The following is a 56,891-nucleotide window of genomic DNA, read 5'->3' as shown; positions in this document are numbered from 1 at the left end:
TCATCGGCACCAGCGAACTGATGCAGGCCTACGGCCTCTGGTTCCTGCTGCTGATCTTCCTTGGCAGCTTTGTCTGGCGCTGGTGGCTCACCGATGAAAAGCGTCGCCGACGCTGGCATCAGGTGCTGCTCGGCCTGCCGGTGATTGGCCGGGTCAGCCGCGGTCTCAACACCGCCCGCTTCGCCCGTACGTTAAGCATCCTCAACGCCAGTGCGGTACCGCTGCTGGAGGGGATGAAGATCTCCGGCGAAGTGCTCTCCAACGACTTTGCCAGAATGCGCATTCTCGAGGCCGCCGAACGGGTGCGCGAGGGGACCAGTCTGCGCAAGTCGCTGACCGAGACCAAGATTTTCCCGCCCATGATGCTGCACATGATCGCCTCCGGCGAGCAGAGCGGCGAGCTCGACAGCATGCTGGAGCGGGCGGCAGACAACCAGGATCGGGAGTTTGAATCCCAGGTCAATATCGCCCTCGGGGTGTTCGAACCCATGCTGGTGGTCTCCATGGCCGGGGTGGTGCTGTTTATCGTGATGTCGATCCTGCAGCCGATCCTCGAGCTCAACAATATGGTGAATATGTAAGTTTCCGGTGTTCGGTGGCGCCGCTGGCGGCCCGTCGAACCCACCCAGTGATCACTCTCTGATGGGCCATCCCATCTCATTCGTTACGGAGCAACTCATGAACAAACGTCGTCAATCCGGTTTTACCCTGCTGGAAGTCATGGTGGTCATCGTGATCCTCGGCATTCTGGCCAGTCTGGTGGTGCCCAACCTGATGGGCAACAAGGAGAAAGCTGACCAGCAGAAAGCGGTCTCCGATATCGTGGCGCTGGAAAACGCCCTCGACATGTACAAGCTGGACAACAACCGCTACCCGACAACAGAACAGGGCCTGGACGCGCTGGTGACCAAGCCTTCCATCGATCCGGCACCGCGCAGCTACCGCGATGGCGGCTACATCAAGCGCCTGCCGCAAGATCCCTGGGGCAACCCGTACCAACTGCTGAGCCCGGGCCAGTTCGGCAAGATCGACATCTTCTCCATGGGTCTGGATGGTGAAGCCGGTACCGATGATGACATCGGCAACTGGAACCTGAAGGATTTCCAATAAGTGATATGTCGCCAGCGCATTCACTCCGCCTTGCTGGAGCAGCCTGAATGAGGGTTGTTCCATCTGCCCGTCGCCAATCAGGCTTTACTCTGCTGGAAGTGTTGCTGGTCGCCATGCTGATGGGACTAGTGGCCACCGCCGTCACTCTCAGCATGGGAGGCGCCAGAGGGGATAGGGAGCTGGACAAGCAGGCGCGTCGCCTGATGGCGACCCTGCAGCTGGCGCAGGAGTATGCGGTGATGGATGGTCGTCTGGTAGGCATTCGCATCGAGGATAACGGCTGGCAGTTTATGCAGCGTCAGGCCAAGGATCGCAAGTGGCTGGCCCTGACTGACGACAAGCAGCTGGGGCCGGTGCAACTAGCCGAGAACATGACGCTGGCGCTGGAGCTGGAAGGCTTTGGCTGGCAGCCGGACTCCGACGAAAAAACCGAACAGAAGCGCGACGAGAAGGAGCGCACGCCGCAGTTGCTCATCTTCCCGGGCGGCGAGCTGAGCCCGTTCGTGCTCACCTTCACCCAGCAGGATGACGATGCCCGCTACACCCGCATCGTCAAGGGGGACGAGTTCGGCCGCCTCACCCTGCTCACCGGCGATGAAGATGAAGAGGTGAGCGAATGAACGCCCGTGGCATGACCTTACTCGAAGTGATGGTGGCGCTGGCAGTCTTTGCCATAGCGGGTCTCGCGGTAATGAAAACCGCCAGCGAACACCTCTCGGCCCTCAACTATCTGGAACAGAAGACATTCGCCACCTGGGTGGTAGAGAACCAGCTGGTGCAACAGAAGCTCGAGAACAAGTGGCCCGGTGACAGCTGGGTGGAAGGGGATGAGCAGATGGCGGGCAGCACCTGGTACTGGCGCTATCGCGGCGTCGCCACCGCCGACAACAACTTCCGGGCGCTCGATATGGAAGTGCGTACCGAGGCCAAGGCCGAGAACCCGGTCGCCATGATGCGGACCTATATCAGCCGATGACCCAGCTATCCGCCCGCACGCCTCGCCCCGTCCGTCACGCCGGTTTCACCCTGCTCGAAATGCTGGTGGCGATCGCCATCTTCGCCACTCTCAGCATGGGTGCCTATCAGGTGCTGCAGGGGGTGCTCACCAGCGACGAGGTGGCAAAGCGCAAGGAGGCCCGCCTCAACGAACTGCAACTCGCCTTCACCCTGCTGGAGCGAGACATCACCCAGATGGTGCCGCGCAGCGGTCGCATCGAGGGGGAGAACAACAAGGTGCTGCTAGCGGCTTCCCGCTTCGGCCAGCAGAGCGATGACTGGGGCATGGCCTTTATGCGCAGCGGCTGGCTCAACCCGGACGGCATGCTGCCCCGCTCCCATCTGCAGCGGGTCGGCTGGCGTCTCAAGGAGCAGAAGCTGGAGCGCCTGAGCTATCTCTATCCGGATCCGGTGATCGGCACCGCGCCGCGCATCCAGCCGGTGCTGGCGGGGGTCACGGCGTTTCGCCTCTACTTCTTCGACAAGGGCAACTGGAAAGAGGAGTGGAGCCAGCGCAGCGTGCTGCCCCACGGGCTGGCAGTGGAGCTGGATCTGGAAGATTACGGCACCATTCGCCGCCAGTTCCTGATTGGTGCCGGTGGCCAGCGCGCCGAAGAGAACAGCCAGAGCAGCAACCCCGACCAGGGGGGCGGCAACAACAGCAATAACGGGAACAACGGCGGCAACGGCAATACCAATGGCGGTAATGGTGACAGCCAGAACGGAGGGGGCGCCAATGCGGGCTAATCTCGCCGCTCCCGGTCGCCAGCGCGGCATGGCGCTGCTGGTGGTGCTGCTGATCCTCTCGGTGATGGTGATCATCGCCAGCAATATGAGCGGCCGCCTGCAGCTTGAGCTGCGCCGCACCGCCAACATCACCACAGGCAAACAGGCGTGGTGGTATGCCCTCTCGGCGGAGGCGCTGGTGAGCAAGGTGCTGACGCAGGATTTCAAGGACAACCCCGAGGTGGTCAACCTCAGCCAGAACTGGGCCCGCAAGAACACTGTGTTTCCGGTGGACGATGGCCAGCTCAAGGGCGAGGTGACCGACCTGCAATCCTGCTTCAACCTCAACAGCCTGAGCGTGGCCTCCAAGGCGGGGAGCGGCGAGGAGCTGGCTCAGCAGCCCTATCCGGTGCAAGTGTTTCGCGAACTGCTCAAACAGCTGGCGATGGATGATTACGAGGCGGCCCAGCTCACCGATGCCATCCGTGACTGGACCGACAAGGATACGGTGCTGGTCTCCAGCCTTGGTGCAGAGGACGCCTATTACGAGGGTCTCAAGCCACCCTATCTGACCGCCAACCAGTGGATGCTGGGCAAGGACGAGCTGAGGGCGGTGCGCGGGGTGACGGCCAGGGTCTATGCCAAACTGGCCCCCTATGTCTGCACCCTGCCCAACGACAAGTTGAAGATCAATATCAATGCCCTTGCCCCCCAGCGCCCCGAGCTGCTGGTCGCCCTCTATCTGGGTACTATCGGGGTGGATGACGCCAAGCGGGTGCTGAACGAGCGGCCACAGAAGGGGTGGAAAGAGAGCAAGCTGATGACAGACATGCTCGCTCCGGTCGATTCGGTGAAAGGGCTGAAAGATGCGTTGGTGGTGAAAAGCGACTTCTTCGAAGCCCGAGTCGTGGCCGAGGTCGGCGACAACCGGGCCTGGCTAGAAACTCTGTTCCAGCGGGGCAAGGACAATAAACTGGTGATGCTGCGCCGCCTCAGTAGCGGCGCCGAATAAACAGCGCACCTGCAGGCCATCGCCTGCGGGTACGAGAGATGTTGGATGCAGCCTGCGGGCTGCGCACCGGTGCCAGGGCGCACAACGCCCTTTGCAAACCGGTATCGCAGGAGAGAGATGCGTGAGCGAAAGTCTGGTCATCCGACTGGGGACCAATAAACAACAACCCGTGGCCTGGCTGGTCTGGTCCGGTCAGGAGCAGGAGATCATCGCCTCCGGCACCCTGCCCTCGGCCGATGCCCTGGGCGAGCTTCAGGAGCGGGCCGGTGGCCGCCCCGTGGTCACCCTGGTGCCGGGCAGCGATCTGATCTTCCGGCGCGTCACCCTGCCGGGTCGCTACAACCGCCAGTCGGCGGCGGCCCTCCCCTACCTGCTGGAGGAGCAGATCGCCTCCGACGTGGACGAGCTCCATCTGGTGGTGCTGGCCCACGAAGGGCAACAGGTCGACCTGATGGCGGTGGATCGGCAGAAGATGGCCGAGTGGCTCGGCTGGCTCGATGCCGCTGGCCTCAAGAGCCTGCAACTGCTGCCCGATGTGCTGGCGCTGCCACAGGCCGCTGATGGCTGGTCTGCCCTGCAACTCGGCAGCGAGTGGCTGGTACGCCAAGGCCCCTGTCAGGGGATCGTCGCCGACGAACCGCTGCTGGCTATCTTGCTGGCGACTGAAGCGGAGCCGGTCACCATCCACAGCCACACACCGGTGCCCGCCATTGCCGCCGCCAACTGGCAGGCGGCGGAGCCTGAACTCCCTATGCTGCTGCTGGCCAAGGGGGCCCTCACCTGCCGCGCCAACCTGCTGACCGGCCCCTATCGACCCCAGACCGAATATGCCCGCTACTGGTTGCAGTGGCGCAAGGTGGCCATCACCGCAGGCTTGTTGCTGCTGGTGGCCCTCGGCCAGCGCGGGGTACAGCTCTATCAGCTCACCGAGCAGGACAAGGCGCTGAAAGCGGAGATCCGTGCCGTCTATACCCGCATTTTCCCGGGGGAGAGCCGCATCGTGAACGTGCGCAGCCAGATGAACCAGCATCTGCAACAGATGGGACAGGCCCCGCAAAACGGTGTGCTGCTGATGCTCACCGAGCTGGCCCCCACCTTTGCCGAAGTCCCCGGCCTCAAGCCGCAGGTGATGCGCTTTGATGCCAGTCGCCGCGAGCTGCGGCTGCAGGTGACCGCCCCCGGCTTTGCCGAGATCGAGCGGTTCCGCGAGCTGGCGGGCAAGCAATTCGAAGTACAGCAAGGCGAGGTGCGCAGCACCGAGGGCAAGGTTGAAGGGGCGCTGGTGCTCAAGGGTAAGACATCATGATGGAAAAATTGCAGAGCTGGTGGCACGGCATCACAGCACGGGAACAGCGACTGGTGGTTGCTGGCAGCATACTGCTGCTGGTCGGCCTCTTCTACTGGAGTGTCTGGCATCCTCTCAACAACCGCATCGCCGAGCGCGAACGCCAAGTACAAAACCAGCAGCAGACCCTCGCCTGGCTCAAGGAGAAGGGTGAAGAGGTGCTGGCCATGCAGGGTGGAGCGGGTCGCCAGATCGATACCAGCGGCACCCTGGAAGGGGTGGTCAACCGCACCGCCTTCAACCACAAGATCAAGATTGCCCGGCTGCAACCCCAGGCGCAGGAGCTGCAAGTGTGGATCGACACGGTCCAGTTCGATGACTTGCTGCTCTGGCTCTCCACGCTGGTGGAGCAGCACGGCATTCAGGTTCAAATCATCGAGATCGCCCGCGAGGATCTGGCCCCGGGTCTGGTCAAGGTCAGACGTTTGCAGTTGAGTCGTCCACAATGAAAAAACGCATCCTGATTGCCAGCCTGTTTCTGACAGCCTATCTGCTCTTCCTGCTGGCCACCCTGCCCGCGGCGCTGGTGGCTCGCTATCTGCCGCTGCCTGCCAACGTTGCCAACCTGCTGAAACTGGAAGGGGTGAGCGGCACCCTCTGGAATGGCCAGATCGCCCGACTGCAATATGCCAGCGAATCGGTGAACCAGCTGCGCTGGGATCTCAACGGCTGGTCGCTGCTGCGCTTCGCACCCGAAGTGGCCATACGCTTTGGCGATCGCAACGGGCTGAACGGTCAGGGCATTGTCGGCTGGAATGGTGCCGCCTTCAGCCGGGATCTGACCCTCAACGCCCCCGCCCCCTGGTTGCTGAGCCGGGTGCCGATGCGCTTGCCGATCCCGATCACCGTCAGCGGCCAGCTGCAGCTCAAAGTGGAGCAATTTGTCCAGGGCAACCCCTGGTGTGACAACCTCTACGGCAACCTCGACTGGTACAATGCCAGCGCCGATACCCCGGCGGGCAAGCTGGATCTGGCCGACCCCGAGCTGAAACTCACCTGCCTCGACTCCAAACTGGTGGCCGAACTCAAGCAGGGCTCGGATGCGGTACAGACCATGGGTCGCCTCGAGCTGCAACCCAATGGCCAATACCTGTTCCAGGGCACCCTGAAGCCGGGCCCGGAACTGCCACCACAGATGCAGCAAGGGCTCCCCTTCCTCGGCCAGCCCGACAGTCAGGGCCGCTTCCCCCTGCGCTATCAGGGGCGGATCTAAGCCATCATTCAAGGTGAAAATGGCTCAGGGACAACCCGAGCCATTTTTATCGTCCATGTGACGTGTCCGTTGAAATACCAGATACGGCAGATACAAAAAAGCCCAAGCGGGTGACCGCTTGGGCTTTCTCTTTGAATATGGCGGAGGAGGTGGGATTTGAACCCACGGATGGTCGCCCATCGCCGGTTTTCAAGACCGGTGCATTCAGCCGCTCTGCCACCCCTCCGAACGGCGTGCATACTACGCTAAGCCCTTGTTCATATGCAATACATATTTCCTGTGGGATAGTGTGCGGGAGCAAAATGGCAGGTGGCTTGAAATTGTTCCTCGTCATCCCTATTTGTTCTACATACAATGCGTAAACATGCAGTAACAAACAGCGATCACGAGGCGGCTGCTCGCCGTCTCACCCGGACATCAAGAGGACACCCAAGATGGATACCCGTTCTATCTACACTGGCACCCAAAGTGCCGTACGCGATACCAACAAGGTGCTGCGTAACACCTATATGCTGCTCTCCCTCACTCTGGGCTTCTCTGCCGTAGTGGCGGGGGTCGCTACCGTGATGAACATGCCGCCGCTGCACTGGGCCGTGTTCCTGATCGGCGTCTACGGTCTGATGTTCCTGACCGAGAAGAATCGCAACAACGGCATGGGGCTGGTCTTCACCTTCGCCCTGACCGGTCTGCTGGGCTATAGCCTGGGCCCCATCATCAACATGTACATGAACAATGGTGGTGGCGAGATCGTGATGACCGCCCTTGGCGGCACCGCGCTCACCTTCTTCGGTCTGTCGGCCTATGCCCTGACCACCAAGCGTGACCTCTCTTTCATCGGCGGCATGCTGTTCGTCGGTTTCTGGGTACTGCTGGTGGCCATGATTGCCAACATCTTCCTGCAGATGAGCGCCCTGAGCCTGGCTCTGTCCGCCATGTTCATGCTCTTCTCCTCCGGGGCCATCCTGCTGACTACCCAGCAGATCGTGCGCGGCGGCGAGACCAACTACATCTCTGCCACCGTCACCCTGTATGTCTCCATCTACAACATCTTCCTGAGCTTGCTGAGCCTGCTTGGCGGCAACCGCAACTAATCAAAAACCCCGCTTCGGCGGGGTTTTTATTGGCGCCGATTTTTGTCAGGATAAGTTGTAAATCAAGGATATGAAGCGAAGTGGCCCTGATTTGGATCAGGGCCACTTCGCGCTTGGCGGGCTACTATCTCGCTCTCGTTTCGATCAAGGGTTTCACCTGTCTCATGCCGATGGATCTCTCTGGCCTGCTGCGCCGACTGCTGATTGATAGTCACATCGATTTTGCTTCGCTCAAGGGTGGTGCCTAGCATGCCCATGGAATTCTCCGGTTTGTTACGCCGACTGCTGACCGATAGTCACATCTACTTCGCTCTCAAAGTGCTGCTGGCCATTCTCGGTCTGCTCGCCTTCACCCTGGCCACCGGCAATATCCAGCTCACCGTGCTGCTCTCCCTCGGGGTAGTGGCAGGTGCCATCGCCGAAACCGACGACAGCCTGTGGGGACGCCTCAAGAACCTCGCCGTGACGCTGATTTGCTTCATGTTCGCGTCCCTGTGTGTGCAGTATCTCTACCCCACCCCCTGGCTGTTTGCCATTGGGCTGGCCAGCTCCACCTTTATCTTCGTGATGGTGGGTGCGCTCGGCGCCCGCTATGCCACCATCAGCTTCGGCTCGCTGCTGATCGCCATCTACACCATGCTGGGCGCCGCCAAGGCGCCGGATCTCTTCTACCAGCCGCTGGCCCTCGGCGCGGGTGCCCTCTGGTACGGGCTGGTCTCGTTTATCTGGCTCTGGCTGCTGCCCTACAAAACCCTGCACGAGCAACTGGCCCAGAGCTACTTCGCCCTTGGTCGCTACCTGCTGGAAAAGTCCCGCTTCTTCCCGGCGGACGAGCACGGCGCTCAAGCCATTCGCCACAATCTGGCCCAGCTCAATATCAATCTGGTGAGCGCGCTGACCCTCACCAAATCGGCCCTCAACGCCCGCCTGAGTCGCCGCCATCCGGCGAGCCCAGAGCTTGCCAGCCTGCTGCGCCTCTATCTGCTGGCGCTGGAAATTCACGAGCGTGCCACCTCCAGCCACTACCCCTACAGCCGGCTGGAAGCGGAGCTCAAGCAGGGCATAGTACTGGAAGGATTTCAGGAGGTATTCCTGCAGCTCTCAGAGGCGTGCCAGCGGCTCGGTTACGCCATTCTGGTGCACAAGCCCTACGCCCATCACAAGCGCATCCACTGGACGCTGGAGGCCCTTGGCGATCAGCTGGAGTTCACCAATCTCAAGCAGCACTACCCGAAAACCCTGCTGACGCCGATGAAGTTCCTGCGCCGCAATCTGGCCAGCATCAACCAGCTGCTGGGCAGCGCCGAAGTGCTGCAAAACCCCGAGCAGCCGGAGCAGGAGCTGCCCGCGCTGGCGCGCCCGCCCCACCTGCCGCTGCTGGCCCAGCTCAAGCAGCACCTCACCTTGCACTCCATGGTGTTTCGCCACGCGCTGCGTTTGTCGCTCGGGCTGGTGATCGGCTACGGCATACTGCAAGCCTTTGATCTGGAGAAGGGCTACTGGATTTTGCTGACCGTGCTGTTTGTCTGCCAGCCCAGCTACAGCGCCACCCGCCGCCGACTGGTGCAACGGATGCTCGGCACCTTCGCCGGTATTCTGGTGGGCATTCCGGTGCTCTGGCTGTTCCCCGAGCTGCACGTCCAGCTGGTGGTGATGGGGCTCGCCGCCTTCCTGTTTTTCACCCAGGTGCGCAACAACTACAGCGCCGCGGTCTGCTTTATCACCCTCTACGTGCTGATGGCGTTCAACCTGCTCGATGGCATCGGCTTTGCGATCCTCGGGCCACGGCTGCTCGATACACTGCTCGGCTGCCTGATCTCCTACGGGCTGGTGGCCTGGCTTTGGCCTGACTGGCAGTACAAGCGGCTGCCGACCCTGATCGCCAATTCGCTCTCGGCCAACGCCCGCTACCTATCGGCGGTGCTGGCAAGCCTCAAGCAGCAGCGGGACGAGTCCATCGACTATCGGGTGGCGCGCAAGAGCGCCCATCTGGCAGACAGCGAGCTGGCCACCGCCTGGCAGAGCATGCTGGTAGAGCCGCAAAAGCGCCGCCGCTTCCTCGATCTCTGCTTTACCCTCACCTGGCGCAACCACGCCCTGCTCTCCTACATCTCGGCACTGGGGGCCCATCGCGACAAGCTGGAGGCCATCAGCGGGCTGGATGAGGTGCGCCACCACATCTGCCACACCCTGGAGCAGGCCGCCGGACATCTGGCGGGCAACCCCTCCAGCCCCATCGGAGGTCAGTGCCCAGTGATAAGTCCGGACAGCAGCGAGGAGCAGCTGATGCTGACCCAGCAGCTCAACCTGATCAGCGAGCTGGCGGATCAGCTGCTGCATCTGGCCAACGAGAGCCGGTTGCTCACCGGGGATCAAGGCGCTACCATGCCCGCCCAATCCTGATAGCCCCATTAGCGAGGAGCCCTCATGTCTGCGCCCGAAAAACATCAGCTGGAATTCAACGGCCAACTCATCGAGACCGATGCCAAGGGCTACCTGCTCAACAGCAACGACTGGAGCGAGGAGCTGGCACTGGTGCTGGCGGCGCAGGAGGGGATCACGCTTGAGGAGCCGCACTGGGAAGTGGTGCGCTTTGTGCGCGCCTTCTATCTGGAGTTCAACACCTCCCCCGCCATCCGCGCGCTGGTCAAGGCGATGGAGAAGCAGTACGGCCCCGAGAAGGGCAATAGCCGCTATCTCTACAAGCTGTTCCCGGAAGGGCCCGCCAAGCAGGCGACCAAGATTGGCGGCCTGCCCAAACCGGTGAAGTGCATCTGATCCCATGCATCTCATCCCATAACAACGGGGGGCCGCAACTGCGGCCCCCGTTGTTTTTCATGCGTCTTTCTCACGCACCGCGCATTCATGCCACGCGCACTTCCAGCCAGCCTTATCCCCGCTTGTCAGCCAGCACGACCAGCTGCTCCGCCAGCCGGTGACCGTGCAGGTAGGAGGCGATCAGCTCGCTATCCGCCTTGCCGATTTCAACCTGCTGATACCAGTGCGCCAGCATGGCGGCAAAGCCGCGCTGGGCCAGCACCGGCTGCCAGTCGTTGGGGCTAAGCATCTCGGCCTGCTTATCGCGGGCGATGATGCCGCGAGTGCAGTTCTCAAGGTGCAGGGAGAGGTTGTCGCCGTAGGCATCGATGCGCTCCTCGGTGATCCCGGCGCTGCGGTTCATGCTGCCGCTGATGGCACGATCGCCGCTCTGCCAGCTGACGCTTACCCCAGCCAGCAAGCTGTTGTCCTTCGTATCAGGTCGCAATACCGCATGAAAGTCGCCGCCCGGCACGCCGCCATAGAAGCAGAGGCTGTCGAGCACATGGATAAAGTCGTCGAACAGGAAATCCCGCGCCTTGCCCGGCAGAGCGAAGCGGTGTTTTTGCCAGTTAAGCTCGGTGAGCGGCTGGGCACGGGCAGCATCCATGGCGGGCAGATAGCGGCGGTTAAAGCCGGTAAAGAGGGCGCAATCTTGCGCAATGGCGAGGTTGGCCAGTCCCTCGGCCTCGGCCAGATTGTCGCACAGGGGCTTATCGACAAAGGTAGGGATCCCTGCCCGCAGGCACTGCTCGGCCAGCTCGCGGTGAACGGCGGTAGCGGCGTGGATCATCACGGCGTCGGGGCGACTGGCCAGCATGGCCGCCACATCGGTAAAGCACTCGGCGACCCGATACTGGCGGGCCAGCTTCTCCAGCACCGCCGGATTGCGGGTACAGAGCAGCGGGGTGACCCGCTCGTCACTCGCCAGCAGCGGCAGATAGGCTTTTTGGGCGATATCCCCCAGACCAATCATGGCAATGCGCATCTCAACTCCTTTTCACTCGATAACGGGACAAGCGGATAACTGCCCGCACCATCGCAGGATTTGTCCCGCAGATCCAGCCTGCCGTTAGCAAACTGGCTGGCGTACGCAGCCCTGTGCAAACGGCGACGTTATTTGGGCATGGCAAGATCGCAGACCGACTTGATCACCTCGGCCAGCCACTCGATGGCGAGATTGCCCTGGCTTTTGCGATGTCTGCCAACCACCACCTCGAACTGCTGCGGCGTTCCGGTCAGTTCCACGTTGCGAAAATCGCCGAGGGCGGCGATGGCCGACGGAATGCAGGCCGCCACGTCATTGACCGACATAAAGGCTTGCAGCGAGGTGTAACAGGGGAGCGTCGCCGAATCAAATTGGGACACCCACCTTTTTGAGCAAGCCACTATCAGGCTACTTGCAGGCCCAATAAGGGGTGTGTATCCGAGCTGATGCCTGCAAAAGTAGGCTGGTGGGAGAGATTGTCAGGTTTAGAAAGCAACAGCCCCTGCACAGCCATTTATTGGACTATGTGCAATACCCGGAGCTATCAGCAGGGTGGATGCAAAGCTATCACAGCCTTGGTTGATGGCATCGTCGCTGGCCACAGTGGCGGGCAAACTGCTGACATTGATATCTGTCCCCCACCACTCTGATCCCTTGTCGCCTGAACAGCGTCACCTGCTTCAACCAGCGAACAGCATCGAGTCCCAATCGTTCCAGAATGGGTCCAAATTGGGCCGGAATATGACCCCGCTTGTCGGGCCGAATAGCACGACCAGTCCAATCAACCAGCATCAGGTAGTCGCTGAAGGCATAAGGCAGCTCTTCAGGCTTACCCTGGCGGGCAAACGGCAGCAAAAGTGGTGGCAAAACCTCAGTAGTAGCAGGCGCGTCAAGGCGCTGTTTGATACTGGTGTATTCACTCTGCTCTGGCCGATCGGTCAACGCAGCTCGTATCGGATTGAGGTCAACATACGCCATACAGGCCAACAAGGCGGATTCGGTGAGCAAAGCCTGACTCTTGAAGCGCCCCTCCCAGAAATGGCCCTTGCAACCATCTTCCTGATTGGCCTGACGGGCCAGAATTTCATTGAGTAGCCGAATAAACCAACTTATGGAGTGAAGCCGCTCCCGCCATTGGGCCAGCAATTGCTGCACGACAGCCAGTTCAGGCTCGATCAACGTCTCCCCCTGATACCAGCGCCTGACCAAATGCGGCCACTGGAATAGCCCCGCCCAGCGCTCAGCCACCTCCCGCTCACTCCAGTTGGCTGCGGTATCGGGCTCCACCTTGAGCACCAGATGATAATGATTGCTCATCACCGCATAAGCACAAATGCCAATTGCAAACAGCCGCGATAGTTGCCCCAACTTGTCGACCACCCACTGACGCCGATGCTCATAACTCTGGCCAGAATGGGCATCGTCACCACACAGAAAGGCTCGCCGCACACAGCGGCTGACCACATGGTAGTAAGGCGTATCCTGCAAGCTGATTTGACGTGAACGGGCAATGGTCATGGCACATCCCTCAACGGTGACCTCTTAAGTCAAGAACAGCCCTACGCCACTGTCAAAAAGGTGGGTGTCCCGAAAAAAATGTTATAAAAACTATCTGGTGCAGAGTCATAACGAACCCGGCCTCCAGCTCTATAGCGCAGCCATTTCTACCAAGGCGGCAAACCTGCAAGTGACCCATACCCGCATGTTCGATGCCTTATTGGCGTGGTATTGATCAACCCTTAATTGGCAATCTTCAATTGGCCTCCCCCCTTTGGATCAAGATGGCGGGGCAGGAGGTAAGACAATAAGGCCCCATCCCAAACGCGCTCACTGACCACTCAGCCGTGACCGGCGCAGTGGTTGGTTGAGCCTCTATTGCCCTCCCTATAGCTATCCTCTACACCTCCCCTTGCTTACTGCTTTATCAGAAGTCATCAGCCTGTCATCTGGCTGACATCCCGCGGTCATTTTCAAGTCATAGAGTTTTTCACTTATTTTTCATATGGATAGATAAGGAACATCATGACTTTCCCGCGCTCTTCTTATGTGGCTTTGGCCGTCTCGCTGGTCTTGCTTGGCGGCTGCCAGTCAGAAAACGAATCGTCTGCCGACAGCCAGGGCAAAACCGCCTACCAATACAGCACCAAAGCGGTCTACAGCCCGCAGCAGCAGACGGAGAGCTACGAGCCAGCGCCTCAGGGGTTCAGCCCGGTCTTTACCGAGATGGTGGCGCGCCACGGCTCGCGCTCCCTCTCCAGCCCGAAATATGACGTGCTGACCAAGCTGGTATGGGAAGAGGCGCAGCGTCAGGGGGCGCTCACCACTCTCGGGCAGGGGCTGGGAGGCAAGGTCGATCTGGTGACGGCCGCCAACCAGAAACTGGGCTATGGCCTGCTCTCGGCGCTGGGCAAGGAGGAGCACGCCAATCTCGCCACCCGACTGGCGGCGCGGCTGCCGACCCTGCTCAACAGCAGCGAGCCCCACTGCATCAAGGTGGTCACCTCGGGCAAAGACAGGGCCAACGAAAGCGCCTTCTACTTTATGGAGAGCCTCAAGCGCGACGTGAGCTATGTCAGCGACTCGGCGCAGTGCTACCTCACGCAGGATGACCCCTCGAAAATCGACAAAAAGCTGGTCAACAAGTTCGAGCTCTACTTCCACAAGACCACGCCCGAGGGGGATTACGCCCGCTACCTGCCCGCCTATGAGAGCTACCAGCGCTTTATCGGCGACGAAGATGCCGCAATCGCCCCGGCCCCCGAGCTGGCCAGGGCGCTGGATCAGCTTAAAAACCTGAGCAAGACCAAAGAGATGGCCCGCAGCATGCTGGAGCGTATCTACAGCAAGGGCTTTGTCGACTATCTGGCGGGCGGCGTCGAGTTTGTCGCCATCAACCCGGAGGATGGCGGCATGACCTATGTGCGCGACGAAGTGGATGCCGCCCTGATGCTCTACAACCTCTTTATCATCGGCCCCGGCATGATCCGCGAAGCGCAGGCACAGGGCAGCGAACCCTGGGCGCTGGAGCAGTTCCTGACCCCACAGGAGTCTGCCTGGTTCTCCTACCTCTCCGATGCGGAAGATTTCTACGAGAAGGGGCCGAGCTTTGCCAACCAGAGCGCCCCCTACGCCATTGCCCAGCCGCTGCTCGACGGCCTGTTTGGCGAGGTGCAACGTCAAGTGGTGGAAGGCGAGCAGAGCCGACGGGCCACCCTGCGCTTTGCCCACGCCGAAGCCATTATCCCCCTCGCAGCCCTGATGAAGCTGGAAGGGAGCCGCCAGGGGGCCAGCCCGGATCAGCTGTTCAGCCAGCAGAACAACGAGTGGCGCGGCGGCTGGGTCTCCCCCTATACCGCCAATATTCAGTGGGATATCTACCAGAACGGGCAGCGGCAGGTGCTGGTCAAGATGCTCTACAACGAAAAGGAGATCGCCTTTAAAACGGGCTGCCAACCCTACCAAAGCGGCAGCCACTACTACGACTTCGAGGAGCTCAAGCGCTGCTACGGCTATAACGGCTAACCCCTCGCGCGCCGAATATGGCAATCACCAGGGGCGACCAGCGGGTCGCCCCGTTTTACTTCCCTTCCCTGCTTGCCAAAGCGGGATATGGCTATCAAGCCGCCTTCCGGCTCCATTTGCTGATCAAGCTCAAAAGACGATTAATTTCTGATAGTTAAGTCACTTTAAGGCTCGCCTCGGCAGTTTCGTTTGGCTTACCATGGCCAATCAGAACCTGTTGAACTGCGATGGGTTGCTGCCAGCGCGGGTCAAGGGAGCATATTGGAAGCTGTAATCCACGGGCGGTAGCGTCTTCTCGTTTTTATTTTCGTAGGTTGGCGCAGAGCGCAGCGAAGCACAACAGGCGAGCATTATTTCGCTAATAAAAACGTGATAAGAATGGATGTCGCAGATTGGTAATAAAAATTAAATATACATTTCACGGTAAACGTTGGGCTTCACTTCGTTCAGCTCCAACCTACGATTTTTAGCCCAAAATACGGGATAATCACTGTTAAGTCGCTTGTGTAGTTGTTGATTCATAGTTGGAGTTTAAATGAAAAAAATATCTTTTGAATCGTTAGAATTAGATAGACCTTCTACTGTATTCATCGGCGAAAATGGAGGAGGTAAAAGCACAGTACTACGGCAATTACTCGAACATTTCAATAGTCAAGGTAGGAATATAATTGCCATCTCAAATTGCCTCAATGATAAGTTAGACATTGCTTCACGCAACGTTAATTATATGTCAGCTAAGCAAGGTGAAAACATTTACAAAGAAATCATGTATGACTGTCTTTCAAAAATTGATGAAAATATATCTCGTTCGTTATCAAGGGTATTAAATTATTGTGGTTATACTGAAAAAATTGGAATTGAAATAACTTGGGGTGCTGAAGCTTCAATAGGCAAGGATAACCATGTCAGAAGCCTGTTTAACCTTTTAAATATTGAAAAGTTAATCTGGATCCCGATAGATAGTACACTTCCTAATTATAAATTATCGGCTATCATTAAAAATTTATTTTTCAATATTCATTATCTAATTAAAAACAACATTGTATTATCAATAAACTTCTTTCTACTGAAAGAAAATACAAGTATTAACTTTAACCAAATAAGTTCAGGAGAAGCAAGTCAGATATCCACCTTAGCTTTCATAGCTTCCAACTTAAAGAATAATTCAGTTATATTGATTGATGAACCTGAAAATAGCCTTCACCCTAAATGGCAAAGGGAGTATATCAATAACATTGATAGTTTATTCTATCTTTATGAATATAACTTATTTATATCTACACACTCTCCATTAATAATTAATAATAATTCCAATGTATACGAGATTAATAATTTCACGCTGCATAAAAAGCCTAGCACTGAAGGTGGAATAGAAAAAGTTCTTTGGCAATATTTTGACATTGTAACTCCAGAAAATGAATTTCTAACAAAGTACCTAGCGAATATTTTAGACCAATATAAAGAACGTACAATAAATGCTCAAGATGCTAAAAATAAGCTCCATGATATTCGTAATGCATGTGTTGATGATCGACAAAAAAATGTGATTGACGATCTAACTTTGATGATTGAAAGCGATTTTATAGGTTGATAGATGGCGGACAAATACTTTAATGATATAAAAAAGGCGATGTTATCTTCTAACCCTTGGAGTTCACATTATGCATCTGGATTTAAAAAATATATAAAAGAAAAAATTAAGATAAAACAAGGCCATTACTGCTGCTATTGTTTGAGGGATTTACTAAGAGAAACAGAAAGAAACAAACATGTTGAACACATACTTCCTAAATCAGTGTTTCCTGTATATACATTTGATCTTACTAATTTAGCCATTTCATGTGTAAGATGCAATTCTGATAGAAAACATTCTGACATTAGCTTCCTCACAAAAGATATAAGTAAGTTTAGAAACAGATGGAGTAACTCAGTATATGATCCTAAGTTATATCGTTTTGTGCATCCTAATTTAGATAATATATCATTACATATTGAAAGAACAGTTTTCACTAATGACAATAGAGTTTATTATAGGTATAAAACTCGATCTGAAAAAGGTGAGTTCCATTATAAATACTTCGATTTAAATTTTTATGAACAGCAAAGCATAAGAAAGAATCAAGGGATAAAGAAAGATCAAGAATCTAAAAGCTCCAGAGAGTTAGTAGAACTACTTTTTAAAAAGTACTCATAAATTATTCACTTAATACTGCATTTAAGAGTGATTCCCAACGCTTGGCATTCTTCATTACATCGTTGGGTTTTGTGTTTACGGTGGCATGGTCTAGGTTAGGTGATAGCATTGCTCACACCTTAATGCGGCGTTAGGCGATTGGAAATTAATATGCATCAAGATAGTAAGTTTATTGCTTTAGAGAAATGAAGAGACGTCCTGTTTTGGTGCTGGTGCATCCATAGCAAAAGGCGCACCTTTGCAAAAAGATATTTTACCCCTGATTTTTTAATCAAAGATTCCGGAGTTTACTGAGTTATAAGCAGTTGAAGAAGTTCGCGAGTTTATTGCTGATAACTTTGATATATCAGTTGGTTTGTATTCTAGTTTAGAGTCTGTGTTTGGATATTTAGACTATTTCATTAGCAATGATGAATACTTAGGCAAGCAATATACAACGGACAAAATAAAATCGATAAAAGAGTTATTACTTAATATAATTCACTAAAAAGGCGACCATCCGGTCGCCTTTTTAATTTCTATAGTAGTCCAATCAGAAAAACTCACCTTGCCGATCGCTTGGCACCATTCCCTTTGGCCACAGGCTTGCCGCCCTGAGTAGCGGGTTTGGCAGAGCCCGCGCGGGTCGGGGTTTTACCCTTATGGGCGGGTTTTCCGGCAGGTTTACCCTTACCCGCATTCTGGCCAGCATTCTTGCCTTCGCCCTGTGCGGCCGGTTTGCCGTTAGCCGCGCCTTTGTGCAGCTGGGAACCCACCGGCTTGCCACCGGTCGGCTTGTTGCCTGTGCCATTGCCACGCTGGTGATTGATGTTGCTATGACGGGTCAGGGCCGGTTTCATCCCCTTGCCAGTGGCGGCGCGTTCGTTGCGCCCTTCCGCTGGCACCAGACAGCCGGGGCCATTGCCAATCAGATGGCCCTTGCCCATGGCGAGCAGGGCTTCGCGGATCATCGGCCAGCCAGCGGGATCGTGGTAGCGCAGCAGCGCCTTGTGCAGGCGGCGACGGCGCTCGCCCTTGGCAACAAACACATCGCCCCCTTCGCGGCTCACCTTGTTTAACGGGTTTTTCTCCGTGTAATACATGGTGGTGGCGTTGGCGAGCGGCGACGGGTAGAAGTTCTGCACCTGATCGAGCTTGAAGCGGTTCTCTTTGACCCAGAGCGCCAGATTGACCATGTCTTCATCGGTGGTGCCCGGGTGGGCAGAGATAAAGTAGGGGATCAGGTACTGCTGCTTGCCCGCCTCTTTGGAGTATTTGTCGAACAGCTCCTTGAACTGGTAGTAGCTGCCCATGCCCGGCTTCATCATCTTGGAGAGCGGCCCCTCCTCGGTGTGTTCCGGCGCGATCTTGAGGTAGCCGCCGACGTGGTACTTGGCCAGCTCTTTGATATAGCGGGGATCTTCCACCGCGATGTCGTAACGCACGCCGGAGGCGATGAGGATTTTCTTGATCCCCTTGAGGTCGCGCGCCTTGCGATAGAGGTTGATGGTCGGGCTGTGGTCGGTGTCCATGTGCGGGCAGATGGTGGGCCAGACACAGGAGGCGCGACGGCAGGTCTGCTCGGCCTTGGGGCTCTTGCAACGCAGCTTGTACATGTTGGCGGTGGGGCCGCCGAGATCCGAGATGACGCCGGTAAAGCCCGGCACCTTGTCGCGGATATCTTCGATTTCCTTGAGGATCGACTCTTCCGAGCGGCTCTGGATGATGCGCCCTTCGTGCTCGGTGATGGAGCAGAAGGAACAGCCGCCAAAGCAGCCGCGCATGATGTTGACCGAGGTCTTGATCATCTCAAACGCCGGGATCTTCTCATTGCCATAGGCCGGGTGCGGCACCCGCTGGTAGGGCAGGCCGAAGACGCCGTCCATCTCCTCAGTTTCGAGCGGGAAGGCGGGCGGGTTGACCCAGACGATGCGATCGCCGTGGGCCTGCGCCAGGGCGCGGGCGCAGCCGGGGTTGGTCTCGTGGTGCAGAATGCGCGAGGCGTGGGCGTAGAGCACCTTGTCCTCTTTGACCCGCTCATAGGCGGGCAGCTTCACGTAGGTCAGCTCCCACGGCTTGGGCTTGGCTGGCTGCACCAGCACGGGTTTGGCCTCCTGCGCGGCGGGTGCCGTTTCAGTTGCATCATCCGCGCAGGGCGCCCCTTCCATATAGGGGTTGGGGATGGGATCGATGCGGCCAATCTGGTCGAGCTTGCTCGAATCCACCCCTTTCCAGCCCGGCAGCGGCTCCTTGCGGATAACGGCGGTGCCGCGAATATCCTGCATGGTCTCGATGGTCTCCCCCGCTGCGATGCGGTGGGCCACTTCGACCAGCGGCCGCTCGGCGTTGCCGTAAATCAGGATATCGGCCTTGGCATCGAGCAGGATGGAGCGGCGGATGGTCTCAGACCAGTAGTCGTAGTGGGCGATGCGGCGCAGGGATGCCTCGATGCCGCCGATGACCACCGGCACCTCCTTGAAGGCCTCCTTGCAGCGCTGGGTATAGACCAGAGTCGCGCGATCCGGCCGCTTGCCGCCCACATCCCCCGGGGTGTAGGCGTCGTCGTGGCGCAGCTTTTTGTCGGAGGTGTAGCGGTTGATCATGGAGTCCATGTTGCCCGCGGTCACCCCGAAGAAGAGGTTCGGTTTGCCCAGACGCATAAAGTCATCCTTCGATGACCAGTCCGGCTGGGCGATGATGCCGACCCGAAAGCCCTGCGCTTCCAGCATGCGGCCGATGACCGCCATGCCGAAGCTCGGGTGATCCACATAGGCATCACCCGTCACCAGAATGACGTCGCAGCTGTCCCAACCGAGCTTGTCCATCTCTTTGCGGGACATGGGCAGGAAGGGCGCCGTGCCGTAGCACTCGGCCCAATAGCGGGGATAGGAGAAAAGGTTGGTAACCGGCTGCATTTTAACCACCTGGAACAATTCGGGTCGCGCATTATACCGGTTGCGGTCAAGGGGAGCGATGGCTTTTTGTCCCCAGCATTCGCACGGGAAAAGGCGCTTTGCCATCCAACATCCGCATCACGCCACCACAAACAAGCACGCCCGCAGGATGAGTGCGGGCGATCTTTGACTGCAACTGCCGCACGGTGAGCCGGGCCAATGCGGGGGGCTCACCGCCTGAATGGTTACTGACTCAGATCCTTGTCGATCCAGTATTTGGAGCCGGAGATGTTGGCATCGAACAGCAATCCCTTCTCGCCGATCTGGTAGATAGCCATGCCGCCGTTGTATTTGGCGGTCAGCTCGGCGCTCTCCTTGCCAGCTACCACACCCACTTCGGAGGTGGCCTCCCACCCCTGGGTCACGAAGGCATCGAATCTGGCCTTGTCTTCAAACAGGATCACCTGCTGATAGAACTTGCCACCGATACCGGCCGCCAGACCTGCGCCAAACATCTTCATATAGGTGTGCTTGCCGGTTTTGCGATTGACCGCCACCCCGGCCCCCTGATTGGTATGCAGCATCAGGGAAAACTTGCGCGAATCGAACACTGCATAGCCATAAGCCTTGTCAAACAGCAACTTGGCTGATGGCTGCTCATTGAACAACCGGATCAGCGCAGTGTCGGCCATGGTATTGAGCGCGATCCTCGCCTCTTTCGCCGTCTTGGGGTTGAGCATCTCGTTGAGCTCCTTGTCGGCCGCCTTCAGCCACTCCTTACCGGTCGCGATGCTCTTGTCGGTCCAGACCCCGGCGGTGTTGAACGCCTCTTCACCCCAGGCAGAGATGGAGGCCCAGCTCTTTTTGGAGAAGTCGCTGACATCCTGCCATACCTCCTTGCTAGTCTCACTCACGGCAGTGCCGAGATCGGCGGCGGCAGCCTTCAGTTTCTCCCAGTCGGCATGGCTGGGTGACACCACCAACGTCAGTGACAGGGCCAGCAACCAGTTACGCTTGTTCATTTTTTCACTCCCGTATTGTCGAGTGTCTGGGTTACCCGGTGCGATCCCCTACAACGGGCTGCCCGGTGAAAATCACTCCCGCATTATCGGAAGGGGAATCCGGTTAAGCAATCATTGAGTCCTGTTTATCCCGCCAAAGCGCGACAACCGTTAATAAAAAGGCTGCTCATCAGAGAGGAGCAGCCTTGTTGAACACAGTGAAACCGGACGGGCTTATTCGACCATCATCACCTTGCAGGTGTTGGTACTGCCGACGGTCTCCATCTTGTCGCCGTGGGTCAGCAACACCATGTCACCGCTCTGCAGCAGACCTTTGGCTTTCAGGACATCCAGCGCATCGCGGCACACTTCATAAACCGGCTTGGTCTCGTCACCGTCGAACAGCACAGGGGTCACGCCGCGGTAGAGGTTGGTCCAGGCCAGCGTCTTGTTGTGCGGCGACATGGCGAAGATCGGCAAACCGGAGCTGATACGGGACATCAGCAGCGGGGTGGTGCCCGATTCGGTCAGCGCCACGATCGCCTTGACCCCTTCCAGGTGGTTGGCCGCATACATGGTCGACATGGCTACCGCTTCTTCAACAGAAGTGAAGGTGTAGTTCATACGGTGGTTGGAGACGTTCAGGCTCGGGTGCTTCTCGGCACCAACACAGACGCTGGCCATGGAGGTCACGGTCTCGATGGGGAACTGGCCGGCCGCGGTCTCGGCAGAGAGCATCACGGCATCGGTACCATCCAGCACGGCGTTGGCCACGTCCATCACTTCGGCACGGGTCGGCAGCGGCGCGTTGATCATCGACTCCATCATCTGGGTCGCGGTGATCACCACCCGGTTCAGACGACGGGAGAAGCGGATCAGCTTCTTCTGTACGCCAACCAGCTCGGGGTCACCGATCTCGACACCCAGATCACCACGGGCCACCATAACGGCGTCGGAGCCGAGGATAATGTCTTCCATCGCTTCGTCGGTGGCGACGGTTTCGGCGCGCTCGACCTTGGCCACGATCTTGGCGTTGGAGCCAGCTTCGCGGGCCAGCTCGCGGGCATAACGCAGGTCATCGCCGCAACGGGGGAAGGAGACCGCCAGATAGTCCACGTTCATGCGGGCAGCAGTCTTGATATCTTCCTTGTCCTTCTCGGTCAGCGCCGGCGCGGAGAGACCGCCCCCTTTCTTGTTGATGCCCTTGTTGTTGGAGAGCGGGCCAGCCACGGTGACAGTGGTCAGAATACGTGTGCCTTCGACGCTCTCTACTTTCAGCTGCACACGGCCATCATCCAGCAACAGGATATCGCCCGGCACTACATCGTTTGGCAGGCTCTTGTAGTCGATACCAACCTGCTCCTGACAGCCTTCACCCTTGCCCAGGGCTGCATCCAGCACGAACTTGTCACCGATGGCGAGATAGATCTTGCCATCCTTGAAGGTGGATACACGGATTTTCGGGCCTTGCAGGTCACCCATGATGGCAACGTGGCGGCCGAGCTTGGCAGCAATGTCACGCACCTGATTGGCGCGCTGGATATGATCTTCAGGAGTGCCGTGAGAGAAGTTCATCCGCACCATGTCGGCACCAGCGCGGATAATCCCTTCGAGGATCCCTTCGCGGTCGGTGGCCGGACCAAGTGTGGTTACAATCTTTGTACGTCTAGGCATGAAAGACTCCAATATGAAGTTGAGATAACTTGAGATTCTGCCCCATCAAACCGATGGCTCGATGCACCCGCTTGCAAACCATCCGGGTGGTTTTTGTTATTAAGTTACAATACCACATCAAGACTACACCAAGGAGGGTGGCATAGACAGTCGGGGGCCAAAGCCCCCGACGATTCAGGAAGAGTGTGGTGTTTCAAAGCGGGATTCGCGCAATCCCTCTTTTACCTTCTTCAGGTTTTCACGAAATTTCATCCCCCGGCGCAGGGTAAATCCGGTTGCCAGCACATCCACCAGCGCCAGCTGGGCGATGCGGGAAGCCATCGGCATGTAGACATCGGTATCTTCCGGCACATCCATGGAGAGCACCAGGTTGCACTCGCGCGCCAGTGGGGAATCCTTGGCGGTCATGCCGATGACGGTGGCGTCGTTCTCGCGCGCCAGCGCGGCGATCTCGACCAGCGCCTTGGTGCGGCCGGTATGGGAGATCAGCACCACCACATCCCCTTCGCTGCTGTTGATGCAGCTCATGCGCATCATGACGATATCGTCAAAGCTCACCACCGGGATATTGAAGCGGAAGAACTTGTTCTGGGCATCGCGGGCAACGGCTGAGGAGGCGCCAAGACCAAAGAAGCTGATCTTCTTGGACTGGGTCAGGATATCGACACAGCGGTTGATGGCCGAGATATCCAGGCTGTTCTTGGCGGCATCCAGACAAGCCATGGTGGATTCGAAGATTTTGGCCGTGTAGGTATCGGGGCCGTCTTCTGCTTCCACATGACGATTGACGTAAGGAGTGCCATTGGCCAGGCTCTGGGCCAGATGGAGTTTGAAATCGGGGAAGCCTTTGGTATCGAGGCGACGGCAAAAACGGTTGACGGTCGGTTCACTGACGTCGGCCATTTTGGCCAGGGCGGCGATGCTGGAGTGGATGGCGGTCTGGGGAGACGCCAGGATCACCTCGGCAACCTTGCGTTCTGATTTACTGAAACTTTCCAGGTTGTTCGTAATTTTATCAAGGGTATTCATCATCACCACCAGACGTTTTTGTAATTTAGCTTCAGTGTCTTTGCACTAAATCTACGGCTAAGCAGGTTTCCAATCAAGCTGATGACTATACAAGACAAGCGGTTATCGCAACTAACGCCTGCCGTACAAAGTATGACTCATCTCTAATTATTTCGTACTTTTCGTTACAAAACGTCACCTCGCTGTGAAACCGCTTACAAATGTTGCAAAGCAACAACACTGTGAGCAGGCGCACGTTTGTATCGATCCGGCGGGTGAGTGAGCCTGAGCTCGGATAGAATGGGCCGTCATAATCCAACAATAATGTCGGGACACCACAGTCGTCCCCATCCTGTAACGAAGGAGTTGTTATGCAGCATACCCATGCGCTGGTCGGCGATGTCGGCGGTACCAATGCGCGTCTGGCCCTGTGTGAGCTGGCCACCGGTACTATCTCTCAGGCAAAGACCTACTCAGGTCTGGCCCATCCCAGCCTTGAAGCCGTGGTTCGCCTCTATCTGGAGGAACACAAGGTCGAGGTGGCTGAAGCCTGCATCGCCATCGCCTGCCCCATCAATGGTGACTGGGTCGCCATGACCAACCACAGCTGGGAGTTCTCCATCAGCGAGATGCAGAGCAATCTCGGGCTGGCGCGCCTGCAAGTAATCAACGACTTTACCGCGGTCTCGATGGCGGTACCGGTATTGGCCGAATCGGATCGCATCCAGCTGGGCGGCGCCGCACCGGTAGCTGGCAAACCCATCGCCATCTATGGAGCGGGCACCGGCCTTGGGGTTGCGCATCTGGTCAAGGCGGGCGATCAGTGGTTGAGCCTGCCGGGCGAAGGGGGTCATGTGGATTTTGCCGCCAACACCGAAGAGGAAGATGCGGTGCTGCAAGTAATGCGAGGCGAACTGGGCCATGTCTCGGCCGAGCGTTTCTTATCCGGCCCGGGCCTGGTCAATCTCTATCGCGGGCTGGTGAAATCCGATGGTCGTGAGCCGGAGCCGTTCGCCCCTAAAGACATTACCGAACGTGCGCTGGCGGGCGAGTGTCTGGATTGCCGCCGCACCCTGAGCCTGTTCTGCGTGCTGATGGGCCGCTTTGCCGGCAACCTGGCGCTCAATATGGGCACCTTTGGCGGCGTCTATATTGCGGGTGGGATAGTGCCGCGCTTCCAGGAGTTCTTCACCAGTTCCGGTTTCCGGGTTGCCTTTGAAGACAAGGGCCGTTTCAAATCCTACCTCAAGGATATTCCGGTATTCCTGATCACCCATGAAGGGCCTGGCCTGCTCGGCGCTGGCGCTTACCTGCGCCAGTCGATGGGGATTACCATCTGATTGTAAGGTGGAGTGAAACTGAAACATCCGTGGTTCAGCATCGATTCAGTGTGGATGGCATATAGTAGTGGCACGTAACCAAGAGGGTTGTACTTCACAAGGAGTGGAAAGCGACTCTCATCCGCTGGATACGTTTGTCACCTGACAAGCCTGAACTGTTTCAACCGGCCTTTTGGCCGGTTTTTTTTGCTTCAAAAGCAGTCACTTGTAACTTCGCTAACCCACCCTCATGACCACATGTGACCAATCTCATGGTCACAGCAACCTAAATGTTGTCTCGGTATCACCCTTTATGTACATTAAAACAGTCACCCGAATAATTTGATTTTCTTTTCGGGTTATTGATGAACAAGGAGAGACATCATGGCAAGTTTCGACACACTGAAAAGTGGAACGATCAGAGTTCGTATTTTGGTGAAAAACGGTTCAAAATCAGAGAGATTACAGAAGACATTCCCTTCCATGGAGGAAGCAAGAGTGTGGGCCGATAAGGTTGAGTCAAGGAACGCAGTTGTTTGTAACGTGCCAGAGTCAGTGACTGTTGATGACCTGCACAAAGCACACCTACTAAGAGCTGTTGGGCCATCGACTATCGAGCGCGAAGAGGGTCACTATAAGCACCTCAAGCCAACATTCGGTAAGAGCATCCCAGAGCGACTGACCCAAAGCGATGTGGATAAATACATAGAGAAGGCATTGAAGACACGACACTGGAATACGATCCGCCGTGAGGTAATCTACCTCAAGTCGTTGCTCAAACGAGTGGAGTCTAACCCGCTTGCCAACCTCAAGGTAAAGGGCGAAATCACTTCGGTGAAGCGCCCTATTACCGCCTCGGATTACAAGGCGCTACTAGAAGCCACAAGGGAAAAGAACCGCTGGATAATTCGGCTCTTGATGGAGAGCGGCTGGCGGCGAGCAGAGATCTGGAGTTTGCGTCCCTGCGATGTGCGGCTGGAGGATAACATTGCAGACTTCCCCGATGCGAAAACACATGACGAACGAATGAGAACCTTTACCGATGATTGCCGACTCTTGCTGGAGCAAGTCATCAAAGAGCATTTGGAGAGTGGTCGTAAGGATACCGAGCGACTCTGCCGATTTAGTCGCCCTAATGGCATCAGTGTCATGTTCATTAGATCCCGCGAGAAGGCAGGACTTGGAGATCATGTCCACCCTCACAACTTCCGGCACGGCTTTATCACCAGGGCTCAGAACTTTTTCGGCCTAACCGTCTCGGATGTAATGATGTTCACGGGCCACCGAGATAAAAAGACCGTCATGCGCTACACACAACCGATGGTGGAGGTAGCGAGAGCCAAGATGAAGGGAGTCCGGCGAACCGAGGTTGGCCAAGTGAAAGAAGAAAATTGGGATTGACCATGCCAACAAAAAGCCCCTCGATTGAGGGGCTTTCTATTAGAACGAAGAGACGGCCTTCATCGGTAGCAATGGATCGTCATTGCAAGCCATGAGGGCGTCCCGCTCCACGTAGCTCGTCTGCATAGCGCCCCGACCGAAGGGGTGCCACACCAAGAACATGCTGCCCTTGTTGTTGCCTCGCGCCGGTTCGCCGGTCTCGGGGTGCAGGAAGGACAAGCGCCCGCCTGTTACAACCACCACCTCCTGACAAGTCGCCTTCGCTTTCTTGAACCAGCCGGTTGATTGGTCGAGCATGACCAGCATGACCGTCCCGATGCCTTCCGCTCTGGCCTCGTTCGCTGCGTCCACCCATGGGCCAATGTTGCTGTACGGCGGATTGCACCACGGATATTCCCCAAGCATAGCGAACCACGTCCACGGCGTAGCCAAGGCGTTGTGGCGCTCGTCTATGAAGATGGGCAACTGGGTGTTGATGACACTGGCCGCAACGTCCACAACCAACGGATAGCGGGCCGCCATGTACTGGAACACCGGTCTCGGTGTGCGGTAGTGGTCGCGGTTCATTGCGCCCCCAATGTTAACGAGAGGCTATGTTGCGCCTCCCCTCGGAGTTGGAACTCTTCGAGAGCCAAGGTGCGCTTATCAACCCTGCGCTTTGCCAACCCGCGCCCGTGGAAACTCCCCTCGTTTGCCGAGTCCATTGCGCGGAGAGTGTGATCGTTGATGCGCCGATTCAACTCGTCACGCTTGCGGATCATGGTTTCCATCCAGTCGAAGGCGTTGATGAACGCCTCTTTGAATGCGCCCGCTTTGGCTCCTGTAAAGCCCATGATAAGGAACACACAGCCGTTGCGAGTAATCAGGTACTGAGGTTGTATGTCGCCATTTTTATCAATGAAATCAGTCGGCTCAAAATTGCGACGACTAAAAACTTCACTGCATGGGAGCTGACGAATGGCTCGCAGCACGTTCTTGTGGCTCTTTCCAAATATGTCCGCAATGATGCGAGAGTTGGTCACGACCTGATCGCCTTTGACCGAAACCAATGCGCGGAACACGCCCTCGTCCAGTTGGTCTTCCACGGTATTCGCTGTGACTTCAAACATGGTGAATCCCTTCAAGATGTAAGAGAGCCAAGTAGAGAATGCGCCAGTGCTTGAGGCGCATCACGACTAGGCTGTCGTCTGTTGTCATTCGGTTGCGCCGGTTGATGACCACCGGCACTTCCGGCCCTCTGCTTTTGGCCAAGCTGCGCTCTGCTTGCGCCATCGCCTCCAAGAAGTTGAGGCGCTCCACGCGCTTGGCCTCGACATGAAGAAGGGGCGTCCCCACTAGGTCAGCCCCTCCGGTCATTCGCTCGTTCACACCACCACCACCCGATAACGGCGTCATCAGGTGACAGGCCCAAGAGAGTGTTGATGCTGCCATACGACAGACCTTCCTCGATGCACTCCCGAAAACGGGCGTCCAGTTCATCCGTCCATTGGAAGGTGGAGGACGGGCGGTAGAACAGGTGCTTCTGGGTGACAAGGCGCTTCCAGTGCTCAATGCTGGGATCTCCTGCAATGAGGCCACCGGCACGGACACGACCGGCATCATCATCCCAAGCGGGTGATGTGGCAGGATGGGGAGTCTTGCTTGGGCCAAGTTGGTGAAGAACTCATAACGCAAACTCGGGCCTTGATTGGAGACGAGAATGCAATGCTTGAGGGTCACACCACTGAGACCATGCGCGTGGCTCAAGATAGCCAAGTCGAGGTGAATGACCTCTTCGTTGGGCTCAACATAGTAGATGAAGATGTCCACGCAGCCATCTTCGTTGACGCCCGCGTAGGTGAATGGATGCCGCTCGGCCAACTGGGTGAGCGTGACATCGAAGTACCCCTCAAGGGCACTGCGGGCCTGCTGTTTCAACATAACGATCCTTGTTAGTTATCCCGTTGCTTCATCGACCTCGCACACCTGTCGCAGATGAATTGCCACTTCGGGCGCTTCACGCACTTCTTGCAGAACAGGCATGGACGAGTCCAATAGTTGACCTTGAGAGGGGCGACAAACTTCGCGCCGTCAAACTCTCTGATGCCTTCGCGCACCAAGATCCTTTTGAGGGTGTCAACACACACACCTACTCGCTCGGCCTGTACTGGTAAGCTCTCTGGCGGTAACGAACGGAGCCACTCAAGTTGCTCGTTCGTCAGTTTGGTTTTTTTCGGCATAGTTCCCTCTCACACCAAGGCATAAAAAACATACCACACACTCACCCCGTTGCAATCTCAAAGAACAAAAACGGGCTAGTGTATTTTTATACAGCATAGCTAAAGGCCTAATGGGTGTGATGGAGACAACAAAACAAACAACCGTCTTTGTCTTTTGGTCAAAAAAATGCTACCCTCAATTCACTTCTTGGATCTCCTGAAAACCTCCGACTCCCTTACTTCACCGCTGGCGCGGTTCCGTAAGGTCGTGACTAAACTTCACTAAGTCAGGCAGGCGTTCTAAGGAGTCTTGGCTTCCTCTTGATTTTGAGAGACCTAAAATCCTCAAGAGATACAGAGGCCCAAGGCGAAGTGAATTGGACAAAAGGGGGGCCGCGTGTCCGCTGAAATGTCACTGGAAGAACGGCTTCAGTACGTCCGTGACAACTACCCAGATGTGGCAGAACTAATCAGACTCGCCCGCCTTCACTTCGGTGAGTCTGTCGAGATAGTGGTTACACTGGATGAACCAATAACAAAGGGGCCGTGAGCCCCTTTGTTTATTCCTAGATCCCCTGGATGTGATTCACCGTTCGCAGCGGTAGGCCAAGCATTCGGGATGCGTCCTCCGCGCTGTGGCCATCGTTGATTAGCGGGTAGACATTTGAGCACTTAGAGCTGTAGCTGGTCTCCATCCCAACGAACGTGGGGAAGGGCGCCGCGCGAGATCAAGCTCAACATCTACATACGGTTCATCCCCACGGGTGTGGGGAGCTGTCTGACGTTGTGCTGGCGTAGCTGCCGAAATTCGGTTCATCCCAACATGCGCGGGGAGCAGTCGCCAAAAGCCGATTTTGGAGGGTGAGCTGCCGGTTCATCCCCGCGTGCGCGGGGAGCAGCTGCGATGCCAGTTTGGCCGATTCATCCGCCGCGGTTCATCCCCGCGTGCGCGGGGAGCCGGTCACACCAGTCTTTTGCACTGATGCCGGTCGCGGTTCATCCCCGCGTGCGTGGGGAGCAGGATCAGGTTGCTGGCCGACCGGCCGCTCACCTCGGTTCATCCCCGCGTGCGCGGGGAGCAGCGTGCGGTCTTCTATCATCGTGATGATGTTGCCGGTTCATCCCCGCGTGCGCGGGGAGCAGAGGTCGATATCGTTGCCGGTCAGGCCCTTCCACGGTTCATCCCCACGTGCGCGGGGAGCAGTCTTTGGAGGCGGTGCCGGTGGCGTCCTGCATCGGTTCATCCCCGCGTGCGCGGGGAGCAGGGCAACCCCTCCCGTTGGGGCCGCCTCGAGAACGGTTCATCCCCGCGTGCGCGGGGAGCAGCGGTGCATTCGGCGCGAAAGCCGTCACAATGGACGGTTCATCCCCGCGTGCGCGGGGAGCAGGGGATGTTTGGCTTGCGCGAATCTGGCTCCACACGGTTCATCCCCGCGTGCGCGGGGAGCAGGAGGCGTTTACCTACCTCAGAACGCTGAGAGCCGGTTCATCCCCGCGTGCGCGGGGAGCAGGTGCTTGTTTGACAGGAACAGCTTGCGGTTGAACGGTTCATCCCCGCGTGCGCGGGGAGCAGGAAATACGAAATAGGCGGGTCGAGTCTGGAAACGGTTCATCCCCGCGTGCGCGGGGAGCAGAGGTCAGAGATTGCGGCATCAAGTGCGGATGACGGTTCATCCCCGCGTGCGCGGGGAGCAGGGCTGATAATCCAAATCGGATTCTTTCCATGACGGTTCATCCCCGCGTGCGCGGGGAGCAGGGCTGTTTACCGCCAAACCGATCAACACCCGATCGGTTCATCCCCGCGTGCGCGGGGAGCAGCGCCACCTGCACCCTGCTTCCATCCTCGTTTACGGTTCATCCCCGCGTGCGCGGGGAGCAGTCATCGTCTGTATCGACCCTGAAGTCTGAGATCGGTTCATCCCCGCGTGCGCGGGGAGCAGACAAATGCGGCACACCAAGGCACCTCATCTGACGGTTCATCCCCGCGTGCGCGGGGAGCAGAGCCCGCCAAGCCGAAAAGACGGTCACTGTTACGGTTCATCCCCGCGTGCGCGGGGAGCAGACCCATGTGCTGCGCCATACCTTCGCCAGCCACGGTTCATCCCCGCGTGCGCGGGGAGCAGGGTGTTGTCACCAATCTTCACCGTGTCAGAAACGGTTCATCCCCGCGTGCGCGGGGAGCAGTACTGCGCGAACTCCAAGAACCAGATCATCAACGGTTCATCCCCGCGTGCGCGGGGAGCAGGCGCCATCTCGGCGATGAACGGCATTGAGCCTTCGGTTCATCCCCGCGTGCGCGGGGAGCAGACTACTTCACCTACTTCACATACTTCACAAGCCGGTTCATCCCCGCGTGCGCGGGGAGCAGAGACCTATTTAGCGTCAAACATGCATCGGGGCCGGTTCATCCCCGCGTGCGCGGGGAGCAGGGCAACGGCGGTCTCCACAAAACGTTCAACGGCGGTTCATCCCCGCGTGCGCGGGGAGCAGTTTGCCCTGCGTTCCGCCCTGGAGCGCGATCGCGGTTCATCCCCGCGTGCGCGGGGAGCAGGGCCTTTATCGGTGGCTGTGCTGTCGCCCCTGCGGTTCATCCCCGCGTGCGCGGGGAGCAGTTATTCAGGTACTCACGGGCATTGCGGCCCTGCGGTTCATCCCCGCGTGCGCGGGGAGCAGGATTAGACGATCTCGGCACTCATGAAAATTTGCGGTTCATCCCCGCGTGCGCGGGGAGCAGCTGCATGCGACGCTCGACCACCCCGGCGCCCGCGGTTCATCCCCGCGTGCGCGGGGAGCAGCGATACCCAGCTGGAAGGGCAGCGGGCGATCCGCGGTTCATCCCCGCGTGCGCGGGGAGCAGTCAGGCTCACCAGAGGCAGAAAGCTCTGTGAACGGTTCATCCCCGCGTGCGCGGGGAGCAGAAGTCGAGTTCTGCCGCCAGTGTTTAGATCAACGGTTCATCCCCGCGTGCGCGGGGAGCAGTGTTTCATGATGTTGTAGAGCTCTCGATCTTGCGGTTCATCCCCGCGTGCGCGGGGAGCAGAGTCAGGGTCACCACTGCACCCGGCTCAACGACGGTTCATCCCCGCGTGCGCGGGGAGCAGGCGTTGCCGCTCGTGCTGCTGGCCCTATTGCTCGGTTCATCCCCGCGTGCGCGGGGAGCAGGCCTGCCCGGCTACGCTGGCAAGGTCATCAGACGGTTCATCCCCGCGTGCGCGGGGAGCAGGTGTACGAGACAACAAGCGTCGCCCCGGCAAACGGTTCATCCCCGCGTGCGCGGGGAGCAGGTCAATGATTACCTTTACTGTTTCGGCCTCCTCGGTTCATCCCCGCGTGCGCGGGGAGCAGACTCTGGTGTCGTCCGCGCTGATCATGGGCGACGGTTCATCCCCGCGTGCGCGGGGAGCAGAACTGGAGCTTGCGGCCATTATCGACCAGCACTGGTTCATCCCCGCGTGCGCGGGGAGCAGATGGTGCCGCGTCAGATCCCGTTCTCTCGCATCGGTTCATCCCCGCGTGCGCGGGGAGCAGACATAGATAAGCCCCTTTTCAGTTGGCAAAGGCGGTTCATCCCCGCGTGCGCGGGGAGCAGATCCGAACCAGCTTGAACAGCCACATCAGGATCGGTTCATCCCCGCGTGCGCGGGGAGCAGGGCTGGTAATCCAAATCGGATTCTTTCCATGACGGTTCATCCCCGCGTGCGCGGGGAGCAGTTTGTGTTTTTAAGGATAAGGTCGGTATCGGCCGGTTCATCCCCGCGTGCGCGGGGAGCAGACTTAATGGATGTTATTGATTTAAATGGCTTTTTCAAACCATAAAAAAGCCACCAACTAATCCAGATTGTTAATGAACGATAACCTATTGATTTTCAAAGGGTAGAAATGAGACTAACCGGCAGCCATCCAAGTCCACCGGCATCCTTCTATTTGCTCCCAAGGTTTGAAAGTCAAACCCTGAGTCGTTGTTAGCAGACCATGCCATCACGATATTGCCCTGCTCAACCAATGCCTCACACTGCTGCCAGATCATCTCTCGTGCACGGCGCGAGACATCTCCCACATACACACCTGCACGGACCTCCAGCAACCAGATAGCCAGCCGACCACGCAAACGTGGGGGCACATCTTCGGTCACGACGACCAACATGCTCATCACTGACTCCTGTGACCGGCGTCCCCCATGCCGATCGGTTCGGGAATGGCGGGCGGCTGAGCATCCTTGGGAGGCTCAGGCGGGGTGATCCCCCCTGCAGCAAGCACCTCTTCAATTAGCGGGATCAGCTTTTCCAAGGTGCGCAGTTTGTTAAAACTGTCGCGACAAGCCAAGCGTACTGCGCGATCAGGGTTGGCATCGCCCCTAGCTGCGATCTCAAACGCCTGGGGCACCACGGTTTCAAATTTGATGATGTCGGCTATGTCGTAGACAAACGAGAGCGGCTTGCCACTATGGATAAAGCCGATGGCGGGGGCATACCCGGCAGCCAGGATGGCCGCCTCAGTGATGCCATAGAGGCAGGATGTGGCGGCGCTAATACATTGATTGGGCAGGTCGCCCTTCTCCCAATCCTTGGGATCATAGCGTCTCCCCTGCCACTTAACCCCATATCGAGCAGCCAACAGTTTGTAGGTCTCACGCACCCTGGTCCCTTCGATCCCGCGCAACTGGTCTACTGAACGACGGCTGGGAGGTGGCTCGCCAAAGCGCAGCTCAAACATCTTGCGTACTACTTTGAGACGCAGCTCTTCATCCAGTGCAAGTTTGGCCTGAAAGAGTAGCCGGTCGGATCGGGCACCTCCCGGTTGACCTGCAGCATAGAGCCTCACCCCGGCCTCCCCTACCCAAACCAGCAGAGTACCAGCCATTGCTGCCAGCTTGACGGCTGCGTGAGAGACCCGAGTGCCGGGCTCTAGCATCAGACAGGCGACAGTACCAATGGGTATGTGAGTGCGTACCCCCTCTTTGTCCACCAGCACAAAGGCGCCGTCGATCACATCGAGCTGGCCATATTTAAGAAACAGCATGGCCCGGCGATCCTTGATGGGGAGTGGCTTTAGAGGGGGGAGCATCAGGCTTTTCCCAAAGAAAGCAAGCCGCAACCCAGCGACTTGGCTGGGCCGATACCGGCACACAGGGCTGCTCGCAAGACATCAGGCTCGACAACCTGCAAGTAACCCTCGAAGGTCGCAGTCAAGACACTAAGACGGCTTGTTCCCTTCCGCCCATGCTGCATCACAGAGCTACTGACCAGTGCATGGACAAGACTAAAACCGTGACGCTCTCCTTGCCGAGCAAGCCAAGCCAACTGCTCTTCCTCGCTACACAGCCCCCTGCGTTTGCCATCACGGGTTACCGTCGGATTAGCCTGCAGGCGAAAGCGATAGGAACGACCTTGTTCAAGCCATTGCTCGGGTACAAAGCGCTTCTGTTGAACTTCCCCTTGCAGGTAGTAAGGCAGATCGCGTAACGGCCCCCAGTTCCCTTCGGTTTGAGATTGCACCAGCAGTTGAGGCTGTTGCCAATTGGCTGTTGCCTCGAGACGCCACAAGAAGCGTACAGGCGCGGTCTCTTCGTCGGGAGCAAAAGCCCTGGCCAAGGTACGATGAAGCTCGTAGGGATTGGCCAGGTCACGACGTGCCTCCTTGCTTCTTGGGTTCAAGATCAATCGACTCAGATGCAATTGATTCAGGGACATGACACCTCCTCAGGCTCCAGTTGCTCAGTGAGCACAAAACGGGGGCCAAAGCGGCGATCTGCAAAAGGGGCTATCGGTTGATCGAGGCGAACCATCCCTTCTGTCGCCTCCAACAACAAGCGACGCACTTGCAGACCAGCCCCCTTGATCAACTCGGGATAGTCGCGCAGAGCTTCCAGCAAAGCGCTATCTCGCACACCATCAGGCAGATACACTGGCGGTGACGGCAAACACCCCTTGCGGCCCAAGCTAAGAGGCCAATGGGGCGTTTTCAGTGCCTGATGGATTTGATCGAGCAGAGATTGTTCCCCCTCAAAACCAACCAGAAAAGCGGCATCGCTCAAGTAGTAGCGTGGGCTGACCACGGTGCGCTTCATATCGACCTTGCCAGCCGCGTTAACGATACCGGTGGCCGTCTGATAATCACGCAACACAACCCCTTCCCTATCCACCCTCACCCCCATCTGAAGGGCCGCAAGATCATCGACAGACTCGCTTCGATCCCGCCCCAGGGCGGCGCAGATTAGCCCGAGCACTCCCGATTTGGAAGGCTCCAGCTGGGTGTCGCGTTCATCAAAGCGGCTAGTAGTCCCCCAGGATTGCATAGGCCCTTGCAGCCGCAGTAGCAGTGTCGGCATGTTACTCTCCCCACTGGGTCTCGACGACATCGCGTACCCAAGCAGCCAAGTCGCTTACCGAGTTGCGGGCCTGACTGTTCTCGAGCTGCCACTTGCCAGTGAGATCGATATGGGCCCAGCGATCGGTTGCATCTCCGTAGACGGGGGCCAGCTTGCTCTCGTACTCACCAAGCGCCGCCACAGACTGTTCGGTGAGGCTCTTGTCGTGGCGCGGCTGGATCGGACGCTCGAAGGCATTGGCCAGATTGAGAGGGCTTTTACGCAGGCTAACCCCGATAAACTCAGGCAGGTTGTGGGCAGCGAAGCTGTTTTGTTTGCCAGTCGGTATGGCTCGGACCATCGACTGGATCAAAGACTCAATGGCCGATGCTGTCAGCTCCTTGTCATCTTGCAGGTTCTGCAACAACTTGCTCACATCAAGCGCGGCATAGCGGTAGAAGGTAGCGGAGTTGAACTCGACCTGGCCAATCATGCCTGCACCGGTTTCGTCAGGGCCACCCACGTCATCGACAGCAGTAAAGTAGTCAAAGTCGCGCTCGACCCTGTGAGTGCTTATGGCATGGGCTACCTGACAGGCAGCATCCTGATTCACCTGAGGCAAGTCGGCCAGCATTCGGCCAAAGAGGGCAACATCCACCGCCTTGCCACCATCGAGTAGCGCCTTGGCCTGCTTGGCCAACTCAGCTGGAATGGCTGCCTTGCTCTCTTTTTTCCCCTTTTTCTCACCCGCCGCCGGAATGATAAGTGCATCCCAGTGTTCTTCTATCAGAGCGGCAAAACCGGCAATCTCGCGTTCGCCCAAAAACAGCAGATACTCGGTCTTGCCATCATCCTTGAGCTTGAGCCCTGCAGCCGCCAAGGCGGCCTCAATCTTACCGCCCGCTTCCTCCTGATCTCGATCAGCCAGTCTTTCCAGCAACAACGCCTGCAGTTTCTTGGTGCGAAGAGCACGATACTCGGTAGGGATAAGCTGCTGGTCACGGCTATAAAGACGAATGGCGCGCTTGAAACACTGACTACTGACCCGGGCACGGCGTTGGCCACCGAAGAGGGCGTCTTTGGGGGCTCCGGTATCATCACGGTTCAGATTGGAAGGGGCGAAGTTCTGGATCAGATGCAGTTCAACAAACAGGGTCATAGTTTCTCTCCTTGAAGATTTAGTCGTTTGATGCGATGTGGGCAGCTACACGGTAGAAATCAGTGGCCCACCGGCGACGCAATTGATCGAGTCGATCGGGATAGGCCGGGTTAAGCCAGTCAGTGAGATCCCAAAGCAGCCGCTGATAATCAATGGCCATACCATGGGATCTCAACAAGGTGACACAGTGGCGTAACGGCTCGGCCAAGGTCTCGCCATCACACTCAAGCAGCGCGATAAAACGCCCCTCTATGGATGGGCTTTGTTCTTGCTTGCGATAGAGTGCCCCCATCGCCTTGGCCAAGGTCGCCTCGCAATGCTCTGGATGAAGTGCAAACAGCCCCGCCACCAAGTAGTGCGACTGACGACGGGCAGAATCAGGATGCTCGTCTGCTGCGATAAAGGGCTCAACGTAGGGAAAGACGCGCGGCGCCGTGCCAGGGGCAAAGGTGAGACTGCGGCGCAGTTCGGCCAACGCCCCACGGTTGCTCTGTGCGAGTCGCTGCAGATAATCAACAAAGGGCTGATCACTCATTGAACTTCTCCTGTTTCGTTAAGGGCTGTCAGTTGCTCCCGAATGGCAAACCACAAGCGAGACTGAACCTTGGCATTGGCACGCCATACGCTGGCTCCTCCTCCCAAGCAGGTCAGTTGTGCTTCCCAAGCAGCAATAGCAGCCTCTTTCAGCACTTGCTGCCATTGCCTCTCCGCGGCATCGGGGTCTTGTTCGATAAGAGCTAGGGTCGCCATCAGGGCGCGCTCGGCGCGGGCAAAGAAGAGCGGTGTAGCGGGGCCAGCATCAAACAGGGTGCGAGCCCGGCTGCGGGTATCTTTCTGCTGACTGTCTGGCAGGGTATCCGCAATCAGCTGCACTGCGGCTCCTTTAAACGACGCAAACAGTGTCTCGGCCATCTCCAGCATCAGGCGGGCAGCTCGGGTCACCTCGGGTTGATCCAGCAGAGCCTGCGGCAACTCTAGTTGCTCGACTCGCCAACGCAGCAACTTGGCCTGATCGCTGGCAAGACCTGCTACCAACAGACGAAGATGCACTTTACCCAGCGATTCGTTTAAGCGGGTGGCATTTTCAATGATGGCTGCCGGGCGCGAGCCCCCATCGGGCAGCAGGGCAGGCAGATCACGCCAGAGTGCTCGCCCTTCACTAAAGGTGAGGCGCACGAGCCCATTGCTGCCCTCCCGAAAGTTAGCCATTGGATCAGGAGCGTGAGGATCTTCGTCCAATCCCTGCCCGGCGGCAAAGCGTAACCAGCGGATAGCACCATCCTCCTCTCGTTGAAACAGCACGGCGCGGGTCTGGCGGGTGAAGCGATCGTTGGGGCCAGTGGCAAGTAGAGGAGGCGATTTCAGATTGGTAACAGTGAGCGCGGGTCGCTCCCAGCTCGGCAAGTCTTCATGGTCAGGCGAGGCGGGATGCAGGCTCAGGATAAGGGTCTGCGTTAGGGACTCACCCAGTGGCAAGGCGGCCGCCGTATTAGCCAGCGGGCCAGCCTTGTCGGCATCACGAAACACCTTGACCAGACCACCCGGTGTGCACTGTAAAAAACCGAGCAGGGTTCGAATGGCGTGAGCCGGTGAGATGGCGTCAGGCGCGGTGTCCACCGAGTGGTTAAACACCACAGGCGCATTGCCGCTGACGCAGGCCAGATCAATCTGTGCCCAGGGTTTGAACTTCTCACAGGTCTCGCCCGCCGTGGCCAGCGCCGCCACCTGCATAAAGGGATGCACGGGGTGAAACAGCCAGAAACGATCGCGCCACTTTTCCAAGTAGGCGGTGATGGTCTCGGTGGGCAGCCCATGGCTAAACCAGTGGCGCAGGTCCCGTTGACCCCAGTTAGGCGTCTGTGCGTTCAGGGCTCTGTGGGTAATGGCAAGCAGCAGGCGATATTGGGCCATTAAGGAGGGTGGCGCCGTCTCTGCCAGGGCCACTATCTGCGGCGCCTGCTCAAAGAGGGCTAGCAGGCCCAGCTCCCTGACCTCTCCGCTTAGCATCCTGACCGGCAGCCAGGGCTCGTCGAGCAGATTAAAACGCATTGTCATTGTCACTCCTTTGGTTATTCCCTGTTCCGGTAGATAAGCCCCAACTCCCCATCGAGCCAAACCACCAGCCTGCCATCCAGTTGCGCCCTGCCGTCGCTATCGAGCAGCAGCGGGTAGCTGTAGCGAAGCAGCGGGCTCTGAGCAAAGGCTTGCACGTCGGGTTGCTGCTTGATGGCCTTAACCAGGGCTTGATTGGAGAGGTTGAGCTGGCGGGCGCAGAGTTGGCAGGCCAGTTCAGTTGAAAGCGGTGCATCGAGCGCGAAGGGCTCAGCATCAGGCGTCAAGGCCACCCCCTTGTCAGAGACAAAGAGCGGGATCACGGTGACGCTGGGTTTGCCCAGCCGGGTGCAGTTAATTAAGCCTTTGTCCTCGCCCTCCCCCTCTTCGTAACCTCTGGGCTTGTTCGAATAGGCAGTACCCGGGTCTGCATCGGCTCTGATAACAATATTGCGGGCCAGCTGCAGCTGGAGTTGCTCTGCAGCCAGATAAGTGGCGTAGCTGTATTCCTCGATATATTGGCGTAGCGCCTCACTCACCGAATCGGGCAACTCCCCATCGCCATAGACGGCCTGAACCAGCCGATCGATATCCTGGGGCAGTTGCAAGCTGGTTTCGCCAAGGAGCCGCACCCAGGTCATGGCGAGCAGGTAGGGATCGTAGACAAAGCGCCAACGGGTGGTCGCCAAATCGGGTAATTCACCGGGTAAGAGTCCGGCTACCGTCAACATCGGCTGACGATGGGGCTCGGGGCGATGGGGGCGCTGATGGCGATGCAAGCGCCCCACCCGCTGCAAGAGCAGATCGACCGGGGCGAGATCGCTGATTAAAAAGTCAAAATCAATGTCCAAAGATTGCTCGACAACTTGGGTTGCCACCAACAGGGCCCGGGCCGGGCGTTTCCCCTCTTTACCAAAGGTGGAGAGCACGGCAGCTTCTCGCTGTGCCCGTTCATCGGACGGGAAACGGGCATGAAAAATCTGCAGGGTGAGATCTTCCGGCGCCTTGGCCTTGAGCAGGCTATAGAGCTGCTGCGCCCGCTCGACCGTATTGACGATGATGGCGCCGCAACCGCCGTGGGTCAGGGCCTCAAGTGCTACGCAGAGCAACTCCTCGGGTGTAGTACCGCATCCGGCCAACCGGACGGGCTCCATCATTCGGCTTTCTATCTGGTCATCCCAGTCGAGGCCCCTGTCATCGGCAAGCACCAACCGCGGATAGGCAAGCTCTGGCAGCACGGCAGGGTCAACCCGCCATGCCTTGAGCAAACCATCACGACGCTTGGTTGGCAGGGTGGCACTCATCAGGATAACTGAGCAGCCCAGGCCTTTTAGCCAGCGCAGCAGCGCTTCAATCAGCCCTTCGGTATAGGTGTCGTAGGCATGAACTTCATCGAGCACCACCACTCGATTGGCCAGCCCCCAGAGCCGCACGAAGTGATGTTTGACATTCAGCACAGAGAAGAGCGCCTGATCGATGGTGCCCACTCCATAGGGAGCGATCAGCGGTCGCTTGCGACGGGAGAACCAGCGGGCGGCTTCTACTCCCTCACTCTGCTTGCCATCTTCACCCCACACGTCCTTGAGCGCTGCCATCATCTCGTGACGAGCGGCGCCACCGTGGATCAGTTGCAGATCGGGCGCCGAACCGTGTGCAAAAGCATCCATAAACTGGCGAGCACGGGCAAACAGTGCATTGCCGGTGGCCTGGGTTGGCAAGGCCAGATAGAAGCCGCGATGGCCATTCGTACGCTGCAAGTGCAGATGCGCCATAAAGGCGAGCTCTGTCTTGCCCTCCCCCATGGGGGCCTCCACCAGCAGCAAAGCGGGCCCTTGGCTCGCTTGTAACAGCTCTATACCCTGGCTCTGCAGGGCTCGTGGTATGACAGGCTTATCGGCAGCCAACATTTGGCCAAGTTGCCTATCAAGTGGGACGGGTTCTGCGAGCAAAGGTGAAAAGGAACGCCAGCCGATCGCCGTCAGCGCCTTATGAGCCAGTCTTTTGGCATGGAGGTAGTGTTGCCTGAGATCGTCGTGACGAATACCGAGGGGAAACCACTCGGGGTTAGAGCCGATCCAGTCGGAAATAGAAGTCAGCCCTGCCAGCCAATTGATGGCAGGTAGCGCCAGTTCGTCAGCGGTAATCACTCCTGATGGGGTCAGCACCTTCCAGTAGGTATCGAGCAATGCCTGCCGGGCTTGCTGCCATGCCTTATCTTCACGCAGCGGCAAGCCATCCCCAACCTCCTTTGTGGTCAACGGGTAACCGTGATGAGCTCCAACCGCCTCAGCCACATTCAGGCACCAAGGGGTCTCGGCACCTGTGTGTACCGGTAGCCATTTCTTCAAAATGGCGGTCGAGGCACAGTCATGGCGATTACTGCGCAGCGATGTACTGGCAAAGGTCAGTCCTTGAGCCTTGGCAAGTGCCTGCCCTTGCTCCCATTTTGCTTGGAATCCCGGGATGGCCTTGCCCACATCATGCAAACCAGAAAGCGTCGCCAGCCAACGGGGAGCCCCCTCAACCGACATACCAAATTGACTGGCCAGGTGTTGATGGGTAGTGGCGGGTTCAAGCTCGAGGATAGCTTCTGCTACCGCCGCGACATCTAGCATGTGAGCCAGCAAAGGGTGGCCTTGATCCTCGCCACTCTTGGCCCAGAGAACCGCAGCCTGTGGGTCTAGGTTTGAAAACAGAACAGGCTCATTTACTCCATCCATTGCGGGGTCGCCTCCGGCACTCAAGTGTGACTCTCGACTGTCATTATTCCCCTCTCACTGGCTCACCGGCTGAGCCAGTGGTGCCACTGCCTTGTGTTTTTTTAATCCGGCTTCCATGGCCGCTATCACACTCTGACGTAGTTCAAGTGGCGCAAGCACCTCAACCTCGCCACTAAAGCGCATCAGGTCGCGTACCAGTTCGCGTTGATCGGCATAGGGGAAAGTGAGACGAATATGACCGCTTGGCTCTATGGTCTGGAGCTGCTCCCGGTGCCACTGCACATCTCTGACCCAAGGGGTAGCAGATGGGTCAAAGCGCAGTTCGGCCTGTTGCAAATCAGCTCCGGCGAAGATGCCATAGCCATTTGCAAAGAGTGCATCCAGCTCTGGTGTCCCACATTCGCAGGCGGCTTCATCCAGCGCTTTGGGTTCGACTATTCGACTCAAGGCAAAGAGGCGCAAGGCCTCTCGTCCATGGCACCAGGCAAGCAGATACCAGTTGTCCCGATACCAGCAGAGACGCTGTGGCGATACTTGACGCTCTTCGGACTGATGTTGTGTGGGATGATAGAGAAAGTGGAGTTGACGCCTGGAAAACAGCGCTTGTACCAGAGGTAGGAATAGCTCTGGGGGCACGTATTGGCGCCCGATGCTTTCCACACGCAGGCGATCAGCTTCATTCTGCCACTGGGGACCCAGCAAATCTCCGATACGTGCCTGCAACTGAGCCACCCCCTGCTGCTGCAGACCCGGTTGCACATCTTGCAGCAGGCGATTGGCCATCAAGAGCGCAAAGGCTTCCGATTCGGTAAGCCAGACGCCCGGCAAGGTAAATCGACCATCATCGGTATCGTAACGATAACCACGAGCGGTCGGGTCCCAGATTATTGGCGCCTGATAACGGTCTCGCAGCAATTCCAGCAGCCGTTTGAAAGTGCTGGCTGAGCACGCAAGTCGTTCGAGTATGACGGAGCGTGGAACAGGGTAACGGAAGTCCAATAGTAACTGGTGTAAGGCAAGGGCTCGGTTAAGTTGTTCCATTCTTCTGTTAAGTTATTGGTTAATAACGACTAGGCTACCACTTAAGGAATGGAAAAACCCTATCGAGTCTCACATATACGCGACCTTTAAAGACCGAGCGTTATCTTAGTTTCTTGTATTTCGCTACTTGTTCGAGGAAGTAGCGACCCAGTTCACCTTGATGTTGGTTCGCTTCGCTTTCTGCGCTGGCCAAGTGACCGTTGCGCTCCTTCCATACCGCATATGCGGCTGCCTTCTCGACCTCGACCCGTTCTTGCTGCTCTTTCGGTAGGGCACACAGATTGTGACTCATACTGACCTCTTTGTTATTTGTTGGCGCCATGGTACGCCATCACTGGCATGCGGGACTTGCGCTGGTTCAAAGGTGGTGCGCTATAATACCTGTATATAAATACAGGTGTTTTACCATGAAGCTGTTAACCCCAGACCCATCACCCGCCGAGGTGACCATCCCGCTGTTCTTGCACCGCGCCTCTTGCGGCTTTCCCAGCCCAGCCAGCGACTATCTGGAAGGGAAGTTAGACCTCAATACCCACTGCGTGGCGCACCCTGCAGCCACCTTCTATCTGCGTGCCGAGGGGGAGAGCATGACCGGGGTCGGCATCTTTCCCGGTGACTTGCTGGTGGTCGATAAGAGCCTCACCCCGCGCCATGGTGATGTGGTGATTGCACTACTCGATGGCGGCTTCACGGTAAAGACCTTGCAGCTCAAGCCGAGGTTGCGGCTGTTGCCAGCCAATCCGGCGTTCGCGCCTATCGACCCTTGTATGAGCCTCTCCCTGGAGTTGTTCGGAGTGGTCACCCATGTGATTGGCAATCTGAGGCAGCGTGATGGCTATAGCGCTCGTTGATGTAAACAACTTCTACGCCAGCTGTGAGCGGCTGTTTCGCCCTGAGCTGCGTGGCCGCCCGATCGTGGTGCTCTCCAACAACGATGGATGCGTGGTGTCGCGCAGCCCCGAGGCCAAGGCGATGGGTATCAAGATGGCCGGGCCCTACTTCAAGATCCGCGATCAGTTCGAGGCGCATGGCGGGGTGGCATTCAGCTCCAACTACGCGCTCTATGGAGACATGTCTGGCAGGGTGATGAGCACGTTGGAGACCATGGCCCCCGAGCTGGAGGTCTACTCCATCGATGAAGCATTCCTGTCACTGTCGGAGTCGTTTGCCGGGGACCTGACAGCCTATGGACAACAGATCCGGCAGCGAGTGTGGCAGTGGACCGGCCTCACGGTAGGGGTCGGGATTGGCCCCACCAAGACCCTCGCCAAGCTGGCCAACTATGCAGCCAAGAAGTGGCCTGCCACGGGCGGCGTCGTGGACTTGCGTGACGAGCTGCGCCGTGCCCGGCTGATGGCTATCACCCCGGTGGACGAGGTGTGGGGCATAGGACGGCGCTTGGGAGCCAAGTTGGTGGCACAAGGCATCAACACCGTGGCTGACCTGGTGGCTAGCGACGCCAAAGGGTTACGCGCCCAATACGGCGTGGTGGTCGAGCGGATCGTACAGGAGCTGCGTGGCCTGCCTTGTGCAGAGCTGACCGTTGAACCGACGGCGAAGCAGCAGATCCTCTCGAGCCGTTCCTTTGGTGAGCGCGTGACGGACCGTGGAGAAATGGCCCAAGCGTTGTCAGGCTTTATGGCTCGCGCAGCCGAGAAGCTGCGGGCCGAGGGGATGTGTTGCCAGCGGGTGCACCTGTTCGTGCGAACTAGCCCCTTTGACGAACGAGCGCCTTACTACAGTGAGCAGGCTGGCGTCCGGCTGGTCTGCCCTAGCGATGACACCCGGTTGCTGCTGCAGCAAGTGAACGTGCTGCTAGCGCAGATTTGGCGCGACGGTTACCGCTATCAGAAGGGGGGCGTCATGCTGAGTGAGTTCACTCCCAAGGGGCAGCAACAGGCAGACCTGTTTGCCCCGTCCTCCGCTCAATCGGACGCGCTGATGGCAGTGATGGACCAGATCAAAGCCAAGGGATTGGGGCGCGTAGGCTTTGCCAGCCAAGGCACGGGGTCGCCTGAGTGGATGATGCGACAAGAGCACCTGAGCCCCTGCTACACCACCCGCTGGGAGGACCTGCCGGTGGCGAGGTAACCAAGGCACAATGAGGCCGCTACTTGGCCGCAATAGGACGTTTTGGAAAAGTGCTGCGAATGTAAGCGGGGCCCGGTGACGACTTCTAACTGCGCTCGGCGGGGTCGTCCTCCCCCCCCTCCTTTTTTCCGACCCTCTCCCCCCCCTTTTTTTTGTGTTCGCGGGCTTCTTTTTTCTTTTATCGGGCCCAACCCATCGTTAAACAATTGATTATAAAGACCAATACGTTTCCTATCATAGGAAACACACCCTCTCTCAATGATGGCTTTTATCTATTGAAATCAAGAGATTAAACGCTATTTTCGATATTACCCCACCCCACAAATAGCCCCATACAGATCCCCATAACTTAGCGAACTGCCTGACTACCCCCTAAAGGGGGTATTAAATCTTGGGGCGACCGGCTCGGATAGTCCGACCGGATTTACTTCGACCATGGAGGTCGCTATGAACACCATCGCTACTACCGCTATGACCGCCCAACAGATCCACGCCGCCATCGTAGATGGCACCGTCAGCGTAACCGAGGCCAAGGCTGTGCTCCGTGCTCGCATTGCCAAGGCCGAGGCCGAAGGCCGCAAGCCACGCGCTCCGAGCGTCCAACTCCTGAAGGAGTTGGAAGACCTCAAGCCACGCGCCAAGCCAACGGCAGCTACGCTGCCCAATCCCGTGGACGCCCTCAAGGCAGCCAAGCCTGCGAAGCAGGCACCGGCCAAGGCCGCTGACGCCAACGCGGATGCGTTGAGCAACGAGCAACTGCTCGACCTGCTCCGTGAACGCGCAGCGTCAGACAAGTCCTTCCTGTCCAGCGTTGGGATGCTGTTCGTCGAACTCACCCAAGCCAAGTAATCCACACCCGCAATACACCGGCCCTCACGCGACAGCGTGGGGGCTTTTTTTATGCCCAAACCAAAAGGTACGCACCATGAGCCTCTTCGCACTCAACATGATCGCACTGTCCATGATCGCCCTGACCTGCATCGTTGCCCCGTTCAACGCACATGCTGCCGAGCTGCCACCGCAGCCCACGGCTGCATCCATGATTGGCCATCTTGAACCAGTGCAACCGACACCCGTTGAGCGTCCAGACCAACCCGAGATCGTCCTCGATATGGTTGCGCTCAATGAATCCATCGTGAGTGAGGCACTGGCAACCATCAAGGATGCCAAGCAATAACGCGAGAGATAACGCTCACACATCCCCCGTGAGGCAGCCCTAATGTGGCTGCCTTTTTTCGTTTCAAGGAGAAACACCATGATCGAGTTCAACGATTCATTCAGCCAAGCCGCAGTAGCCGAAGCCCTGCGAGCACACGAAAGCCTGCAAGAGATCGTCAACCGCAACCTGATGGTGCGTGGTTGGGAGTACGACTATGACGAGACCGGCAAGCGCACCAGTCCACCGCACATCAAGCCCGTGCCAACGATGCACAAGACCACGCTGTACGTGAACCCGAGCGACATGAGGGACAACCTGCCCCGTGAGATTGGCTTTGCGTGGTGGGAGCGCCAGTGCAACGAGCATGGCTACCCCGTTGGCGAGTGGAAGCGAACCATCGTGGGTGCCTACTTCAACCACGGCACCAACGACAACCCGAACTGGGGGAGCCACACATGAAAGTCAGAGTCACAGCCCGCTTCAAGGGCAAGGTTGTCGAGACCGCAGTGATGTCAATCGAGGCGCTGATAGAGCGCCTTATTGATGCCAACGAGGTGGCCAAGTGCATGGGTATCCGTGAGCAACTGGCCGACTACAACAAGACAAGCGTGGTGCGCTTTACCCAGTGCGTAAGGGGCAGGCGCTACACCATGACAGCGAGGAAAGAGTGATGAGCATCTTCGAGGGACACACATGGGGACTGGGCACCCCGAACCTGCCCAAGCTGGGGGCTCGGGCCATCCTGCATCGGGGAAGCGTGGACTTCCTGGGCGACCGTGCCGGTATCTACGGCGAGCCTGACGAGAAGTGGCAAGCCGAGTGCGACAAGGTATTGCCGCACTTCCTCAAGGAGCTGACCGCCATGGCCAAGGCATACCAGATATGCACCGACATGGACGAGGTATTCCGCCTCGAACACAAGGGCTGGGTGTGTGAGGCCAGCCCAAGGCGTAGCTATGGCTACCTCTACATCGACATCTACAAGGAGGCCAACGATGGAGCGTGAAGAAGCACTCAACGCAATGCGTGAGCATGTAGCCGAGTTCATCCAGTTGGAACTGACCGACAAGCTGGAGGCGCAGCTAACCAAGTTACTGGACAGCGGCGCGATTGATACCAGCCAGTGGGATGGCGTGAATCTGGTGCTCCCCCGCACTGTGACCGCCGCCTTGTTGAGTGAAGCGGCAAGCCGTGTGTTGTGGCGCAGCCAAGAGAGGAAGTACCAAGCCGAAGTCCAGAACCTACGCAGCTTCCTCTAACCCAACGCCCCGCCTAACAGCGGGGTTTCTGTTTTAAGGAGATACAACATGGCCAAGATAACCTTTCGCGCCAAGGTGAATGACGGGTACGTGAAGATCCCCAAGCTGGGCCGTCAGCACTGCGACATGAATGCGTTCCACTATCACCCACGTTACGGGGCATACAGCAACTCAACGCTGTTCCCGCAGATGCTGGCCCGCATTGCCAGCGACCTGACCAAGGGCACCGGCCACCTTAACGTAGCCAAGCTGCCCGCCAACGTGGAAGTGGACACATCCAAGTTCCTCGCCACCGTAACCATCGAGGTGTGAACCTCACCCAACCCCAACGCCCCTCACATGAGGGGCTTTTTGTTTCACGGAGAAACATCATGTTCAAACCAACTGTTCACTCTTACTTCTCAGGCGCTGGCCTGATGGACACCGGCCTTATCTTCGGTGGCCTGCCCATCGCCCGCTCGTTCGAGTTAGATCCGCTGGCCTGCAAGGTGCAGGCTGCCAACTTGGGCGACCACGTTGAGAACGTGGACGTGACCCAGCTGTGTGTGACTGGCCAAGGTGAGGCGGATGTCATCATCGGCACCTACCCATGCACCAAGTACAGCAACATTGCCGACATCAAGGGCACCCGCACGGGTGACGACTTGTTCCTCCACTTCTTCCGCCACATTGCGTTGATGCGGCCCGAGGTGTACGTGGTCGAGAACGTACCTGGGATGACCAAGTTTCCGGTGGTCATGGAAGCCATGACCCAGTTGCCGGACTACTACGTGACCACGTTCAACCCAGTGCGGGCCGAGCACATGGTTCCCCAACGCCGTGACCGGCTGATCATCATGGGCAGTCGCCGCCCGTTCACATGGAACGCCCCCGACAAGGGCAAGGTGCCGAGCCTGATGTCGCTGTTAGAACGTGACCCCGAGATAGTCATCCCGCCCTCGGTCTATGCCCGCCTCAACGGGCAGTACCGTGACAAGCCCATCATTAGCGACCCCTTTAAGGGTGACATCGCACCCACCTGTCTAGCTCACTATGCCAAGGACAAGGGCACCCGTCTGGTAATAGACCCAGTGACCCGCAAGCCGCGTCCTTACACGGTTCGTGAGTACGCAAGGTTGATGGGGCTGCCAGACTTCTTCACCTTTGACGCACCCGACAGCGATGCCTATCGCATGATTGGTAACGGCGTTGTGTTCCACAAGGGCGTGTGGGTGGCGAATGAGATCGTGAGGTATTTTTCTCACTCCCATCGACAATCAAGACCACTCACAAGAGCTGCTTCACATCAGAACGTCTGAAAGATACCCCTTGGTTTTCTCTGACTCCTTCTCATTAACTTTCTCACGCTTCATTCGCGCAAAAAGAGACCCTAAAGGGTCTCTTAAAATCTTGGGCTGACCAATCCGGTCGGCCCTCTTAATGGGGCCGGTTCCTTTGGGGACTGGCCCTTTTCACATCTGGAGAAATGCTATGAACGCAAAAGTAGAAACCACCCTGTACGCCAACATCACCGACCTGTTCGACATCCTCAAGGACTTCAACAAGACCAAGGTCAGACTGACCGGTCGGGGTACCACCAAGGATGTCATGGGCTGGAGCCGCACGGCGAGTGAGCACGTCTGCTTTGGCTCGGTGACAGGGCGCACCACCGAGCAGAGCTTGCGCATGCACCTGTCGAACCTGCTGAACGAGGACATCGAACACCTCAAGCAGGAAGTGGCGCATAAGGGCTATGACGCCGTGCTGTCCACCGTCAAGGCGAATCTCTTGGTGTTCAAGGGGCAAGCCAAGCATAACGCCCTGGGTCAGTTGGACGAGCTGCAATCCAAGAGCTTTATGGAGGCAGTGGGCGCAATTCCGCAGCCGACTGAGGGTGTGAGCGAAGCGAACGCCCCGAAGGAGGCGGAGGCCAAGGGGGACGAGTGGGTATTCAACGTGCCCACCTTGCGTGGGTTGCAGGGTGGCCGTGCTTACTACGCCGTGACCATGCCCTATCGGGTACTCGCCCGTCTGTTGCAGATCCAGACCGGCTTTGCCGCTATCGAGCGAGCCCAACGTGAAGTGAACAGGTCTCGGGTGACTGACCTTGTGGACTACATGGGCCAAGCAGGATACGCCCTGCCAGCCCTGACTGGGTGTGTCGAGGGTAAGGCCGAGTTTACCGGCGACCACATGGGCACACTCGCCATCGACATGGGAGCCAAGATCTTGCTGGCTGATGGCCAACATCGGGCGAGTGCCATCGTCAACAAGGTGGAGGCTGATGCCGCGCTTGCGGGTGAGTCGGTAATCATCCAGTTGTATACCGGCCTCACCTTGGACGAACGGCAGCAGCTGTTCTCTGACCTCAACAGCAAGGCGGTCAAGCCGAACGCCTCGATCAACAACCTCTACAACCACCGCAAGGATGGCAGCCAAGTGGCTCGGGCCGTGGCCAACGCCGTGTTCCCTGGGCTTATCGACTTCGAGCGCACCACTTGTGGTGGCCGCAGTGAGTACCTGTACCCGTTCAAGACGCTCATTGATGCCAACAACGTGCTGATGAACAAGCGTGATGGTGAAGCGTGGAGCAACGAGGACAAGGTTGAAGCCCTCAAGATCTGGGCGTTGATCATGAAGCGGGTGCCGGTCACAACCGCAGCCGGTTCAGGGGATAACGTGGCCAAGCTGCGTGAAGGCTCGGTGCTCGGCACTGCCGTGGGCCTGATGGTGCTGGTCTGGGTAGCCAAGGTGCTGATGGAACAGGAGGGATTGAACGGGCTCACTCACCTGCGTAAAGCCGACTGGGACAAGGGTTGGTTCGGTTGGCAGGGCAACGTGATGTTGGGGGCCAAGATGATTAAGAACGGCGGCAGTATCAAGGATGGTGCCCGCGCCGTGTTAAGCCTGCTTGATATGCCTGTTACGGGTGTGTCCGGTAATTGACGATACCCTAAGTCATTTTTGTTGCCTTTCAAAGGGTCAAAGAGTTTTCAACATTGGTCGGATCATTTACGGATGTGAGGAAAGCCGCATGACAACCTCAAATGAATCAAAAAAAGAACCAGCCGCAGTCGCCTCGTTAATCATTGAAGCCAGCAAGCACGTCAACAAATCGTGGCAGGAGCTGGCCCACTTGGCGTCCAACTGGATGGTTGCCCAAGGGCTGGAGACACCGATAAGCCAGCAGGATCTCGCCTCGCTGGCAGCTTGCATGATGTTCACCGGCAAGCCCAAAGCCCCTGACGCTGGCGACCGTGACTCGTTCTTCGAGTTCATCGGTGTGAAGCAGAAGCCCAAGGAGGACTTGGGCGCTGGGGTGGCGGTGGAGATAGACGGGTGCAAGGGTATGCTGCGTTACCGTCTGGCCAAGGACATGTTCGATACCACGCTGCGTGTCCCGATACCCACCATTGAATGGGCTGACCAAGCCCCGCACTCCGTCCCCCAGATCAATCCCTTCTACGAAGTCACCCCCGTCTTTCACGATGTCTTGACCGCCATGGCTATGGGCTTTCGCTCATGGCTGTTCGGTCATACCGGCACCGGAAAGACGGCGGCTATCAGGGAGATCTGCGCACGGTGCAGCTTGCCGCTGGTGCGGATCAACTTCGATTCGGAAATGACCCGTGCTGACCTCGTTGGCAAGACCGAGTTGCTCAACGATGGCGGCACGACCGTGAGCCGGTTCATTGAGGGTGTGCTGCCCCGTGCTCTCCCGCACGTTGGGGTAGTGCTGCTCGATGAACTGGACTTCATCCGGCCCGACCTCGCCTACGTCATGCAGGCGGTGCTGGAGGGGAATGAACTGGTGCTGACCGGTGATAACGGTCGCCGTGTACCGGTGCATCCGCAGTGCTGGATAGTGGCCGCAGCGAATACCTGTGGCCAAGGGGATGATGTCGGCCTGTACCGAGGGGCGCGTGAGCAATCCGCCGCATTCCTCAACCGGTTCCAGACCTTCATCGAGTTTGAATACATGGAGTGGCCCAAGGAGGCGGCCTTGCTGGAGCGTGAGACCCGCCTGCCTACCCACATCTGCGAGAAGCTGTGCCTGTATGCCAAGGAGCATCGGGAAGCGTTCGGCAGGCGTGAGGTGCTCACTCCGATCTCGTACCGCCAGTTGGTCACGATGGCCAACCGGATGATGTTCATGTCACGACATGCAGGCGCCTTGCCGCAGGACGGAGTTTGGGAGGCCATGGAGTTGGTGGTCTTCAATGCCATGCCTGCACATGAGCGCGTCAAGATGACGGGCATCGCACAACGGTTAAGCATCTAAGGAGGATGTGATGGGTTAAAGCGACATTTCTAACCTGCCCGTGTGGCCGGTCATCCTTCGACTGGGGGGACGGGTACTACACCCGTTCGATTGGTAAGGCGAAAAGAATGTAACCGAGCGGTAGCAACGGGGGCCAAGACGGCCCCCTTTTTTATGTCATGGAGATATGAAAATGAACTCGACCGACCTGGTAATTGAGTGCAACGCGATAGCCCGCGTGTTGGGCAGATCGCAGGTGCGCGTAGAGTTTGCAGGGAGTGAGGCGTGGAATGACGGCTCCCTGATCCGCCTGCCCGAGATAGCTGCGGGCAAGGTAAGTGACGACAAGGTAGCGATGATGCGTGGCTATACCGACCATGAGACTGCGCACTCGCTGTTTACTGACTTTGAGTTTTTCCGGCAACACGACAAGACCAAGGCCGACCAGATCAACTATCTGGAAGACCCACGGATCGAGGCGGCCTACCAGCAGCAGTACCCTGGGGCGTGGAGTAGCTTGAACGCCATGCGTCATGTGTCGGCGCAACTCCAGCTTGATGCACTGGCCAAGGTGCCGCCGCATCTGCTCGACTGGGGGCGGCTGATCTTCGGGGCGGTCAAGTGGACGGCCTCGCAGATGATGGGCCACGGTGGTGACGTACAGCGGACGCTGACCGCCATGATACCGGAGCAGTACCGGCCACTGGCCAGCGAGTTTGCGACCCGCTCGATGGCGGCCAAGAGTACCCAAGAGATAGCGGCGCTCGTTGACGAACTGTGTGAGCGGTTCAAACAGGAGCAAGCCAAAGAGCCACAGAAAGCGCCTGAGCAGGAGCCAAGCGAAGGGGATGACAAGGACGAGGATGGGCAGGAAGAGCAGCCCAAGGGCGTTGGTGAGGACGGCGAAGGTGACGAGGGCCAAGAGGATGGCGGGGCGTCTGGTGGCCAAGGAGAACAGCAAGCGCCGCTCATTGACGAGGCGGCCATCCTGAGCGGCATGGCCAGCCGTGAGGTGGGCTTGCCCAAGTTCAACCTCCAGCTGTTCGAGTACAAGCACGATGACGCCCACATCTGCGGCGTAGCCTTCTCGGCCAAGGAGAAGGTCGCCATCAGTCCGATGGGTTCCCATGCCAAGAGCATCCTCAAACGTGCGCTGATAGGCGTTGATGACAGCCGCTGGCTGGGTGGCCGTGTCCATGGCTTGCTCGATGCCAACGACTTGGTGCGGGCCTACCAAGGCGAGGATGACGTTTACCGGCAGCGCACCAAAGACCCCGAGCTTGATACCGCCGTCACCCTGCTGATTGACATGAGTTCCAGCATGAGGGGCGAACGGATTGAGTGGGCCACCAAGACTGCGTTGATGCTGGGTGATGCGCTCGACTCGCTGGGTGTGCCACTGTCAATCTTGGGTCACACCACCATGGCCCTGCACAACTACGCCATCTACCCCAAGGCCGATGTGGATCAGGTGTTCGCATTTGCCAACGACAACCGCCACCCCCAGCTTGCTGCCTTCAAGTTCCAGAACGCCGACCAGACCGGACGGAAGTTGAAGGGCGGACGCTCGGGCAAGGTGGTTGAGAGGCTGGCCATCAAGGCGTATGAGCGCTATCGGCTCGGGCACACACTCAATGCGGACGAGGTGTATGGCCTCGGCTGCGCGTTGACGAGTGCCCCAGGGTATATCTCATCCGACCCGTTGGTGATGTTTAATTTGTTAGGGTTCGGGGTGAGGATCAGAAACGCCCGAGACGTGATCGAAAGGTTGCCCTATTTAGTGGGTGTGTACGGAGCCAATAACATTGATAACCGTGCTATTGAGTTCGCTGTCAATCAGATTGGGAAGTGTAAGCAGAAGCGCAAGATACTTTTAATGTTATGTGATGGCATTCCATATGCGCGTGGGGCACTTTCTAACTTATTGAATTCCTGTACCCATAACACCCTAGCTAATGTGTCCACCCTTGGTATCAAGGTGATCACTTTCGGCTTTGGTTCAACAAGTGTTAAAGGATGTACCCATTATGATGTAACATCAGGCTCAATCGGGCAGATAGAAAAAACAGTCCTTTTTGTTGTCAATGAAGTGCTAAAAACATCATACCCTCGCCATTCCCCGAGCAGAACTGGTGCAGTGGAGACAACCATATGAAAGCTAGACCGGCATATAGGATTAGGTTGAACTGGATTAGGATGGCTCCCGCACACAGAAAAAGTCTCGTTAAGAACCCAAACTGGTGGGTGCTTGTCGCCCAGCGGGTGAAGTCAGGCGTGAAGATCGAGGATGCTATCAGCCAAGTGGAGAGTGAGTGCGAGGCTAGACTCGCGGCTCGCAAGGCAAATGGAGATTAATATGGATAGTTTAGAGATTGAGCGGATCTTGCATCAGTTTCAAGGCCTGGAGTTACAGAACCGCATTTTGGAAAAGAAGTTTAATAACTTACAAAACGAACATCAGAAGACACTTGATGTAATCGAATCGCTTAAATCGAACCTCGCTGAATTACAACTGCAACTTGCATCATTTGGTATTGCACCATCGCACGACAATGAATCGCTACGAGAACTCAGCGACCTGACTCCACGCCAACACGTTATCCTTCAATTATTTATTGAAGGATTTAACTACGACCAGATGGCTCAACGGATCGGGGTCTCGATTAATACAATCAAGACTCAAGCCAAGGCTATCCGTACCAAGTGGGGCGTAGACAACCGATCCGACCTGATATTCAAGGCCCGCCGTGCCATCGGTAGCGTGGCTGACAATGTGTATGTCGAGATCAGTGGTGGGTTGCCGAAGAACTGGGGTGAAGAGTTCGCTCACCTAGCCAAGGATGCAGACCCACATAACGTGTTGTACCGGCCAAGTAAGGGAAGAGGTGCTGGACATGAAGACGAAGAAGATTGATGGCAAAGAGTTGGCGACCATGAAGGACGCCGCCCTTTGCTACCTATCCGATAGGGAACGGTCAAGATCGACCACTCATATCGTCTCGAAGCTGGCCCCTTTTTGGGGCCAGTTTCGTTTGGTCGATGTGAACCAGCGGACGATGGATGACTACGCCAAGGGGCTAGTCGGGATGGCCCAAGCAACCAAGGCGCGGATGTGCAGGCAGGCCCGCACGGTCTACCTGTACGGGTGCCGTGAGTTTGACCTCGCACCCAAGGGGATCAAGGTGCCGACCGAGGGCAAGCACTGCGCCGAATTTCTGACCAAGCCTGAACTGGCCAAGTTGTTGGAGGGGCTGACGGATGAAGCCAGGGCCATTGCGACCTTCATGGTCTATACCGGCGCACGGTATTGCGAGGCCCGACTGGTAGAGGTGGATGACCTCAAGCAGATGGGTACGGCGTTGATGTGCCGATTACGCCACAGGAAGGGCAGCGAGACGCTTTGGCGCGAACGCTGGGTGCCGGTGCATCCGAAGGTACAGGAAGAGATTAAGCAGCACGGTAGCGTCTCTGGTGCGCTCTGGCGCAATGGCCAAGGGAACCGCTGGCACAAGGACGCGACTGCGCTACGCAAGCAGATGAAGCGGGTAGCAGCCAAGCTCGGGTTCGAGGCTCGGCCCCATGTGCTGCGGCATACCTTCGGGACGCTACTAGCCAATGAGGGGGGAGACCTGCGGATACTGGCGGAACTGATGGGCCATGCCAGCTTGCAGCAGACCCGAACCTACATCAATGCAGGGAATCAGGAGGCCGCCGCGCTGGTCGGGAAATTGTGATGGGTCACATTTCTGGTCATGGCTGTGACCATTGTTGTGACCATGCATGACCATACGTGACCACGGGCTAGTTAAATAGCGCAGTGGTCAAATCTGGTCATGTCTACTACAGTTTATTAAGCCGATACAAGCAGTTAGGTGAGGGGGACATTGCGAAGCCTGAACTGTTTCAACCGGCCTTTTGGCCGGTTTTTTTTATCTCTGTGCCCCGAAACTACTGGGACAACGCCTTCAGCTGTGCCTTGTCGGGCGGGTTGTTCCAGTCGATGGGGCCGTGGGTAAAGCGGTACTGCAGCCGTGGCAGGCTGGTCTCCAGCCACTCTTCCCTAAAGTAGGCATACCCCTGATTCCAGTCAGGATCATTGGCCCAACCGGTTTGCAGGAAGTAGAGGCGAGTGCCCTGCCCTTCCGGCACAAAGCGCAGACAAACCTGAGTCTTCTGCTGACGAATATGGGGTAGGCTGGGCGGAAAATTCCAGCTAAAGCTGAGCAAATCATAGGGCATGACGGCCATGACCCTGCACCCTTCACTGCCCCGTTCACCCAGTGGAGCATCCGGCCTGAAGTAGATTTCGAAGGGGCCATTCGGTTCGGCTACCATCAAACACTCGGGAGCCAGAAAACTGCGCAGACCACTCTCTGTCGTCCAGGCGTGCCACACGTCATCGATATGAGCCGGAACAAAAATGTTGCCTTCAATCTGTTTATTGTCCATAAATCAACAATCCTCACGCCATCCATACAGGGGACTTCGGCAGTATAGCCCCATGACAAATGTATTGGACAGCCCTTAATCACACCCTTGTCATTTGCCCCAGATAACCTTGCCCGCGTGCAACAGGGAACAGTGACCGCCCTTGGGAGAGCATGATGATCAGGCGCATGGAAGAACGTGATATCACCCCGCTGGCCAAGCTGTTTTTACAAGGCCGCAGACAAACCTTTCACTGGGTAGACCCCTCCCTGTTTCACCTGGATGACTTTATCGAGCAGACCCGGGGAGAAGAGATATGGGTGGCTGAGCGAGGGGGGACGCTCTGCGGATTTATCGCCGTATGGCAACCCGATCACTTTGTGCATCATTTGTACGTTGCGAGCGACTGGCATGGTCAGGGGATTGGGCGAGCGCTGCTCGAACATGGTCTGGCAAATAATCCCCGCGCGGCATCACTCAAGGTGGCAACCCGCAATACGGCGGCCGTGGCCTTCTATCATCGGCTTGGCTGGCAGCATGGCGACGAGGCCGGGTACTGCGAGCTCACCGGTCCCTGGTGCAAGCTGTGTCGTGAGTAGACAACAGCTCTCCAGACTGTCATGCATGGGCCCGTAAAGGGAAAATATCGATCCGGGATTGCATGGCAGAATATGAGAACACCACGACCCCCGTTGCGCGCGTGATCGCGACCACCGCTCGCACCGAGGATCCCCCGCAGGGCGTATGTGCTCTCTAGACCCGAAACAGCTTGAGCAGGGTATCGAGCTGACCGGAGAGCTGGCGCAAATCGCTGCTGGCTTCAGCCACTTGCACCACCCTGGCCGCGCTCTCGCTATTGAGGGTGGCAATCCGGTTCACGCTATGGCTCACCGCCTCTGCTACCGAGTGTTGCTCTTCCGAGGCTTGGGCAATATACATGTTCATCTCGCGGATCAGACTGACCTGGTTTTTAATTTTCTCCACCGATACCTGTACATCGGCGGCTTCGGCGCCCGCACGAGAGGCCTGCTCCTGGCTCAACTGCATCCCGGCACCGACATTCTGGGTCGCCTGTTGCAGCCGTTTGATGCTGGCACTGATCTCTTCGGTCGACTGACGAGTGCGCCCCGAGAGGGTTCGCACTTCATCGGCCACCACCGCAAAACCGCGCCCCTGATCCCCAGCCCTCGCCGCCTCGATGGCGGCATTGAGCGCCAGCAGATTGGTCTGCTCGGCAATACCATTGATCACTTCGATAATATTGCCGATGCTGCTGCTCTCGGTAGAGAGGGAGCGCATCAGCCCCGCCACCCGTTCCACCTCTCCCACCAGCTGGTGAATCGCCTGATTGGCATGACCGGCCAGATTGTAGCCCTGTTCGACATAAAGGTTGGCCTCATCGGTCGCCGTAGCAGTCTTCACTGCATTACCTGCCACCTCCTGCACCGCCTGGCTCATCTCGGTAATGGCAGTCGCGACCTGATCCAGCTCCAGTTGCTGGGCATCACTGGCGCCCCGAGTATCCGCCGCAAGGGTGTCACAACGTTCCGCGGTCTGCAGCACGCCAGCAGAGAGCTCGTTGATTTCGGCCACCATCTCCTGAAGCTTGGCAATAAAGTGATTGATGTTGGTGGCCAGCGCGCCCATCTCATCCTGACGGAGGATCTTGAGACGCCGGGTCAGATCCCCCTCTCCCCTGGCCAAATCGAACACCGCCAGATTCATCTGATGAAGTGGTCTCAGCACATTGCGATGAATGAGTACCATCAACAAGGCAATGATACAGATATCAAGTACCAGGATCTGCCAGACAGTGGTGATCAACTGCTGGCGCAAGTTGGCCTGAATGGCCGCATCACTGGTTTCGACCAGCAATCTGGCCACGGTATTTTTCTGGCCGCTGTCGTCGTAGACCAGATCATACCCCCCATAGGCCGCCGTATCGGC

General features: G+C 57.5%; 53 protein-coding genes, 1 tRNA gene, 2 pseudogenes and 1 CRISPR repeat array (2 of these 57 cut by a window edge). Of the genes and pseudogenes, 33 read left to right on the top strand and 23 right to left on the bottom strand.

Annotation, left to right across the window (positions count from 1 at the left end; genetic code table 11):
• From exeF to exeN, 9 genes and pseudogenes are all read left to right on the top strand, one after another.
• Window positions 1-581: the end of a GspF family T2SS innner membrane protein variant ExeF gene (gene exeF, locus G5380_RS06145; protein WP_005338296.1), read on the top strand. It extends 640 nt beyond the left edge of the window; 581 of the gene's 1,221 nt are visible here — the last part of the coding sequence; its start codon lies off the left edge, out of view; the stop codon is at window positions 579-581.
• 97 nt (window positions 582-678) lie between these two features.
• Window positions 679-1,110: a GspG family T2SS major pseudopilin variant ExeG gene (gene exeG / locus G5380_RS06140; protein WP_005338297.1), complete on the top strand. Its 432-nt coding sequence runs from the start codon at window positions 679-681 to the stop codon at window positions 1,108-1,110.
• 47 nt (window positions 1,111-1,157) lie between these two features.
• Window positions 1,158-1,730: a GspH family T2SS minor pseudopilin variant ExeH gene (gene exeH, locus G5380_RS06135; protein WP_421352524.1), complete on the top strand. Its 573-nt coding sequence runs from the start codon at window positions 1,158-1,160 to the stop codon at window positions 1,728-1,730.
• Window positions 1,727-2,086 (top strand): GspI family T2SS minor pseudopilin variant ExeI, encoded by a 360-nt coding sequence (gene exeI / locus G5380_RS06130; protein ID WP_201938365.1) that lies wholly within the window; start codon window positions 1,727-1,729, stop codon window positions 2,084-2,086. Before exeH ends, exeI begins: the two co-directional genes overlap by 4 nt.
• A pseudogene (gene gspJ / locus G5380_RS06125) lies at window positions 2,083-2,730 on the top strand (type II secretion system minor pseudopilin GspJ); the annotation flags it as partial. The gene exeI and the pseudogene gspJ, both read left to right, overlap by 4 nt.
• A gap of 112 nt (window positions 2,731-2,842) precedes the next feature.
• Entirely contained in the window at window positions 2,843-3,844 is a 1,002-nt protein-coding gene (exeK, locus tag G5380_RS06120) for a GspK family T2SS minor pseudopilin variant ExeK (RefSeq protein ID WP_421352523.1), read from the top strand.
• Between the two features lie 121 nt (window positions 3,845-3,965).
• The gene (exeL, locus tag G5380_RS06115; RefSeq protein ID WP_421352522.1) at window positions 3,966-5,150 is read left to right on the top strand and encodes a GspL family type II secretion system protein ExeL; all 1,185 of its coding nucleotides are present in this window, start codon (window positions 3,966-3,968) and stop codon (window positions 5,148-5,150) included.
• Window positions 5,147-5,638, top strand: a complete 492-nt coding sequence (gene exeM / locus G5380_RS06110) for a GspM family type II secretion system protein ExeM (RefSeq protein ID WP_319919440.1) — start codon at window positions 5,147-5,149, stop codon at window positions 5,636-5,638. Before exeL ends, exeM begins: the two co-directional genes overlap by 4 nt.
• Window positions 5,635-6,402 carry a GspN family type II secretion system protein ExeN gene (gene exeN / locus G5380_RS06105; protein WP_421352521.1) on the top strand — a complete coding sequence of 256 codons (768 nt, stop codon included), beginning with the start codon at window positions 5,635-5,637 and terminating at the stop codon, window positions 6,400-6,402. Before exeM ends, exeN begins: the two co-directional genes overlap by 4 nt.
• 138 nt (window positions 6,403-6,540) lie before the next feature.
• Here the strand turns inward: exeN and G5380_RS06100 are convergent.
• Window positions 6,541-6,628, bottom strand: a tRNA-Ser gene (locus G5380_RS06100).
• A gap of 208 nt (window positions 6,629-6,836) precedes the next feature.
• On the opposite strand from G5380_RS06100, the gene G5380_RS06095 reads away from it, so the two are divergent.
• From G5380_RS06095 to G5380_RS06085, 3 genes are all read left to right on the top strand, one after another.
• Window positions 6,837-7,493, top strand: coding sequence for a Bax inhibitor-1/YccA family protein (locus G5380_RS06095; protein ID WP_005338308.1), 657 nt, complete (start codon window positions 6,837-6,839; stop codon window positions 7,491-7,493).
• Between the two features lie 249 nt (window positions 7,494-7,742).
• A complete protein-coding gene (yccS, locus tag G5380_RS06090; protein WP_421352520.1) occupies window positions 7,743-9,896 on the top strand; it encodes a YccS family putative transporter in 2,154 nt (717 codons plus the stop codon).
• A 24-nt stretch (window positions 9,897-9,920) separates the two neighbouring features.
• The gene (locus G5380_RS06085) at window positions 9,921-10,271 is read left to right on the top strand and encodes a TusE/DsrC/DsvC family sulfur relay protein (RefSeq protein ID WP_235463163.1); all 351 of its coding nucleotides are present in this window, start codon (window positions 9,921-9,923) and stop codon (window positions 10,269-10,271) included.
• A 112-nt stretch (window positions 10,272-10,383) separates the two neighbouring features.
• On the opposite strand, the gene G5380_RS06080 is transcribed toward G5380_RS06085, so the two are convergent.
• The 3 genes from G5380_RS06080 to G5380_RS06070 form a co-directional block, all read right to left on the bottom strand.
• Window positions 10,384-11,298, bottom strand: a complete 915-nt coding sequence (locus G5380_RS06080) for a Gfo/Idh/MocA family protein (RefSeq protein ID WP_111900387.1) — start codon at window positions 11,296-11,298, stop codon at window positions 10,384-10,386.
• A 128-nt stretch (window positions 11,299-11,426) separates the two neighbouring features.
• The gene (locus G5380_RS06075; protein ID WP_421309967.1) at window positions 11,427-11,678 is read right to left on the bottom strand and encodes a hypothetical protein; all 252 of its coding nucleotides are present in this window, start codon (window positions 11,676-11,678) and stop codon (window positions 11,427-11,429) included.
• A 187-nt stretch (window positions 11,679-11,865) separates the two neighbouring features.
• Complete coding sequence (locus G5380_RS06070) at window positions 11,866-12,816, bottom strand: transposase (protein WP_421352519.1); 951 nt, start codon at window positions 12,814-12,816, stop codon at window positions 11,866-11,868.
• Window positions 12,817-13,320: 504 nt separating this feature from the next.
• Between G5380_RS06070 and G5380_RS06065 the strand changes: the two genes are divergently transcribed.
• From G5380_RS06065 to G5380_RS06055, 3 genes are all read left to right on the top strand, one after another.
• The gene (locus G5380_RS06065) at window positions 13,321-14,820 is read left to right on the top strand and encodes a histidine-type phosphatase (RefSeq protein ID WP_421352518.1); all 1,500 of its coding nucleotides are present in this window, start codon (window positions 13,321-13,323) and stop codon (window positions 14,818-14,820) included.
• A 535-nt stretch (window positions 14,821-15,355) separates the two neighbouring features.
• The gene (locus G5380_RS06060; RefSeq protein WP_421352517.1) at window positions 15,356-16,411 is read left to right on the top strand and encodes an AAA family ATPase; all 1,056 of its coding nucleotides are present in this window, start codon (window positions 15,356-15,358) and stop codon (window positions 16,409-16,411) included.
• Window positions 16,412-16,414: 3 nt separating this feature from the next.
• The gene (locus tag G5380_RS06055) at window positions 16,415-17,014 is read left to right on the top strand and encodes an HNH endonuclease (protein ID WP_421352516.1); all 600 of its coding nucleotides are present in this window, start codon (window positions 16,415-16,417) and stop codon (window positions 17,012-17,014) included.
• Between the two features lie 542 nt (window positions 17,015-17,556).
• On the opposite strand, the gene G5380_RS06050 is transcribed toward G5380_RS06055, so the two are convergent.
• The 4 genes from G5380_RS06050 to G5380_RS06035 all read right to left on the bottom strand — a co-directional run bounded on the left by G5380_RS06050 (window position 17,557) and on the right by G5380_RS06035 (window position 23,594).
• Window positions 17,557-19,908, bottom strand: a complete 2,352-nt coding sequence (locus G5380_RS06050; RefSeq protein ID WP_421352515.1) for a YgiQ family radical SAM protein — start codon at window positions 19,906-19,908, stop codon at window positions 17,557-17,559.
• A 224-nt stretch (window positions 19,909-20,132) separates the two neighbouring features.
• Window positions 20,133-20,909, bottom strand: coding sequence for a beta cell expansion factor BefA (gene befA / locus G5380_RS06045; protein WP_421352514.1), 777 nt, complete (start codon window positions 20,907-20,909; stop codon window positions 20,133-20,135).
• A gap of 213 nt (window positions 20,910-21,122) precedes the next feature.
• Window positions 21,123-22,562 carry a pyruvate kinase gene (gene pyk, locus G5380_RS06040; RefSeq protein ID WP_421352513.1) on the bottom strand — a complete coding sequence of 480 codons (1,440 nt, stop codon included), beginning with the start codon at window positions 22,560-22,562 and terminating at the stop codon, window positions 21,123-21,125.
• Window positions 22,563-22,736: 174 nt separating this feature from the next.
• Window positions 22,737-23,594 (bottom strand): MurR/RpiR family transcriptional regulator, encoded by an 858-nt coding sequence (locus tag G5380_RS06035; RefSeq protein ID WP_005347620.1) that lies wholly within the window; start codon window positions 23,592-23,594, stop codon window positions 22,737-22,739.
• A gap of 344 nt (window positions 23,595-23,938) precedes the next feature.
• On the opposite strand from G5380_RS06035, the pseudogene glk reads away from it, so the two are divergent.
• Window positions 23,939-24,910 (top strand): annotated as a pseudogene (gene glk / locus G5380_RS06030) (glucokinase); the annotation flags it as partial.
• Window positions 24,911-25,273: 363 nt separating this feature from the next.
• Window positions 25,274-26,290 carry a tyrosine-type recombinase/integrase gene (locus G5380_RS06025; RefSeq protein ID WP_100653273.1) on the top strand — a complete coding sequence of 339 codons (1,017 nt, stop codon included), beginning with the start codon at window positions 25,274-25,276 and terminating at the stop codon, window positions 26,288-26,290.
• Window positions 26,291-26,329: 39 nt separating this feature from the next.
• Here G5380_RS06025 and G5380_RS06020 read toward each other — a convergent pair whose 3' ends face one another.
• From G5380_RS06020 to G5380_RS05960, 13 genes are all read right to left on the bottom strand, one after another.
• Window positions 26,330-26,857 carry a phage N-6-adenine-methyltransferase gene (locus G5380_RS06020; protein WP_268854967.1) on the bottom strand — a complete coding sequence of 176 codons (528 nt, stop codon included), beginning with the start codon at window positions 26,855-26,857 and terminating at the stop codon, window positions 26,330-26,332.
• The gene (locus G5380_RS06015; RefSeq protein ID WP_268854968.1) at window positions 26,854-27,399 is read right to left on the bottom strand and encodes a Rha family transcriptional regulator; all 546 of its coding nucleotides are present in this window, start codon (window positions 27,397-27,399) and stop codon (window positions 26,854-26,856) included. Before G5380_RS06015 ends, G5380_RS06020 begins: the two co-directional genes overlap by 4 nt.
• Window positions 27,392-28,210 carry a hypothetical protein gene (locus G5380_RS06010; protein ID WP_421352512.1) on the bottom strand — a complete coding sequence of 273 codons (819 nt, stop codon included), beginning with the start codon at window positions 28,208-28,210 and terminating at the stop codon, window positions 27,392-27,394. Before G5380_RS06010 ends, G5380_RS06015 begins: the two co-directional genes overlap by 8 nt.
• 1,026 nt (window positions 28,211-29,236) lie before the next feature.
• Window positions 29,237-32,260: a CRISPR direct-repeat array (repeat unit 29 nt; unit sequence CGGTTCATCCCCGCGTGCGCGGGGAGCAG).
• 84 nt (window positions 32,261-32,344) lie between these two features.
• Window positions 32,345-32,638, bottom strand: coding sequence for a type I-E CRISPR-associated endoribonuclease Cas2e (gene cas2e / locus G5380_RS06005; RefSeq protein ID WP_136501392.1), 294 nt, complete (start codon window positions 32,636-32,638; stop codon window positions 32,345-32,347).
• Window positions 32,638-33,552 (bottom strand): type I-E CRISPR-associated endonuclease Cas1e, encoded by a 915-nt coding sequence (gene cas1e / locus G5380_RS06000; protein WP_421352511.1) that lies wholly within the window; start codon window positions 33,550-33,552, stop codon window positions 32,638-32,640. Before cas1e ends, cas2e begins: the two co-directional genes overlap by 1 nt.
• Window positions 33,552-34,178 (bottom strand): type I-E CRISPR-associated protein Cas6/Cse3/CasE, encoded by a 627-nt coding sequence (gene cas6e, locus G5380_RS05995; protein ID WP_421317423.1) that lies wholly within the window; start codon window positions 34,176-34,178, stop codon window positions 33,552-33,554. The genes cas1e and cas6e overlap by 1 nt, the downstream gene beginning before the upstream one ends.
• Entirely contained in the window at window positions 34,169-34,816 is a 648-nt protein-coding gene (cas5e, locus tag G5380_RS05990) for a type I-E CRISPR-associated protein Cas5/CasD (protein ID WP_421317421.1), read from the bottom strand. The genes cas6e and cas5e overlap by 10 nt, the downstream gene beginning before the upstream one ends.
• Window position 34,817: 1 nt before the next feature.
• Entirely contained in the window at window positions 34,818-35,954 is a 1,137-nt protein-coding gene (gene cas7e / locus G5380_RS05985; protein ID WP_421317419.1) for a type I-E CRISPR-associated protein Cas7/Cse4/CasC, read from the bottom strand.
• Window positions 35,955-35,973: 19 nt separating this feature from the next.
• Window positions 35,974-36,489, bottom strand: coding sequence for a type I-E CRISPR-associated protein Cse2/CasB (casB, locus tag G5380_RS05980; RefSeq protein WP_064341172.1), 516 nt, complete (start codon window positions 36,487-36,489; stop codon window positions 35,974-35,976).
• Window positions 36,486-38,009, bottom strand: coding sequence for a type I-E CRISPR-associated protein Cse1/CasA (gene casA / locus G5380_RS05975; protein WP_236303067.1), 1,524 nt, complete (start codon window positions 38,007-38,009; stop codon window positions 36,486-36,488). The genes casB and casA overlap by 4 nt, the downstream gene beginning before the upstream one ends.
• Before the next feature lie 14 nt (window positions 38,010-38,023).
• Complete coding sequence (gene cas3 / locus G5380_RS05970) at window positions 38,024-40,726, bottom strand: CRISPR-associated helicase Cas3' (protein ID WP_421317417.1); 2,703 nt, start codon at window positions 40,724-40,726, stop codon at window positions 38,024-38,026.
• Window positions 40,727-40,780: 54 nt separating this feature from the next.
• Window positions 40,781-41,641, bottom strand: coding sequence for a helix-turn-helix transcriptional regulator (locus G5380_RS05965; protein ID WP_421317415.1), 861 nt, complete (start codon window positions 41,639-41,641; stop codon window positions 40,781-40,783).
• Window positions 41,642-41,867: 226 nt separating this feature from the next.
• Window positions 41,868-42,059, bottom strand: coding sequence for a DUF3283 family protein (locus tag G5380_RS05960; protein ID WP_064341176.1), 192 nt, complete (start codon window positions 42,057-42,059; stop codon window positions 41,868-41,870).
• 115 nt (window positions 42,060-42,174) lie between these two features.
• Between G5380_RS05960 and umuD the strand changes: the two genes are divergently transcribed.
• The 15 genes from umuD (at window position 42,175) to G5380_RS05885 (ending at window position 54,250) form a co-directional block, all read left to right on the top strand.
• Window positions 42,175-42,618 (top strand): translesion error-prone DNA polymerase V autoproteolytic subunit, encoded by a 444-nt coding sequence (gene umuD, locus G5380_RS05955; protein WP_025327594.1) that lies wholly within the window; start codon window positions 42,175-42,177, stop codon window positions 42,616-42,618.
• Window positions 42,599-43,858, top strand: a complete 1,260-nt coding sequence (umuC, locus tag G5380_RS05950) for a translesion error-prone DNA polymerase V subunit UmuC (protein WP_421317413.1) — start codon at window positions 42,599-42,601, stop codon at window positions 43,856-43,858. Before umuD ends, umuC begins: the two co-directional genes overlap by 20 nt.
• 447 nt (window positions 43,859-44,305) lie before the next feature.
• Window positions 44,306-44,707: a hypothetical protein gene (locus G5380_RS05945; RefSeq protein ID WP_421317411.1), complete on the top strand. Its 402-nt coding sequence runs from the start codon at window positions 44,306-44,308 to the stop codon at window positions 44,705-44,707.
• Between the two features lie 76 nt (window positions 44,708-44,783).
• Entirely contained in the window at window positions 44,784-45,035 is a 252-nt protein-coding gene (locus tag G5380_RS05940; protein WP_100653259.1) for a hypothetical protein, read from the top strand.
• A gap of 78 nt (window positions 45,036-45,113) precedes the next feature.
• Window positions 45,114-45,476, top strand: coding sequence for a hypothetical protein (locus G5380_RS05935; RefSeq protein ID WP_421317409.1), 363 nt, complete (start codon window positions 45,114-45,116; stop codon window positions 45,474-45,476).
• Window positions 45,473-45,688 (top strand): hypothetical protein, encoded by a 216-nt coding sequence (locus G5380_RS05930; protein WP_069554008.1) that lies wholly within the window; start codon window positions 45,473-45,475, stop codon window positions 45,686-45,688. The genes G5380_RS05935 and G5380_RS05930 overlap by 4 nt, the downstream gene beginning before the upstream one ends.
• Complete coding sequence (locus G5380_RS05925; RefSeq protein ID WP_421317408.1) at window positions 45,688-46,023, top strand: type IV toxin-antitoxin system YeeU family antitoxin; 336 nt, start codon at window positions 45,688-45,690, stop codon at window positions 46,021-46,023. Before G5380_RS05930 ends, G5380_RS05925 begins: the two co-directional genes overlap by 1 nt.
• Window positions 46,013-46,276, top strand: coding sequence for a hypothetical protein (locus tag G5380_RS05920; protein ID WP_421317406.1), 264 nt, complete (start codon window positions 46,013-46,015; stop codon window positions 46,274-46,276). The genes G5380_RS05925 and G5380_RS05920 overlap by 11 nt, the downstream gene beginning before the upstream one ends.
• Window positions 46,277-46,324: 48 nt before the next feature.
• A complete protein-coding gene (locus G5380_RS05915) occupies window positions 46,325-46,588 on the top strand; it encodes a hypothetical protein (RefSeq protein ID WP_136501382.1) in 264 nt (87 codons plus the stop codon).
• Window positions 46,589-46,647: 59 nt separating this feature from the next.
• Window positions 46,648-47,574, top strand: coding sequence for a DNA cytosine methyltransferase (locus G5380_RS05910; protein WP_064341942.1), 927 nt, complete (start codon window positions 46,648-46,650; stop codon window positions 47,572-47,574).
• Window positions 47,575-47,746: 172 nt separating this feature from the next.
• A complete protein-coding gene (locus tag G5380_RS05905) occupies window positions 47,747-49,201 on the top strand; it encodes a DNA sulfur modification protein DndB (protein ID WP_421317403.1) in 1,455 nt (484 codons plus the stop codon).
• Window positions 49,202-49,289: 88 nt separating this feature from the next.
• Complete coding sequence (locus G5380_RS05900; protein ID WP_421317401.1) at window positions 49,290-50,537, top strand: AAA family ATPase; 1,248 nt, start codon at window positions 49,290-49,292, stop codon at window positions 50,535-50,537.
• A 172-nt stretch (window positions 50,538-50,709) separates the two neighbouring features.
• The gene (locus tag G5380_RS05895) at window positions 50,710-52,671 is read left to right on the top strand and encodes a cobaltochelatase CobT-related protein (protein WP_421317399.1); all 1,962 of its coding nucleotides are present in this window, start codon (window positions 50,710-50,712) and stop codon (window positions 52,669-52,671) included.
• Between the two features lie 201 nt (window positions 52,672-52,872).
• Window positions 52,873-53,430: a helix-turn-helix transcriptional regulator gene (locus G5380_RS05890; protein ID WP_168797119.1), complete on the top strand. Its 558-nt coding sequence runs from the start codon at window positions 52,873-52,875 to the stop codon at window positions 53,428-53,430.
• On the top strand, window positions 53,411-54,250 hold the full coding sequence (locus tag G5380_RS05885) for a tyrosine-type recombinase/integrase (RefSeq protein ID WP_186301883.1): 840 nt from the start codon (window positions 53,411-53,413) through the stop codon (window positions 54,248-54,250). Before G5380_RS05890 ends, G5380_RS05885 begins: the two co-directional genes overlap by 20 nt.
• Before the next feature lie 214 nt (window positions 54,251-54,464).
• On the opposite strand, the gene G5380_RS05880 is transcribed toward G5380_RS05885, so the two are convergent.
• A complete protein-coding gene (locus tag G5380_RS05880) occupies window positions 54,465-54,965 on the bottom strand; it encodes an SRPBCC family protein (RefSeq protein ID WP_216953138.1) in 501 nt (166 codons plus the stop codon).
• Between the two features lie 155 nt (window positions 54,966-55,120).
• On the opposite strand from G5380_RS05880, the gene G5380_RS05875 reads away from it, so the two are divergent.
• Complete coding sequence (locus tag G5380_RS05875; protein WP_421352594.1) at window positions 55,121-55,543, top strand: GNAT family N-acetyltransferase; 423 nt, start codon at window positions 55,121-55,123, stop codon at window positions 55,541-55,543.
• Between the two features lie 154 nt (window positions 55,544-55,697).
• Here G5380_RS05875 and G5380_RS05870 read toward each other — a convergent pair whose 3' ends face one another.
• Window positions 55,698-56,891 carry the 3' portion of a methyl-accepting chemotaxis protein gene (locus G5380_RS05870; RefSeq protein ID WP_421210118.1) on the bottom strand. The gene runs 333 nt beyond the window's last position, so only the last 1,194 of its 1,527 coding nucleotides appear in the window; the start codon falls outside the window, past its right edge — the gene reads right to left on this strand; it ends in the stop codon at window positions 55,698-55,700.

The sequence above is a fragment of the Aeromonas sp. 604443 genome, from assembly GCF_049170315.1.
In the GTDB taxonomy this organism is placed as follows: Bacteria; Pseudomonadota; Gammaproteobacteria; order Enterobacterales; family Aeromonadaceae; genus Aeromonas; species Aeromonas veronii_A.
This window is presented reverse-complemented; position numbering and strand designations above follow the sequence as displayed.

What these genes read in the sequence shown, in the direction of transcription:
- exeG (WP_005338297.1), top strand. Translation starts at nt 679, where the DNA reads ATGAACAAACGTCGTCAATCCGGTTTTACCCTGCTGGAAGTCATGGTG.
- exeH (WP_421352524.1), top strand. Translation starts at nt 1,158, where the DNA reads ATGAGGGTTGTTCCATCTGCCCGTCGCCAATCAGGCTTTACTCTGCTG.
- exeI (WP_201938365.1), top strand. Translation starts at nt 1,727, where the DNA reads ATGAACGCCCGTGGCATGACCTTACTCGAAGTGATGGTGGCGCTGGCA.
- exeK (WP_421352523.1), top strand. Translation starts at nt 2,843, where the DNA reads ATGCGGGCTAATCTCGCCGCTCCCGGTCGCCAGCGCGGCATGGCGCTG.
- exeM (WP_319919440.1), top strand. Translation starts at nt 5,147, where the DNA reads ATGATGGAAAAATTGCAGAGCTGGTGGCACGGCATCACAGCACGGGAA.
- exeN (WP_421352521.1), top strand. Translation starts at nt 5,635, where the DNA reads ATGAAAAAACGCATCCTGATTGCCAGCCTGTTTCTGACAGCCTATCTG.
- G5380_RS06095 (WP_005338308.1), top strand. Translation starts at nt 6,837, where the DNA reads ATGGATACCCGTTCTATCTACACTGGCACCCAAAGTGCCGTACGCGAT.
- yccS (WP_421352520.1), top strand. Translation starts at nt 7,743, where the DNA reads ATGCCCATGGAATTCTCCGGTTTGTTACGCCGACTGCTGACCGATAGT.
- G5380_RS06085 (WP_235463163.1), top strand. Translation starts at nt 9,921, where the DNA reads ATGTCTGCGCCCGAAAAACATCAGCTGGAATTCAACGGCCAACTCATC.
- G5380_RS06080 (WP_111900387.1), bottom strand. Translation starts at nt 11,298, where the DNA reads ATGCGCATTGCCATGATTGGTCTGGGGGATATCGCCCAAAAAGCCTAT.
- G5380_RS06070 (WP_421352519.1), bottom strand. Translation starts at nt 12,816, where the DNA reads ATGACCATTGCCCGTTCACGTCAAATCAGCTTGCAGGATACGCCTTAC.
- G5380_RS06065 (WP_421352518.1), top strand. Translation starts at nt 13,321, where the DNA reads ATGACTTTCCCGCGCTCTTCTTATGTGGCTTTGGCCGTCTCGCTGGTC.
- G5380_RS06060 (WP_421352517.1), top strand. Translation starts at nt 15,356, where the DNA reads ATGAAAAAAATATCTTTTGAATCGTTAGAATTAGATAGACCTTCTACT.
- G5380_RS06055 (WP_421352516.1), top strand. Translation starts at nt 16,415, where the DNA reads ATGGCGGACAAATACTTTAATGATATAAAAAAGGCGATGTTATCTTCT.
- G5380_RS06050 (WP_421352515.1), bottom strand. Translation starts at nt 19,908, where the DNA reads ATGCAGCCGGTTACCAACCTTTTCTCCTATCCCCGCTATTGGGCCGAG.
- befA (WP_421352514.1), bottom strand. Translation starts at nt 20,909, where the DNA reads ATGAACAAGCGTAACTGGTTGCTGGCCCTGTCACTGACGTTGGTGGTG.
- pyk (WP_421352513.1), bottom strand. Translation starts at nt 22,562, where the DNA reads ATGCCTAGACGTACAAAGATTGTAACCACACTTGGTCCGGCCACCGAC.
- G5380_RS06035 (WP_005347620.1), bottom strand. Translation starts at nt 23,594, where the DNA reads ATGATGAATACCCTTGATAAAATTACGAACAACCTGGAAAGTTTCAGT.
- G5380_RS06025 (WP_100653273.1), top strand. Translation starts at nt 25,274, where the DNA reads ATGGCAAGTTTCGACACACTGAAAAGTGGAACGATCAGAGTTCGTATT.
- G5380_RS06020 (WP_268854967.1), bottom strand. Translation starts at nt 26,857, where the DNA reads ATGAACCGCGACCACTACCGCACACCGAGACCGGTGTTCCAGTACATG.
- G5380_RS06015 (WP_268854968.1), bottom strand. Translation starts at nt 27,399, where the DNA reads ATGTTTGAAGTCACAGCGAATACCGTGGAAGACCAACTGGACGAGGGC.
- G5380_RS06010 (WP_421352512.1), bottom strand. Translation starts at nt 28,210, where the DNA reads ATGTTGAAACAGCAGGCCCGCAGTGCCCTTGAGGGGTACTTCGATGTC.
- cas2e (WP_136501392.1), bottom strand. Translation starts at nt 32,638, where the DNA reads ATGAGCATGTTGGTCGTCGTGACCGAAGATGTGCCCCCACGTTTGCGT.
- cas1e (WP_421352511.1), bottom strand. Translation starts at nt 33,552, where the DNA reads ATGCTCCCCCCTCTAAAGCCACTCCCCATCAAGGATCGCCGGGCCATG.
- cas6e (WP_421317423.1), bottom strand. Translation starts at nt 34,178, where the DNA reads ATGTCCCTGAATCAATTGCATCTGAGTCGATTGATCTTGAACCCAAGA.
- cas5e (WP_421317421.1), bottom strand. Translation starts at nt 34,816, where the DNA reads ATGCCGACACTGCTACTGCGGCTGCAAGGGCCTATGCAATCCTGGGGG.
- cas7e (WP_421317419.1), bottom strand. Translation starts at nt 35,954, where the DNA reads ATGACCCTGTTTGTTGAACTGCATCTGATCCAGAACTTCGCCCCTTCC.
- casB (WP_064341172.1), bottom strand. Translation starts at nt 36,489, where the DNA reads ATGAGTGATCAGCCCTTTGTTGATTATCTGCAGCGACTCGCACAGAGC.
- casA (WP_236303067.1), bottom strand. Translation starts at nt 38,009, where the DNA reads ATGACAATGCGTTTTAATCTGCTCGACGAGCCCTGGCTGCCGGTCAGG.
- cas3 (WP_421317417.1), bottom strand. Translation starts at nt 40,726, where the DNA reads ATGGATGGAGTAAATGAGCCTGTTCTGTTTTCAAACCTAGACCCACAG.
- G5380_RS05960 (WP_064341176.1), bottom strand. Translation starts at nt 42,059, where the DNA reads ATGAGTCACAATCTGTGTGCCCTACCGAAAGAGCAGCAAGAACGGGTC.
- umuD (WP_025327594.1), top strand. Translation starts at nt 42,175, where the DNA reads ATGAAGCTGTTAACCCCAGACCCATCACCCGCCGAGGTGACCATCCCG.
- umuC (WP_421317413.1), top strand. Translation starts at nt 42,599, where the DNA reads ATGGCTATAGCGCTCGTTGATGTAAACAACTTCTACGCCAGCTGTGAG.
- G5380_RS05945 (WP_421317411.1), top strand. Translation starts at nt 44,306, where the DNA reads ATGAACACCATCGCTACTACCGCTATGACCGCCCAACAGATCCACGCC.
- G5380_RS05940 (WP_100653259.1), top strand. Translation starts at nt 44,784, where the DNA reads ATGAGCCTCTTCGCACTCAACATGATCGCACTGTCCATGATCGCCCTG.
- G5380_RS05935 (WP_421317409.1), top strand. Translation starts at nt 45,114, where the DNA reads ATGATCGAGTTCAACGATTCATTCAGCCAAGCCGCAGTAGCCGAAGCC.
- G5380_RS05930 (WP_069554008.1), top strand. Translation starts at nt 45,473, where the DNA reads ATGAAAGTCAGAGTCACAGCCCGCTTCAAGGGCAAGGTTGTCGAGACC.
- G5380_RS05925 (WP_421317408.1), top strand. Translation starts at nt 45,688, where the DNA reads ATGAGCATCTTCGAGGGACACACATGGGGACTGGGCACCCCGAACCTG.
- G5380_RS05920 (WP_421317406.1), top strand. Translation starts at nt 46,013, where the DNA reads ATGGAGCGTGAAGAAGCACTCAACGCAATGCGTGAGCATGTAGCCGAG.
- G5380_RS05915 (WP_136501382.1), top strand. Translation starts at nt 46,325, where the DNA reads ATGGCCAAGATAACCTTTCGCGCCAAGGTGAATGACGGGTACGTGAAG.
- G5380_RS05910 (WP_064341942.1), top strand. Translation starts at nt 46,648, where the DNA reads ATGTTCAAACCAACTGTTCACTCTTACTTCTCAGGCGCTGGCCTGATG.
- G5380_RS05905 (WP_421317403.1), top strand. Translation starts at nt 47,747, where the DNA reads ATGAACGCAAAAGTAGAAACCACCCTGTACGCCAACATCACCGACCTG.
- G5380_RS05900 (WP_421317401.1), top strand. Translation starts at nt 49,290, where the DNA reads ATGACAACCTCAAATGAATCAAAAAAAGAACCAGCCGCAGTCGCCTCG.
- G5380_RS05895 (WP_421317399.1), top strand. Translation starts at nt 50,710, where the DNA reads ATGAACTCGACCGACCTGGTAATTGAGTGCAACGCGATAGCCCGCGTG.
- G5380_RS05890 (WP_168797119.1), top strand. Translation starts at nt 52,873, where the DNA reads ATGGATAGTTTAGAGATTGAGCGGATCTTGCATCAGTTTCAAGGCCTG.
- G5380_RS05885 (WP_186301883.1), top strand. Translation starts at nt 53,411, where the DNA reads ATGAAGACGAAGAAGATTGATGGCAAAGAGTTGGCGACCATGAAGGAC.
- G5380_RS05880 (WP_216953138.1), bottom strand. Translation starts at nt 54,965, where the DNA reads ATGGACAATAAACAGATTGAAGGCAACATTTTTGTTCCGGCTCATATC.
- G5380_RS05875 (WP_421352594.1), top strand. Translation starts at nt 55,121, where the DNA reads ATGATCAGGCGCATGGAAGAACGTGATATCACCCCGCTGGCCAAGCTG.